The organism is Streptomyces sp. NPDC042638 (assembly GCF_040647235.1).
Classification (GTDB): Bacteria; Actinomycetota; Actinomycetes; order Streptomycetales; family Streptomycetaceae; genus Streptomyces; species Streptomyces rameus.
In genome coordinates, this window is record NZ_JBEZBT010000015.1 from 88,602 (window position 1) to 132,333 (window position 43,732).

The window sequence follows — 43,732 nt, forward strand, 5'->3', positions numbered from 1 at the left end:
CGTCAGGCCGGGCCGTCAGGCCGGGCCACGCAGCTGGGCACCGGACGGGGCGGCGAAGCAGTGTCAGCGCGGGCGGTGGGGCCAGTCGTGACCGTGGTGCCCGTGGCGGGGCCCGGGCCACGCCGTGGCGGCGGACGACGCCGTGGGCGTGGGAGAGGCGGGGGGCGAGGTCACCGGCGCCGGACTGCCGCTCGGTGCGCGTGAGGTGGCGCTCGCGTCCGGGCCGCCGGCCGCAGGGGTCGGCGAGGACGCGGCGGACCGGACGGCGGTTGCCGGGGCCGGGGCGACGGCCGGCCCCGCGCCGGCCCGGGACGTCGGGGACGGGGACGTCGAGACCGGGGTCGTGGCCGTCGGGGCCGGAGCGTCGGCAGTCGTGCCGCTGCCGGCCGGCCCGTCGGCGACCCGTCCGCCGTCCGCGGGGCGGGACCCGCCCGGGGAACCCGATCCGGACAGACCGGCGATCAGCGCGACGGCTCCGGCCACCCCGAGGGAGCCGGCGACGACCGCCACCCGCCGACGGCCCCGCGCGCGCCGCCGCGCCCGGCGGCGCCCGTCGCGCCCCCCACCGGACCCGGGCGGCCCGGACTCCGGGGGCACCCGGGGCAGCTCACGCGTCTCGTCGTACGCGTTCTGCCAGCCGTGCGCGGCGGCGGGGTCGGCGTACTCCTCGTACGCGGGGGCAACGGTGGGCAACGGTTGGTACACCTTCGGCCGGATGCCCGGCGCACCGCCCGCCGCGTCCGCGCCGTACGGCCCCGCCTCGTACTCCCGTTCCGTGGACATGTCAGCGGATTCTAGGGACGCAAGTGGCTCCCGAGACAGCCAGAGGCGATTTCCGGGCAAAACTCGGTGTCTCACGTGGTGGAAAACACGGCCCGTGAGGCATTACCGGGTCGTAAGCTCACGGGCATGCAGGTGATCCAGTCGACCAAGCTCGCCAACGTCTGTTACGAGATCCGGGGTCCGGTTCTCGAAGAGGCCATGCGGCTGGAGGCGGCGGGCCACCGCATCCTCAAGCTCAACACCGGCAACCCGGCCGCCTTCGGCTTCGAGTGCCCGCCGGAGATCCTGGAGGACATCCTCCGCAACGTCTCCCACGCGCACGGCTACGGGGACGCCAAGGGCCTGCTCACCGCCCGCCGCGCGGTCGTCATGCACAACCAGACCCTCGGCATCGAGACGGACGTCGAGCACGTCTTCATCGGCAACGGCGTCTCCGAGCTGATCGTGATGGCGATGCAGGGGCTGCTGGACGACGGGGACGAGGTCCTCGTACCGGCACCGGACTACCCCCTGTGGACGGCGGCCGTCTCCCTCTCCGGCGGTACGGCGGTGCACTACCGCTGCGACGAGCAGTCCGACTGGATGCCCGACCTCGCCGACATCGAACGCAAGGTCACCGACCGCACCAAGGCGATCGTGATCATCAACCCGAACAACCCCACGGGCGCCGTCTACGACGAGGCGATGCTCAAGGGGCTGACGGACATCGCCCGCCGGCACAACCTGCTGGTCTGCTCCGACGAGATCTACGACAAGATCCTCTACGACGGCGCCACGCACACCCCGACCGCGAAGGTCGCCCCCGATCTGCTCACCCTGACCTTCAACGGCATGTCGAAGGCGTACCGGGTGGCCGGCTACCGCGTCGGCTGGATGTCGGTCTCCGGCCCGCGCGCCCACGCCGACTCCTACATCGAGGGCCTGACGATCCTGGCGAACATGCGACTGTGCGCCAACATGCCGGGCCAGCACGGGGTGGTCGCCGCGCTCGGCGGACGCCAGTCGATCAACGAGCTGGTACTGCCGGGCGGGCGGCTGAAGGAGCAGATGGACACCGCCTACGAGCTGCTGACCCAGATCCCCGGCGTGAGCTGCGTCCGGCCGAAGGGCGCGCTGTATCTGTTCCCGCGCCTGGACCCGCAGGTCTTCAAGGTCAGGGACGACCGGCAGCTGGTCCTGGACCTGCTGCGCCAGGAGAAGATCATGGTCGTGCAGGGCACCGGCTTCAACTGGCCGGAACCTGATCACTTCCGGGTGGTGACCCTGCCGACCGTCGGCGATCTGCGCGACGCGGTGACCAGGATCGGGAACTTCCTGGACGGATACGGCCAGCCGTAGTCGACGGACTTCACTCCGTGAATCGACTCAACTTTAGACGAAATCCAAGCTAAGATGGTTTCCTGTCAGAGCACAGGAGGCCATCCCCATGTACGAACCGATCCGCACCAAGTCGGTCCACACCACGATGGCCGGCACCGCTTCCGACTTCCCCCACCGGTCGCGCGAGGAGGAGCTGGACATCCAGCTCGCCGGGCACCTCGCCGCACTGCTCGCGGTCACCGACGAGCTGCGCGCCCTGACCCCGTCCGCCGACCTGGACACGGCCGCGGAGCGCCTCGCGGCGCAGGTGGCCCGCCTGCGGGGAGGACGTCCGCCACTGCGGGCGGCATCGGCCGCGGCCGACGACCCGTGCGCGCTGCACCAGCGGGCGCACACCCTCGCCGGCCGGGCACTGGTGGTCGCCGCCTCGCGCGCGGACACGGCCGCGGCGATCCTCGCGGCGGAGCGGATGGACGCCCACGGTGCCGCCCCGAAGCCGGCCGGGCCGAAGGAACTCAGCTCGGCCGGCTGACCCCCGCCGGGGGGTCCCCCTGTCGGCCCCGGTCCGCGTGCACCCGCAGCGACGCGCGGACCGGGCGCCACACACCGCGTGGGGCCTGGCGGAAGGCGCCGCTCGCCGTCGGAGGCTTCGCCGTTGTGTCGTACACGCGGTGTCCGCGGGACCGCCTGCAGTGAGCACGAGGGGCCCCGCACGCCGTTGTGCGGGGCCCCTCGGGGTTGTGCCACGGCCGGTCGTGACGATCGCTGGTCAGGGCACACCCCGGCCGGCCGTGGGGTCTTGGGCGGGCGTCAGCCCAGGCGCTCCACCAGCGCGCGGTACTGGTCCCACAGCTCCTTCGGGGTGTGGTCGCCGAAGGTGTCGAGGTGCTCGGGGATCAGGGCCGCCTCCTCGCGCCAGACCTCCTTGTCGACCGTGAGCAGGAAGTCCAGGTCGCTGCTGTCCAGTTCGAGGCCGTCGGTGTCCAGCGCGTCCCGCGTCGGCAGCACGCCGATGGGGGTCTCGACGCCCTCGGCCTTGCCGTTCAGCCGCTCCACGATCCACTTCAGGACACGGGAGTTCTCGCCGAAGCCGGGCCAGACGAACTTGCCCTCGTCGTTCTTGCGGAACCAGTTGACGTAGTAGATCTTCGGCAGCCTGGACTGGTCCCTGTCCTTGGCGACGTCGATCCAGTGGGCCATGTAGTCGCCCATGTTGTAGCCGCAGAACGGCAGCATCGCGAAGGGGTCGCGGCGCAGCTCGCCGACCTTTCCCTCGGCGGCGGCCGTCTTCTCGGAGGCCACGTTGGCGCCGAGGAAGACACCGTGGTTCCAGTCGAAGGACTCCGTCACCAGCGGCACCGCACTGGCGCGGCGGCCACCGAAGAGGATCGCCGAGATCGGCACGCCCTTCGGGTCCTCCCACTCCGGCGCGATGATCGGGCACTGCGAGGCGGGCACGGTGAAGCGGGCGTTGGGGTGGGCGGCCGGGGTCCCGGACTCCGGCGTCCAGTCGTTGCCCTTCCAGTCGGTCAGGTGGGCGGGCGCCTCCTCGGTCATACCCTCCCACCAGACGTCGCCGTCGTCGGTGAGCGCGACGTTGGTGAAGACCGCGTTGCCCCACAGGGTCTTCATCGCGTTGGCGTTGGTGTGCTCACCGGTGCCGGGCGCGACGCCGAAGAAGCCGGCCTCGGGGTTGATCGCGTAGAGGCGGCCGTCCTCGCCGAAGCGCATCCAGGCGATGTCGTCGCCGATGGTCTCCACGGTCCAGCCGGAGATCGTGGGCTCCAGCATGGCGAGGTTGGTCTTGCCGCAGGCGCTCGGGAAGGCGGCGGCGACGTACTTGGACTCGCCCTGCGGCGGGGTCAGCTTGAGGATCAGCATGTGCTCGGCGAGCCAGCCCTCGTCACGCGCCATGACGGAGGCGATGCGCAGGGCGTAGCACTTCTTGCCCAGCAGGGCGTTGCCGCCGTAGCCGGAGCCGTAGGACCAGATCTCGCGGTCCTCGGGGAAGTGCGAGATGTACTTGGTGGAGTTGCAGGGCCACGGGACGTCCTCCTGGCCCGCCTCCAGCGGGGCGCCGAGGGTGTGGACGGCCTTGACGAAGAAGCCCTCGTCGCCCAGCTCGTCCAGGACGGCCTGCCCCATGCGCGTCATCGTGCGCATGGACACGGCGACGTACGCGGAGTCGGTGATCTCCACGCCGAGCGCGGAGAGCGGGGAGCCGAGCGGGCCCATGCAGAACGGGACGACGTACATCGTGCGGCCCCGCATCGAGCCCCGGAACAGGCCCTTCTCACCGGAGAAGATCTCCCGCATCTCGGCGGGGGCCTTCCAGTGGTTGGTGGGACCGGCGTCCTCCTCCTTCTCGGAGCAGATGAAGGTGCGGTCCTCGACGCGCGCGACGTCGGTCGGGTCGGAGGCGGCGTAGTAGGAGTGCGGGCGCTTGATCGGGTCGAGCTTCTTGAACGTTCCCTTGGCGACCAGTTCCTCGCACAGCCGCTCGTACTCGGCCTCGGAGCCGTCACACCAGACCACGCTGTCCGGCTGCGTCAGTTCGACGATCTCGTTGACCCACGAGATCAGTTCCTGGTGGTTGGTGGGGACGACGGTGGGAGCCGCGATATCGCGCGCCACGATTGCTCCTAAATGAGGGATTTTTGTGGTGTTCGCCCCGTGGGGGCCTCGACCCGGACGCTTCGTAGCCGCTCATCCGGTGCCGACCGCACTCATTTGATCATCCGAGTTTAGTGCGCATCTGTCCAGAGCGCATCACAGGTGAGCGGCGTGAGGAATCCCACGGTTACCGCGACTCTTTGCGTCCACGAGGGGTTCAACTGAAGGACTTTTTGCCAGGCGACTTTGTTGACCGCGCATTGATCGGCGACTTACGGCGACCTCGGTACCATGCGGCCATGACTGTGTCCGCCTCCGACGCGCCTCAGGACACGCCGGCCGCCGGCCGCGGTCCCGTCGCGCTCTCCTTGCCGCACCCGGTCAAGCCCAGGCTGCGCGGCTGGCTGCACCTCGGCATGTTTCCGGCCGTACTCATCGCGGGCCTCGTGCTCACCGCCCTCGCCGACTCGGCCAGAGGCCGCATCGCCTGCGGCATCTACGTCCTGACGGCCTGTCTCCTCTTCGGCGTCAGCGCGCTGTACCACCGGGGCGACTGGAGCCCCCGGATGGACGGCGTGCTGCGCCGCCTCGACCACGCCAACATCTTCCTGATCATCGCCGGTACCTACACCCCGCTGACCATGCTGCTGCTGCCCGGCGCCAAGGGGCAGTGGCTGCTGTGGGGCATCTGGGCCGCCGCGGCGGCCGGCATCGTCTTCCGCGTCTTCTGGGTCGGCGCCCCTCGCTGGCTCTACACGCCCTGCTACCTCGCGATGGGCTGGGCGGCCGTCTTCTACCTGCCCGACTTCCTGCGCGAGGGCGGCATCGCCGTCCTGGTCCTGGTGGTCGTCGGCGGCCTGCTCTACAGTGCCGGCGGCGTGATCTACGGCATCAAGCGCCCGAACCCGTCACCGCGCTGGTTCGGCTTCCACGAGGTCTTCCACTCCCTGACCCTCGCCGCGTTCGTCGTGCACTACGTCGGGATCTCGCTGGTGGCCTACCAGCACGCGTAGCCCCTCCCCCATCCCCTCCCGGCCACGGCTCAGCAGAGTCGTGGCCGTTTCCCGTCGCCCGGCAGCGTGGTTCTTTTGACAGCGACATGTTTGTGACAGTGCATCCCAGCCGGGAGAGGGGTTCTCCGGGACCGATTGCCGGAGAATGACCCCATGACGGCCGCACCCTCCCCCTGCTCCCCCGCCGACCGCCCCCGCCCCGGACTGCGGGAGCGGAAGAAGACCAAGACCCGTGAGGCGATCCGCACGGCGACCTACGCGCTGGTCAGGGAGCAGGGGTACGACGCCACGACGATCGAGCAGATCGCCGAGCGGGCCGAGGTGTCGCCGTCGACCGTCTTCCGTTACTTCCCGACCAAGGAGGACATCGTCCTCACGGACGAGTACGAGCCGCTGATGCTGGAGGAGCTGCGCGCACGGCCCGAGGACGAGCCGTGGACGGACTCCCTCCGGCACGTGGTGCGCAGGGCCCTCGACCTGAGCGAGGAGGAGGACCCGGAGGTGCTCCGGCTGCGGGCCCGCCTCGGCGTCCAGGTGCCCGCCGTCCGCTCCCGGCACTTCGAGAACATGTCCCGGACCGGCCGCCTGCTCCGCCGGGCCATCGCGGAGCGCACGGGCCGCGACCCGGAGAGCCTTGAGGTGCGCGTCAGCGCGATGGCCCTCGTCGGCGGGCTGATGGAGGTCACCATGTACTGGGCGGAGAACGGCTTCGACGGCGAGCTGAGGGACCTCGTGGAGCGGGCCCTGGACGTCATGGAGCACGGTCTCGGCCCCGGAAATCCCTGAGGCCCACGGCACCGCCCGTGGCATCCTGACGGGGTGAACGGAACGCGGATCCACGTGGAAGTCGCCCCCGAGCTGCACCTGTTCGTACCGGCCGGCCGCCGCGGCGCGGCCACGGCCCTGGCCACGGACGGCGTCTCGACACTCGGTCACGTCGTCGAGTCCCTCGGAGTTCCGCTCACCGAGGTCGGCACGCTGGTCGTGGACGACCGTGAGGTGCCCGTCTCGCACATTCCCGCGGCGGGCGAGCGCGTCTCGGTCCGTGCGGTGAAACGTCCGCAACAGGTCCCCGGCGCTCCCCTCCGCTTCCTCCTCGACGTCCACCTCGGCACGCTGGCCCGCCGGCTGCGGCTGCTCGGCGTGGACGCGGCCTACGAGTCGACGGACATCGGCGACCCGGCGCTCGCCGCACGCTCGGCGGCCGAACAGCGGGTCATGCTCAGCCGGGACCGGGGCCTGCTGCGCCGCCGGGAACTGTGGGCCGGCGCCTTCGTCTACAGCACCCGCCCCGACGACCAGCTCCAGGACGTGCTGGACCGCTTCGCCCCCGAGCTGCGCCCCTGGACCCGCTGCACCGCCTGCAACGGCCTGCTGAGGGAGGCCACCAAGGAGGAGGTCGCCGACCAGCTCAAGGGCGGCACCCAGCGGTCGTACGACGTCTTCGCCCAGTGCACGGCCTGCGGTCGCGCGTACTGGAAGGGCGCGCACCACGAACAGCTGGAAGCCATCGTGGGGCGCGCCCTGAAGGAGCGCTAGCGCCTGCCCAGGTCCCCCTTCCCGCAGGCGGTGCCGTCCCCGTCGCGGTCCAGGTGGTGCCGGTCGCGGCCGTGCACCGCCAGGCGGCCGTAGCCCCTGGCGAGCAGCCAGGCGCACCGGTCGGCCCGCGGCATCTTCGGGAACGTCCACGGCACGCACTGGTTGATCCGGCCGTAGGCGTGGTCGCAGCCGTCGTAGCCCTCGGCCACCTTCACGCCGGTGTGCCGGTGCGCCGTCCCGTGCGCCGTCCCGTGCGCCATGCCGTTCATGCCGTTCATGCCGCTCATGCCGCTCATGCCGCTCATGCCGTCCGTGGCGCTCGTGCTCTGCCCGCTCGCCTTGAGTTCGTCGGCGAAGGACTGCACCCGGGCCGCGGCGACCTGGCCCTCAGAGCCGACGCGGACCCACTTGGCCACCGACGGCACGCCGTTCGCGTCGACCACCGACAGCATGTACCAGCCGGGCGGTGCCAGGTTCGGGTTGCTGGTCAGACTGAGGTCGACGGTGTTGCCGTCGACCGTCATCGGCAGGTCGACGTAGCGCTGGTTGGGGTCGGAGGAGTGGGTGACGGCGGCCGGGCGGATCAGGGAGGCCTTCACCACCGGCTTGTCGACGGTGATGCGCTGCGAGCTTCCGTACGTCCAGCGGGTGCTCGCGACGGAGGTGATCTGCGGCCGGTCGCCCTTGAACAGGTACGGCGGCTCGTAGATCGACACGCGCTGGTCGAAGGAGCCGTCACCGGGGTTGTTGCCGATGCTGAGGACGCGGCCGTCCGGGAGCAGGGTGGACGAGGAGTGGTAGGTCCGCGGCACCGGGTCGGTGGCCAGGCCCGCCTGGAACGTGTTGGTGGCCGGGTCGTACAGGGACGCCTCGAAGACGGGGTCCTCGCGGTAGGTGTGCAGGGCGCCGCCGGTCTCCAGGACCTTGCCGTCGGGCAGGATCACGGCGGAGACGTAGACCTTGCCCTGGGCGCCGGTCTGCGGGCTGCCGTCGGTGTAGTGGCCCTGCGGCAGGTCGGGGGCCGGGACGTACCCCGGGGAGCCGGCCTTCATGTCGATCAGGTCGACCAGCCGGTTGGCGTCCGGCGAGACGGTGTGGTTGCCGCCGCCCATGGTGAGGACCCTCTGGTCCTGGGCGGGAGGCAGCAGCACCGACATGGACTCGTCGCGCTCGTCCTTCTTGCGCAGTCCGGGCACCTCGCTGATGGTCCCGGCGTCGTAGTCGTAGACGGAGGCGCCGGTGCCGGGCAGGCCGGGGCCGAAGACATGGCTGCCGGTGTAGAAGAGGCGGCCGTCCTGGAGCAGGATCATCGACGGGTACAGGCCCCAGAAGGACCACGCCTGCTTGGCCTCGCCCATCGGCAGCCACTTGTTCTGGGCGTAGGAGAAGTGCTCGTTGACGACCGTGCCGGCGGAGTCCTCGCCGAGACCGCCGAGCGCGACGACGTCACCGTTGCCCATCTCGGTGGCGGACGGGTACCAGTGGCCGGCCAGCATGTCGTTGGCCCTGACGTACTTGTTCTGGGCCGGGTCGAAGATGTAGCTGGTCCTCAGGCCCTTGTAGCCGACGCTGCCGTCGGGTGACGCGTAGTCCTTGTTGCCGCCGACCACCAGCACCCGGCCGTCCGGGAGCTGGACGTGCCCCGCGCAGAAGAAGTCCTGCGGGGTGGGGATGTCGGTGTAGGTGCCGGTGGCCGGGTCGAACAGGGTGGTCTTGAAGGTGCCGGCGGCGAACGCGGCCCGGTCGTTGCCGGATCCGGCGATCAGCAGCACCTTGCCGGTGTGCAACAGCACCGAGTGGATGGCGCGCACCGGGGAGTCGACGGACTGCACGGTCCACCTGCCCCGGCACTCCGGGCCGGTGCCCCCTGCCGTGCAGGGGTCCGGGTCGGCGAGGACGGTGGCGTCGGTCATCGCGTAGTCGTCGGTGGTGAGGGTGCCGACGCCGTACAGGGCACCGCCCCAGGTGACCTGGTCGGTGTGGGGCGGGATGACCGGGGTGCGCACCTCGGTGCGGGTCCAGCCGGCCGCCTGGGGCAGGGTCTTGAGGTCGGTCCAGTAGACCCAGCCCTGGGTGGTGTCGTGCCGGAACAGGGTGAACGCCACGTCCGGTGTCGTGGACTTGTACCAGAACGACAGGTCGTACTGGTGGCCGGGAGTGACCAGCGGGGCGCAGGAGTTCTCCAGCATCATCGTCTTGCGGTCGCCGTCGCCGCGCCGGGTCAGCTGGATACGGACGGCACGGCTGCCGCTGTGGGCGTCGTCGGTGACGGCGAAGGAGAAGTCGTTGTCGCCCCAGCCGGACTTCTCGAAGCACCGCGGGAACCGGGCCGGTCCGTCGAGTACCTCCAGGCCGGGGTTCTGCACCAGGTTGGTCGCGGCGGTGGCGTGCTCGGCGCCGAGCGGGCCGAGGCCGAGCGCGGCGGTGAACAGCAGCAGGGCGGTGAGCAGCAGGCGGTGCCGGCCGGGCCGGGCTCTGGACGGTCGGCCCGGGCGGTGCGCGCCCGGGCGGCAGGGCATGACGGTGTACGGCATGGCGGGTCCCCCCTCGATCGGTGACGGGTCCTGCGGATCAGCCGGCGCGGCCGATCCGGAGGATGTCGATCCGGCCGCCGCCCTCCCCGAAGGTGGCGACCGGTGTGCCGTGCGCGAACAGGGCCCGCAGCGTGGGCAGATGCTCGCGCTCGCCGCGCAGGGCGGGCGTGGACACCACGTAGTCGATGTCCTTCCAGCCGTGCGGCAGTGTCTTGGTGACGGCCGGGTCCTGGTCCAGCTTGTAGTGCCAGATGACGCCGGTGCCCGGCCGGTATCCGGCGTCGGCGGCATCCAGCCAGAGCACGCCGTCGGTGACCAGGCGGACCTTGTCCCGGTCGCCGGTGTCCGTCTCGCGCAGCCAGCGGGCGGCGTCGCGGTAGACGCGGTTGTCGTCGGCGGTGGTGGCGAGTCGGTCCTGGTGGTACCAGGCGGGGCCGGCGACCGCCGCGGCGGCGAGGACCACGGCGAGTGCGGCGGCGGCCCGCAGCCGGGGCCGGCCGGGCAGCCGCTCGATCAGGACCTGGACGAGTCCGGCGAGGGTCAGCGCGAGGAAGGGCAGCACCTGCGCGATGTACATCTGCGGCAGGTATCCGCCCGGCCTGAGCGCGACCAGGGCGAGCACCAGGACGGCCAGGGCGGCGGGCCGCAGCCGGCGCACCGGCAGCGCGCACAGCGCGGCCACGGCGCCGCCGATGAGCAGGTACGGGTCACGGGCGAGCCAGTCCGTGAACAGCTGGTGGGCGTCGGTGCCGGCCCGGAAGGCGGAACCGCTGCCCTGGCGTCCGCCGAGCTGGAACGTGAGCGTGCCGAGCAGCGACACATGCCCGGCGCCGGGCAGCAGCTCGCCCTTGAGCAGGGCGTACAGCGGATAGAACAGGCCGGTCAGCACGAAGCCGGAGAAGAAGCCGGCCAGGGAGAACTTGCGGGTGCTGGAGTGGCTGCCCTGCCACATCGCCACCAGCAGCACCGGCAGCAGGACGCCGATGGTCTCCTTGGAGAGCACCGCGAGCGCGAAGGACATGCCGGCCGCGACGTGGTGCCACAGGTGGCGGCGCGGCGAGAGGGCGAAGGCGAACGCGGCGAGCGCCCACGGGACGGCGAAGTTGTCCAGGTAGATCTGCCGGTGCAGCACCACCGCGAGCGGCGAGAGCGCGTACAGCAGGACGGCGCCCGCGGCGGTGGGCCGGGCCAGGCCGAGCCGGCGGCCGACGGCGTAGACGAGGACGCAGGTCACGGCGGCCACCGGGAGCATGGCGAGCCGGCCCTGGACGAAGGTGGGCAGACCGGGCCGGAGCAGATCCGGCAGCCAGGAGACCGCGCTGAGCTGTATCCAACCGAGCGGCGGGTGGTCGTACCAGTAGGTGTAGTGCGCGAGTTCTCCGTGCCGGACGGCCCAGGCCTGCGCGAGATAGGTGCCCTCGTCGTCGTTCGGAAACGGGTATTTCCCGATTCCCCGCGCGCGTAGCACGAGCGCGATGATGATTACCGGCGCAACCCAGAAATAATCGGGTCGAAACAATGTGCGGCGCGCCGCGTGCCGCTCCGCTTGTGCATTATCGGCCGCCGGTCGGAGCACAACGGCAGTCCCCATACGGAATCCCCCACCCCCACTTAAGGCCCGACACGCCTCAGGGACCTCCCCCTTGAACCCCCTGAGAAATCGGGCAGGCCGCAGCATGATGGCACAGGTCGCCCCACTCCATGTGCGGAACATAAGATTCCGATCGTGGGCGGAGGCCGCATTGCCGGGGAAATGGCAAACCTGCTAGCTTCACTGGAAAGCTCGCCGCGACCGCTTTACGGTCACGCGGGAAATACCCCCGGAAGACCGGGGGAAGCAGCGTCCACAGGGTCCGGGGGGAACCGGGGGGTTTGATTCGGGCCCGAATGATCGCGTTCCGCTGCGCGAGTACGAGGAAGACCAGGGAACCGAGGGGGGAATTCGTGGTCTCCGCTGTCCTGTTCATCGATTCCGTCGTCCTGATGGTGGCCGCCGGCGTCACGCTGTGGTGGATGCTCCATGCCTGGCGCACCCCGGAGACACTCCAGTCCACGGCGTTCGCCGAGCCCGACGGCAAGGCCGGCCTGTCCTTCTCGCTGCTGGTCCCGGCCCGGCACGAGGAGGCCGTCCTGCGGCACACCGTCGAGCAGATGCTCCGCATCGGCCATCCGTCCTACGAGATCCTGGTGATCGTCGGCCACGACGACCCGGGCACCGCCGCCATCGCCGCCCAACTCGCCGAGGAGCACCCGGAGAAGGTCCGCACGGTCGTCGACACCCACAAGGCGAAGAACAAGCCGCGCGCCCTGAACACCGCGCTGCCGCACGCCCGCGGGCAGGTCATCGGGGTCTTCGACGCCGAGGACGTCGTCCACCCCGAACTGCTGGGCCACGTCGACTTCGCCTTCCGGCGGGACAACGCCGACGTCGTCCAGGGCGGCGTCCAGCTGATCAACTACCAGAGCAGCTGGTACAGCCTGCGCAACTGCCTGGAGTACTTCTTCTGGTTCCGCAGCCGGCTGCACCTGCACGCCCGCAAGGGCTTCATACCGCTGGGCGGCAACACCGTCTTCGTCCGCTCCGAGCTGCTGCGGCGGACCGGCGGCTGGGACGGCGACTGCCTCGCCGAGGACTGCGATCTGGGCGTACGGCTCTCCAGCGGCGGCGCCAGGGTCGTCGTCGCCTACCACTCCGCGCTCGTCACCCGCGAGGAGACACCCGACACCCTCAAGGGCCTCTACAAGCAGCGCACCCGCTGGAACCAGGGGTTCCTCCAGGTGCTGCGCAAGGGCGAGTGGCGGCAGCTGCCCGGCGTCGGCCAGCGGCTGCTCGCCCGCTACACGCTGAGCACCCCGTTCGTGCAGGCGGCGACCGGTGTGATGATCCCGCTCGGCATCCTGGCCGCGCTGATCGGCGGCGTACCGCTGCCGTTCTCGCTGTTCGCCTGGCTGCCCATGATCCCGATGGCCGCCATGGTGGTCTTCGAGGCCGTGGCGCTGCACGACTTCGGCAAGGAGTACGGCTTCCGCATAGGTGTCCGGCACTACGTCAAGCTCATCGCCGGCGGGCCGGTGTACGCGGTCGTCCTGGCCGCCGCCGCGCTGCGCGCGGTGTGGCGCGAGTACACCGGGCGGCACGACTGGGAGCTGACCTCCCATGTCGGCGCCCATCTGCCCGTGCAGACCCCGCAGCCCCAGGAGGCCCGGTGACGGCGCTGCCCGCCGACGTGTCGGTCGTCGTACCGACGTTCAACGAAGCCGACAACATCCACGCGTTGCTCACCCGCGTCGCCGCCGCCGTCCCGGCCGGGCCGCGTATCGAGGTGGTCTTCGCCGACGACTCCACGGACCACACCTGCGCGGTGATCGAGAGGGAGGCCGCGCACTGCCCCTTCCCGGTGGTGCTGCACCACCGGGAGGAGCCGGCCGGGGGTCTCGGCGGCGCGGTGGTGGAGGGGTTCACCCGCGCCACGGCACCCTGGATCGTCGTCATCGACGCCGACCTCCAGCACCCGCCCGAGCTGATCCGCGAGCTGGTCGCACAAGGCGAGTCGACCGGCGCCGAGCTGGTCGTCGCCAGCCGTTACGCCGCCGGCGGCGACCGCGGCGGCCTGGCCGGCGGCTACCGCAGACTCGTCTCCGGCTCCTCGACCCGGCTGGCCAAGTCCCTCTTCCCGCGGGCACTGAGCGGGCTCAGCGACCCGATGAGCGGCTTCTTCGCCATCCGCCGTACGGCCGTGGACCGGGCCGCCACCGAGGACGAGGGCCTGCAGCCGCTCGGCTACAAGATCCTGCTGGAACTGGCGGTACGGTGCCGGCCGCGCGGGGTCGCCGAGGTGCCGTACGCCTTCGGCGAGCGGCACGCGGGCACGTCCAAGTCGACGGCGAGGGAGGGCCTGCGCTTCCTGCGCCATCTGATCACCCTGCGCACCGCCGACCCGCGGGCCCGCGCGGTGGTGTTCGGACTGGTCGGCCTGTCCGGCTTCGTCCCCAACCTCGCCCTGCTGTGGCTGCTGACCGTGACCGCCCCCGACCTGTCGTACGCACCGGCCGAGATCATCGCCAACCAGGCCGGACTGCTGTGGAACTTCGCCCTGGTCGATTCCTTCGTCTACCGCAACCAGCGCCGCCACCACCGGCGTTCGGTACGGCTGCTCACCTTCGCGGGGGTCGGCAACGCCGACCTGGTGGCCCGGATCCCGCTCGCCGCGCTGCTCATCGCGGGCGGGGGCATGACGGCGCTGCCGGCGACCGCGCTCAGCATGGCGATCGTGTTCACGGCCCGCTTCCTGGTCGTGGACCGCTGGCTGTACCGGCGGCTGCGCGGCCGGCCGACGGCTCCCGCGGCCGTGCCGGGCGCGGCGGCCGCGGTGACGGGTCCGGTACCGGAGCCGGTGCCGGACCCGTCGGGCTGACGGGAGCGGGCGGTCCGGTCAGGAAGACGTCAGCCGGGCCCGCAGAGCCGCCGGGTCCGTCACCGGCAGATCGCAGACGAAGCCCCGGCAGACGTACGCGGTCGGTGCGCCGTCGACGAGGGTGCGGTCGGCGAGGAGCGGGAACTCGTCGCTGCCGGGGGTGCCGAAGGCGACGACGGCCCCCGGAGCGGCGCCCAGCAGCGCCGTCCGGTGCAGGGCGGCCGTCCGCTCGTCGTCCAGGGCCGGTCCGGCCACGGCCACCTCGCGTGGCCCGTCGAGCAGCGCCTCGGCGACGGCGAGCCCCCACCCGATGAACCGGGGCACGCGCGGTCCGAGGGTCTTCACGACCCCCAGCGCCCGCTCGGCCGCCTCCCGGTGCGGTGCGGAACCGGTGTGGGCCGCGTAGCTCAGCAGCGCACCGGCCGCGGCGGTCCAGCCGGAGGGCGCGGCGTTGTCGGTGGGGTCCTGGGGCCGGCGGATGAGCTGCTCGGCGTCGGAGGCGGTGTCGAACAGGGCACCGGTCGCCGGGTCGGCGAAGCGGGCGAGCACATGGCCGAGCAGCAGGCCGGCGAAGTCCAGCCAGACACCCTCCCCGGTCACCGAGGCGAGCGCGAGGAAACCCTCGGCGACGTCGGCGTAGTCCTCCAGGACGCCCGCGTTGGCGCCGACGCGGCCGTCCCTGCTGGTGCGGGCGAGCCGGCCGTGTTCGTCCAGGTGGACGCGGACGAGCAGATCGGCGGCGCCGAGGGCGGCCTCGGTCAGGTCGGGCCGGCCGAAGTAGGCGCCGGTCTCGGCGAGCGCGGCGACGGCGAGCCCGTTCCAGGCGGCGACGACCTTGTCGTCCCGGCCGGGGGCGGGCCGCCGGCCCCTGGCGGCGAGGAGCCGCTCCTTCACCGAGGCGACCTTCTCGGCGTCGAAGACTCCCTCGGTCTGCGGGAGCTGCAGGACGGACTGTCCGTGCTCGAAGGTGCCCTCGTCGGTCACCGCGAAGTACTGGGCGGCGAGCCGGCCGTCTTCCTCGCCGAGGACGGCACCCAGCTGCTCCGGCGTCCAGACGTAGTACGCCCCCTCGACGTGCCGGCCCGTGCCGTCGTCGCTGTCGGCGTCGAGCGCGGACGCGAACCCGCCCTCCGCGGTACGCAGTTCGCGGACCATGAACTCGGCGGTCTCCAGCGCGACCCGCCGGGCGAGGTCCGAGCCGGTGGCCCGCCACAGGTGGGCGTAGACCCGGCAGAGCAGGGCGTTGTCGTACAGCATCTTCTCGAAGTGCGGCACGACCCAGTCGCGGTCGACGGAGTACCGGGCGAAGCCGCCGCCGAGCTGGTCGTACAGACCGCCCCGCGCCATCCGCTCACAGGTGTCCTGGGCCATCTGCAGCGCGCCCTCGGCGCCGGTGCGCGCGTGGTGCCGCAGCAGGAACTCCAGCACCATGGACGGCGGGAACTTGGGCGCGCCGCCGAATCCGCCGCGCTGCGGGTCGTACTCGCGGGTGAGGCCGAGGAGGGCCTGGGCCAGTTCCTGCTCGCCGGGGGCCTCGGCGGCCTGCCGGACGATCTCCCGCTGGGACAGGTCGCGCACGATCTTCCCGGCGACCTCGCTGACCTCGTCGTGCCGGGTGCTCCAGGCCTGCTGCACGCCTTCCAGGACCTGCCGGAAGGAGGGCATGCCATGGCGCGGCGCGGGCGGGAAGTAGGTGCCGAAGTAGAACGGCTCCCCGTCCGCGGTGAGGAACACGGTCATGGGCCAGCCGCCCTGACCGGTGGCCGCCTGGACGGCCTCCATGTAGACGGCGTCCACGTCCGGCCGCTCCTCGCGGTCGACCTTGACGCTGACGAAGTGCTCATTGAGGTAGTCGGCGGTGGCCCGGTCCTCGAAGGACTCGTGGGCCATGACGTGGCACCAGTGGCAGCTGCTGTACCCGACGCTCAGCAGCACGGGTTTGTTCGTCCTGCGGGCCTCGTCGAAGGCCTCGGCCGACCACGGCCACCAGTCGACGGGGTTGTCGGCGTGCTGGAGCAGATACGGGGACGTCTCATGGGCCAGTCGGTTCACCGTTCCACTCTCCCACGGGCTCCGGCACCGCGTAGAAACGCATGAGCACCGGGCGTGCCCCGTCCGGTGCCTCCTCGCGCGGGGTGCCGTAGCGGTCCAGCAGAGCGTGGTACTCCCGCATGAAGGCGGCCAGTTCCTCTCTGGTGAGCCAGGTGCCGTGGCGCTGGACCTGGGCCCAGCCCTCGGGGCCGCGGTACTCGTGGTGGGCGCGGCGGTACAGGGCGGTGTCGAACTCGATCTTCAGCTCGGCCAGCTCGGCCGCTGCCGCGTACTCCTCGGGGGCCATGGTGGCCGGGTCGGGCGTGGTGTGCCGGAAGGGCAGCGCCCGCCACCAGCGCTCCCGGCCGCCGGACTTCTCCGGGATCTCCTCGATGAGCCGCTGCTCGGCGAGTTTGCGCAGGTGGTAGCTGGTCGTTCCGGAGCTCTCGCCGAGTTCGCGGGCGAGGCCGGTGGAGTTCGCCTCACCGTGCCGGCCGAGGTAGTCGAGGATGCGGCGGCGCAGGGGGTTGCCGAGGGACTTGTAGAGGGCGGTGCGCTCCAGGCTGGTCATCTCGGGCAGGCCGTCGGTCATGGGGTCACGGTAACCCCGGGCGATGCCGGGCGGTCCCGGGAGCCCGGAGAGACCCCGAGAGACCCCGAGCCGTCCCTGAGCCGGCCCTGAGGTCTGCCGAATTTCCTTTGCAGAGATTTCTCTGCGGTCTACGGTGGGGGCGTGGGAGCACGGTGCGACTCACGGAGCGGGGACCAGGGGGCCGGGATGAGGAAGTGGACGCTGATTTCGCTCGGGGCGGCGGCGGTCCTGCTGGTGCCCTGGATGGCGGTGCTCGCGGTGACGCTGCCCGGCAGCACACGCGTCCACCACTGGTCACTGGCCTGGATCGGCCTGGACGCCCTCCTTGCCGCGGGCTGCGCCGCGACGGCCCTGCTGGGCCTGCGCGGCGACCCCCGCTCGCGCCTCACGGCCTCGGCGACGGCCAGCGTGGCGGTCCTGGACGCCTGGTTCGACATCACCACCGCCCACACCGGCCCCGCCCTCCTGGAGGCCCTGGCCTGCGCGGTGGCGGAGGGGGCGGTGGCGGGGGTCTGCGTGGGCGTGGCGTTGTCGAAGGGGTGGTGGCCGATGGAGCGCCGGTCCCGGGACACCCACCGGTGACCCGGACGAGGGCACGCCGGGGCTCCCGGCGAGGCGGGGCCGGGCCCCGGACCGGCCGGGACCGACAGCGAACCGCCTCCCCCACACGACGAGGAACCGTGTGCCGCCGCGGGGCCGCACAAGGGCCGGCCGGGTCTTCACCGTTTCCGCCGGCCGTCACCCCCTCGCGCTGCCGCCTCCCGCCAAGGACACTCATGGAAAGGAGAGTTGCCGCCGGAGGGGGACGGGACATGCGGGACGGTCATCGGGCGGAGGCTGAACGGCTGCTGGTGCGGGCCGTGGAGGAGGAGGTACGGCGTTCGGACGGCCGGATCGACGGCGGGCTGCTGCTGTCACGGGCACGCGGTGCGCTGGACGCGATGGCCGGCGCGGCCGGTGAGGAGTACGCGGCGTACACGCGCGCATTGGAGGAGGCGGAGGCCGGCCGGCTGACCTTCGGGCAGCGGTACACGCGCGCCGGTGCGGGAACGGCCCTGCTGGTGGCGGCCGTCGCGGCCGTCGCGGCGGCCGTGGCCGACCTCTCCCTCGGTACGGGCGCGGGGCCGGCCGTCGGCGCGGGCGTCACCGCGGCGGTGGTGGGCGCCGCCGCCACGGTGGTGAAGGTGGCCGGTGCTCATCTGCCCGCCGCGCACCACCGCGCGGGCGCGGCCGGCCAGCCGGGCGGCCCGGAACAGCTGCGGCTGCAGTGGCTGACCGCGCTGGAGGTGCGGGGCATCCGCCCGTTCCTCGACCAGCAGCGGGTGCTCACCGCCTCCACCGGCGCCAAGAAGGGCGGCGGGCCTGCGCTGCGCGGCACGGACAAGAGCGCGGCGGCCCGCAGACGTTCGGTGCTGGAGCAGTCGTTCGGTCATCTTCCGGACGCCGACGGCCCGTTCGCGGGGCGCCGGGCGGAGCTGGGGCGGATCAGGCAGTGGGCGCAGGCGGCCCGGGCGGCCACCGAGACCCGGCCGACGGTGGTCGTGCTGCACGGCGAGCCCGGCTCCGGCCGGACCACGCTCGCCGTGCGCGCGGCACACGAACTGCGGGACCACTTCCGGGGCGCCGTGGTGGTGGACCTGCGCGGCGGCAGCCGGGAGGAGGCACCGCTGGCCACCCGGGACGCCCTGCTGCACCTGCTGAACCGGCTGGGCGCACCCCGGGAGCAGCTGCTGTTCCGGGAGCGCTCCTCCCCCGACCAGCAGGTCAAGCGGCTCGGCGAGCTGTACCACCGGCACCTGACCGGCCTGCCGGTGACGATCGTGCTGGACGACGCCTCGGACCCGGAGCAGGTCCGCGCCCTGGTCCCGGAGCGCTCCGACAGCCTGGTGCTGGTGACCAGCCGTACGGCCCTCGAGCTGCCCGCGGACCTCCAGGCGTGGGTGCACGAGCTGCCGGTACGGGCGCTGGACGCGGCGGGCGCCGAGGAGCTGCTGGCCGCGGCGGCCGAGGACACCGCGGGGCCGTACGACGCCGAGTCGGCCGGACTGGTCCATGAGCTGTGCGGGGGGCTGCCGCTGGCGCTGCGGGTCGCGGGCTCGGCGCTCGGCCCGCGCTCGCCCCGGCAGCTGGCCACGGATCTGGGCGCGTACGGCCCGGTGGAGCCGGTGGAGCGGGCGCTGTGGCTGCGCTACACCGACCAGCCGGAGCCCACGCGCCGGCTGCTGCGCAGGCTCGCCCTGGCGGGCCGGGCCTCGCTGGGCGCGGCGGCGGCGGCCGCGCTCCTCGCCACCGACGAGGCGGAGGCCACCCGGCACCTGGTGGCGCTCGCCCGGGCCGGGCTGATCGACCATGTGCGCGGCAGCCGCTACCGGCTGCACGACCTGGTGCGGGCCTTCGCGCACGCCCGGCTGCTGGACGAGGAGGACCCGGCGGAGCGCGCGGCGGCGCAGGAACGGCTGATCGTGAACTACGGGGAGCTGGCCGACTCGGTGCTGCGCCTGGTCGACGGGAACATGTCGACGCGGTCGAACCAGTTCGGCTCGCACGGCTTCCCCTCGCTCGACGAGGCGCTGCGCTGGCTGGACGACGAGTCCAGCTTCATCACGGCGGCCCTGCGGCAGGCGGAGGGTGTGAACCAGGCGGCGGTGCTGAACCTGCTCGGCGCGCTGTGCGACTACTGCCTGCTGCGCGGCGACCTGTACCGGCTCGGCGAGATCAGTGAGCTGGCGCAGTCGGTGGACCAGGGACTGCTGGTGCGTTCGGTGCAGTGGCGTACCGGTATCGCGGCCCGGCAGCTGGGCGAGCTGGACAAGGCGCGCACCACGCTGGCCTCGGTCGTGGACCTGTACCGGGAGGCCCATCACGACGCGGGGGCGGCCCGCGCGCTGTGCTCCCTGGGGATCACGCTGCACCACCAGGGCAACCTGACGGAGGCGGCGGCCAAGCTCCAGGAGGCGCTGGATCTCCAGGCGGCCCCGGAGCTGGCGACGGACCGGGCGTGGACGATGCACGCGCTGGCGGCGGTCCAGCGGGACCGGGCCCGGCTGGCGCAGGCGCAGGACCTGCTCGACGGCTCCCTGGTGCTGCACCGCGAGGGCGGCTCGGTGCACGGGGAGGCCTGGGCGCACTTCCACCTTGGCCAGCTGGCGCTGCGGCTGGGGGATGTACCCCGCGCGGAGACGGACCTGCGGGCCGCCCTGGAGCGGTACGGACGGACGCGGGACGCCCGCGGGGAGGCGTGGGCGCTGACGCAGCTGGCCCGGGCCCGGCTGGTGGCCGGCGATCCGTCCGCCGCCGTGGACGGCCTGCGCCGGGCGGTCGTCCGGCACCGGGACAACGAGGACGCGCGCGGTGAGGCGTGGACGCTGTACCACCTGGGGCAGGCGCTGGAGGAGACCGGCGAGCTGGACCAGGCGGTGCGCGACCTGGAGCGGTCCCGGACGATGTTCTCCCGGATGCGGGACGTGTACGGCCTGGCCTGCGCCCGGCACCACTCGGCGCGGGTCACCCGGGACCAGCGGGCCGCGCAGACCGGCTCGCTGCGCAACTCGGGGTTCGCCCGTCAGCTGCTGGCGGACGCGCGCGCCGACTTCCAGCGGATCGGCGTCGCCCACGGCGAGGCCTGGACCTGTCTGGAGCTGGCGGTGGTGGACGCGGGCAACGCCCGGACCCAGCAGGCGCTGGCGCTGTGCGACGAGGCGCTGACCCTGTTCGCGTCCTACGGCGACCGGCGGGGCGAGGACTGGGCCCGGTTCCTGCGCTGCACCCTGCTGCCGTACGCGGCGCCGGGCGGGGTGGAGGTGGGCACGGCTGTCGCCCAGGAGGAGCTGGCCCAGCTGGCCCGCGCCACGCATCCGCTGCGGGACGAGAAGCTGGGCGACTGCACCTCGGCGTACGCCCTGCTGCTGGAGCGGGGCGTCCGGCTGGAGGACGGCTGGCAGGCCTGGCGGCTGCGCATGACTCCGGACCGCCACGCCCGTGAGGTGATGGGAGTGGCGGTGCCGGCGGGGCGGTGACCTCCGGGTCAGCCCCGCTGTGCCGGGGAGTCGGCCTGCTGCCCGGCCGGCTCCGCCTCGGGGTCCGGGGCCTCCTTGAAGTCGACCTTCCGCATGTGCTTGCTCATCGACTTCATCAGGCCCCACACGGCCAGGGCCATCACCGCGAAGACGATGAAGCCGAGGACGCCGGGGGTGACCTTGTTCTGGTCGACCTCCTTGGCGAGGGGGACGAGATGCGTCACTGCCAGGCTCACGCTTGCGCTCATGTCAGGCATTGTCCCGGATGCCCGCGAAGAGGTCGTCCTCGGGGATGGAGGTATCGACGAGAGACTTCGCCAGCTCGTACTCCTCGGTCGGCCAGACCTCCTTCTGGAGCTCCATCGGCACCTTGAACCAGCCGCCGTCCGGGTCGATCTGCGTGGCGTGGGCGATCAGCGCCTTGTCGCGGATCTCGTAGAAGTCCGCGCACGGGACGTGCGTGGTCAGGGTGCGCTCGGTGCGCTCCATCTCGCTCCACCGCTTGAGCCAGTCCCCGTACGGCGACTCCAGGCCGCGGTCCAGCATCGCCTGGTGCAGCGCCTCGGTGCGGGGACGGTTGAAGCCCTGGTTGTAGTAGAGCTTCAGCGGCTGGTAGGCGGGCCCGAACTCGGACTCCGGGTACTTCTCGGTGTCCGCGGCGCCCTCGAACGCCACCATCGAGATCTTGTGGGTCATGATGTGGTCGGGGTGCGGGTAGCCGCCGTTCTCGTCGTAGGTGGTGATCACCTGCGGGCGGAAGGAACGGATCTTCCGCACCAGCTCACCGGCCGCCTTGTCGACGTCCTCCAGGGCGAAGCAGCCCTCGGGCAGCGGCGGCAGCGGGTCGCCCTCCGGCAGGCCGGAGTCGACGAAGCCGAGCCACTCCTGCCCCACACCGAGGATCTCGCGGGCCTCGTCCATCTCCTTCTTGCGCACCTCGTGGATGTGCTCCTCGATGTACGCGTCACCCTGCAGCTTGGGATTGAGGATGGATCCGCGCTCTCCGCCGGTGCAGGTCACCACCAGCACGTCCACCCCCTCGGACACGTACTTCGCCATGGTGGCCGCACCCTTGCTCGACTCGTCGTCGGGGTGCGCGTGAACGGCCATCAGTCGCAACTGGTCAGTCAAGACTCAATCCTCGGTAAGTCGGCGCCCCGGTGTTTTCGGGTGCGATCGGCGGCTTCTATAGTGACCGAATCGGGGGGCGAATAATTCCGCGGAGAGGACGATCATGAGTACCGCGAGCACGCGGCTGCCCGAGGGCCGCTACGGTCGCCCCTCGGACGAGCGCGCCGACCGCAAGCTCAAGATCGCCGGATCCGTGCTGGGTGTGGCACTGCTCGCACTGATCGGCTACTTCGCCTACCACTATGTCGCGCAGAACGAGATCAGCGGCCAGGTCATCGCCTTCAAGGCGTCGGACGACGCGGTCAAGGTCCATCTGGAGGTCCGCAAGGACGCCGGCGCCTCCGGGTACTGCACCCTGCGGTCCCAGTCGGCCGACGGCGCCGAGGTGGGCCGGGCCGACTTCCGCTTCTCCGGCCCGGACACGCGGATCGACAGGGTCGTCACGCTGCGTACGACCGCGGAGGGGACGACGGCGGAGCTGGTGGGCTGTCACACCGGCTGACGACCGGCGGACACCCGTCGGCATCACCCGGAATGCGTAGGCTCCGACCTGCGTTGATGTGATTCTGATGGCTTATGTCCTCCCCCTTCCGCTCGTGAATTGTTAGGCTCGTGGTTTCGCCCATCCAAGAGGGAACATGCTTCTGGGTAGGGCGATGCTTTGTATCCCCAGTACCGACGAGGAGCACCCTGTGACCCAGACCAGCGAGAACGTCACCTGGCTGACCCAGGAGGCGTACAACAAGCTCAAGGACGAGCTTGAGTACCTTACTGGTCCTGCGCGCACGGAGATCGCCGCCAAGATCGCGGCCGCGCGCGAGGAGGGCGACCTGCGCGAGAACGGCGGGTACCACGCGGCGAAGGAAGAGCAGGGCAAGCAGGAGCTGCGTGTGCGCCAGCTGACCCAGCTCCTCGAGAACGCCAAGGTCGGCGAGGCGCCGGCCGCGGACGGTGTCGTCGCGCCGGGCATGGTCGTCACGATCGCCTTCGACGGTGACGAGGACGACACGCTGACATTCCTGCTCGCCTCGCGCGAGTACGCGAGCGCCGACATCGAGACGTACTCGCCGCAGTCCCCGCTCGGCACCGGTGTCATCGGCCACAAGGTCGGTGACGACGCGGAGTACGAGCTGCCGAACGGCAAGAAGGCTTCCGTGCGGATCCTGAAGGCCGAGCCCTACAGGGACTGACCCCTTCCCGGTCCGCTTCCCGCCCCCGGCTGTCCCTGAGGACGCCGGGGGCTTCTTCATGCGGACCTTTGCCGCTCGGGCGTCAGTCGATGACCGTGTAGCCGGCGTCCCGCAGCGCCTGGCCGACCTCGACGCAGTGCGCCGGGCCCTTCGTCTCCAGCTGCAGCTCCACCTCGACCTCCGTCAGCCCGAGCCGGGGATCGGTACGGACATGACTCACGTCGAGGACGTTGGCGTCGGCCTCCGACAGCGCCCCGAGGAGCGTGGCGAGCGCACCCGGCCGGTCCGTCAGCCGCAGCCGTACGGCGAGGTAGCGGCCCTGCGCGGCCATGCCGTGCCGCAGCACGCGCTGCATCAGCACCGGGTCGACGTTGCCACCGGAGAGCACCGCGACGACCGGGCCGTCGAAGGCGTCCGGCGCGGCCAGCAGCGCGGCGACCGGGCTCGCCCCGGCCGGCTCCACCACCAGCTTGGCCCGCTCCAGGCAGAGCAGCAGCGCCGCCGACAGCCGGTCCTCGCTGACCGTACGGACCTCGTCGACCAGCTCGCCGACGATCCCGAACGGCACGACGCCCGGCCGGCCCACCTTGATGCCGTCCGCCATCGTCGCCGGGTTCCGCAGCGACACCGGGCGCCCGGCGGCCAGCGAGGGCGGGTAACAGGCGGCACCCTCCGCCTGCACGCCGACGATCCGGACCTCCGGGCGGATCGCCTTCACCGCCACCGCGATCCCGGCCGCGAGCCCGCCGCCGCCCATGCCGACGACGATGGTGCGCACCTCCGGGCACTGCTCCAGGATCTCCAGACCGACCGTGCCCTGGCCGGCGATCACGTCCGGGTGGTCGAAGGGGTGGATGAACACGGCGCCGGTCTCGGCCGCGTACTCCTGGGCGGCGGCCAGCGTCTCGTCGACCACCTGGCCGTGCAGGCGCACGTCGGCGCCGTACTCCTGGGTCGCGCTGATCTTCGGCAGCGGCGCGCCCCTGGGCATGAACACCGTCGAGTGGACGCCCAGCAGCGAGGAGGCCAGCGCCACGCCCTGCGCGTGGTTGCCGGCGCTCGCAGCCACCACACCGGCCGCCCGCTCCTCCGGCAGCAGCCCGGCGATCCGCACATAGGCGCCGCGCAGCTTGAACGAGCCGGTCCGCTGGAGGTTCTCGCACTTCAGCTGCACCGGCGCGCCGATCAGCTGGGACAGGTGCCGGCTGCCCTCCATCGCCGTCACCCGGGCGACGCCCGAGAGCATCTTCTGGGCACCGCGCACGTCGTCGAGAGTGACGGAACGCGGGGAGGCGGCCGTGCGGTAGCTCATCTCTCCAGCATCGCAGTTCACGTCCGCGCACGACGGGTGTGCCCAAGCAGCGAGACCGGTTTGCGCAGCGCCGGTACGGTCCGGCGCCGGGCCGCGTACCCTGTCCCCCAACCCAGCAGCCCTTCATGAAGCGAGCCTCCGGCCATGCCCACAACACCTGAAATGTCGATGGACATGACGACCGTCGGTGACACCGGTCTTCTCGACACCCTCCAGCACGAGGTGGCGGTGTTCGCCCGCCGTGCCGAACAGACGCGGCTCGGCGGCGTCGGCCAGGTGCGCAACTCCATGGACCGCGCCGCGTATCTGCTGCTCAACCGCCTCGACAACGAAGGCCCGATGGGCGTCAAGGCACTCGCCGCGAGCATGGGCATCGACTCCTCCACGGTCACCCGGCAGGTGGCGCCCCTGGTCGACACCGGGCTCGTGAAGCGCACCTCGCACCCGGAGGACGGGCGCGCGGTGGTGCTCCAGCTGTCGCCGCGCGGCGCCGCCCGGCTGGAGGAGGTGCGCTCGTCCCGGCGTCAGCTCATGGCCGAGCTGACACACGACTGGGCGTCGGAGGAGCGCGAGCAGTTCTGCACGCTCCTCACCCGCTTCAATCACGCGCTGTCGGCGCGGATGACGGTGCAGGGTGTTCCGGCGGCGGAGCAGCCGCCGGCCTCCTGAGCCGGGCCCCCGCACGGGAGGGCCCGCAGTCTTGACCCCGGGCCGCCGCTGGCCTCATATGAGAGCGGGTCCGTCAGGGCCCCGTCACGGGGAGGCGTGGTGCGTGATCGGCAGCTGGCCCGCGGTGCCCGCCGGGTCCGGGAGTTCGAGGCGTTCGTCGCGGGCGCGGCGGGGCGCCTGCTGCACACGGCCACCCTGCTCACCGCGGAGGCGCCGGACGCCAACCCCCGCGCGCGGCGCCTGCTGACGCTCGCCCTCGCCCACACCTACGCCCGGTGGGACCGGCTGCGCGGTGAAGACCCGTACGACTGCGCCCGCCAGTACCTCGCCACCCGCTTCGCGCGCAGCGCCTGGCACCGGCACGGCGCCTTCGGCCGCGCCCGGCCGGATCCGCGCGGTCCGCTCGCCGCGCTCACACCGCGGGAGCGGCTGGTCCTCGTCCTGCGGCTGTACGACGGTGTGGCCGAGGAGCAGACGGCGGCCCTGCTCGGCCTGCCCGCGGAAGCCGTCCACGCCATCTGCGACCGCGCGACGGCGACCGTACTGCATCCCGCCCGGCAGACGTCCCCGCCGCCGGTGCGCGGAAGGGTGGCGCCGTCGTGAGGCGCGCCGCCGCGTCGGCCCCGCCGCGCCGCCACCCCGCGCGCGAGGACGGCACCGCCGGCAGGCTCGCCGGTGGGCCCTCGCCGCTGCCCCGCCCCGCGCACGGCCGGCGAGAGCGTGGCACGGGCGCCGTCGTCCGGCCGTGCGAGGGCCGGACCCGGAGGCCGTGGTGAAGCGGGGTGAGCGGGAGGACGCCGTGCGCCGGATCATGGGGCGGGCCGTGGCGCCGGTGCCTGTGGAGCTGTGCGCCGAGGCGGTGCGCCGCGGGGACCGTCTGCTGCGCCGGCGGCGGCTCGCCCGCCGGACGCTGTGGCTGCTCGTGTGCGCGGCGGCCGTCGTGTTCGCCGTGTGGGCGGCCGACGCCCGGCCGTGGGTGGAGCCGCCCTCGCGGACGACTCCACCGGTCACCGGCTGGTGACCCGGGCCGGTGATCCGGGCCGGCTGCTAGCCGAGGGCCTGCTTGAGGTCCTCCAGCAGGTCGTCGACGTTCTCGATGCCGACCGACAGACGCACCAGGTCGGCCGGGACCTCCAGCAGGGAGCCGGCCACGGAGGCGTGCGTCATCCGGCCGGGGTGCTCGATGAGGGACTCGACGCCGCCGAGGGACTCGCCGAGGGTGAAGATCTTGGCGCGGTTGCACACCTCGATCGCCGCCTCCTCGCCGCCCTCGACCCGGAACGACACCATGCCGCCGAACGCCCTCATCTGCTTGACGGCGACGTCGTGACCGGGGTGGTCGGGCAGCCCGGGGTAGCAGACGCCGGTCACGCGCGCGTGCCGGGTCAGCATGTCGGCGATCTTCGTGGCGTTCTCGCTGTGCCGGTCCATGCGCACCGCGAGGGTCTTGGTGCCGCGCAGCACCAGCCAGGAGTCGAAGGGGCCGGCGACGGCGCCCATCGCGTTCTGGTGGTAGGCCAGCTCCTCGCCGAGTGCCTGGTCGTTGACGATCAGCGCGCCGCCGACCACGTCCGAGTGACCGCCCATGTACTTGGTCAGGGAGTGGACGACGACGTCCGCGCCGAGCGACAGCGGCTGCTGAAGGTAGGGCGTGGCGAAGGTGTTGTCGACGACGAGCCTCGCGCCCGCGTCATGGGTGACCTGGGCCACGGCGGCGATGTCGGTGATGCCGAGCAGCGGGTTGGAAGGGGTCTCCACCCAGACGGCCTTGGTCTTCGGGGTGATCGCGGCCCGGACGGCGGCCGGGTCGCTGGTGTCGGCGACCGACCACTCCACCCCCCAGCGGGTGGCGACCTTGGCGAAGAGCCGGAAGGTACCGCCGTAGGCGTCGTTCGGGATCACCACGTGGTCGCCGGGGCTGAGCAGCGTACGCAGCAGTGTGTCCTCGGCCGCCAGGCCGGACGCGAAGGCGAGGCCGCGGCGACCGCCCTCCAGCGCGGCGAGGTTCTCCTCCAGGGCGGTACGGGTCGGGTTGGCGCTGCGGCTGTACTCGTAGCCGCCGCGGAGCCCGCCGACGCCGTCCTGCTTGTAGGTCGAGACCTGGTAGATCGGCGGGACGACCGCGCCGGTGAGGGGATCCGCGGTGTTGCCCGCGTGGATCGCGAGGGTCTCGAAGTGTTCGCTGATATGCCTGTCGCTCATGTGCACCGAGCGTAATGCGCCCGGCGGCTTCCCGACGTCCGCCATGGGCCTCTCGACATGTTCCGCACGTCCGGAACCCCGGCCGCCGTGTCCCCCGGTCCCGTCGCGTTCCCCCGTCCCGCTCGTCATGCCGGGCGGTCCCGTCCGCGCCCTCCGTCATGCCCGGATCGGGAGTTGTCCACAGGCCGGCGGCGGGGTTCGCCAATTGTCGGCGGCGTCTGGTTCGCTTGACGCATGGCGATTCTCTGGCTGCTGATGGCGCTGCTCATGCTGAGCCTCGTCCTGCTCCCCGTCCTGCGGCGCGGGCGCGGCGGGATCGAGCAGGTTCCCCCCGGACACCCGGACGCCGCCGACCCGGCGGCCTACGGCTTCGTGCGCCAGGAACAGCTCGACGTGCGCCTGCCCGGCCCGGACCAGGACCTGGTGGAGGTCCTGGAACTGGTGCAGCGCACCCAGGACTACCGGGCCGCCGCCCAGCTGCTGGCCGGCACCGAGTCCGCGGGCGAACTGCGCTGGCAGCGGGTGCAGGCCTTCGCCGGCGCCGCCGCGCTGGAGCTCCAGCAGCGGCCCGGCGGGGTGCACGAGACGCCGGGCGGCCAGTGGCTGCGGGTGTGGCGGGCCGAGCAGCCCAAGGACGCGGGCGGCGCCGCTGTCCACGCGGAGTTCCTGGTGCAGCAGGCCTGGCGGACGGCCACGCCGGGCACCGACGACTTCCGGATCATCATGGAGGAGGCCAGGGCGGCCTGCGGGCAGGCGGCCCTGCTGGCTCCCGGTGACCCGGTGCCCTGTGTCATAGAACTGTCCGTCGCGCGCGGACTGGCCTACACGCAGGCCGAGTTCGAGCAGCTGTGGCTGAAGATCCTCGACCGCGCCCCGCACCACATGGGCGCGCATCTGGCCGCGCTGCACCACTGGTGCGAGAAGTGGCACGGCTCGCGGGAGCAGGCGTACTCCTTCGCCGAGGCCGCCGCGGCCCGCGCCCCGCGGGGCTCGCTGCTCGCCGCGCTGCCCCTGTTCGCAGTGTTCGAGCACCTCCCTGAGGTGAACCTGGTCGCGGGCTTCTACCGGAGCGAGGTCGTCACCAGGGCGATCCACGGCGCGCTGCACGCGGTGCACGCCGCGGACCGCGACGACCCGACGCTGCCGCACGTCCGGCATCTGCTGACCTTCTTCCTGGTCTGCGCGGAGCGCTGGGCGGAAGCCATGGACCAGCTGATCCACATCGACGGGCACGTCGGTGCGCTGCCGTGGACCCTGTCCGCCGACCCGGCCGCCGCCTTCGCCCTCCACCGCGCGCTGGCGGTGGCCGGTTACGAGGCCAACGGCGGCAGCCCGGCCCCCCTGCCCGGCTGACCCGGCAACGGGCCGGACCACTCCCCCGGCCCGCCCTGGCACGACACTCACATTGCCCTGACGGGTGCCGGGGACGTCGTGAGGCCTGCCGCCCGCGAGGCGGCAGGCCCCCACCCAGGCGGACAGGGAGACGTCGGTCAGATCGTGCTGGTGTCGATCACGAAGCGGTAGCGGACGTCACTGGCCTGCACCCGCTCGTACGCGTCGTTGATCTGGTCGGCGCGGATCAGCTCGATCTCCGCGCCCAGCCCGTGCTCGGCGCAGAAGTCCAGCATCTCCTGGGTCTCGGCGATGCCGCCGATGCCGGAGCTGCTGATGCTGCGGCGGTGGCCGAACAGCGACTGGAGCACGATCTGCACCGGCTCCTCGGGCAGGCCGACGTTCACCATGGTGCCGTCCGTGCGCAGCAGGCCGAGGTACGCGGAGAAGTCCAGCGGCGCCGAGACGGTGTTCAGGATGAGGTCGAACGTGCCCGCCAGCTCCTCGAAGGTGGCCGGGTCGCCGGTGGCGTAGTAGTGGTCGGCGCCCAGCCGCAGGCCGTCGTCCTTCTTGCGCAGGGACTGCGACAGGACGGTGACCTCGGCGCCCAGCGCGTGCGCGATCTTGACGCCCATGTGGCCGAGACCGCCGAGGCCGACGACGGCGACCTTCTTGCCGGGGCCGGCGTTCCAGTGCTTCAGGGGCGAGTACGTGGTGATGCCCGCGCACAGCAGCGGCGCGGCGACGTCCAGCGACAGCCCCTCGGGGATGCGCACGACGAAGTTCTCGTCGACGACGACCTTCTCCGAGTAACCGCCGTAGGTGGGCTCGCCGTCCTTGCCGGTGTCGTTGTAGGTCCAGGTGGGGCCGCCCTGGGTGCAGTACTGCTCCAGGCCGGCCCTGCAGTTGTCGCACTCGCGGCAGGAGTCGACCATGCAGCCGACGCCCACCCGGTCACCGACGGCGAACTTCGTCACGCCGGAGCCGACCTCTGAGACGACACCCGCGATCTCGTGGCCCGGGACCATGGGGAAGGTGCCGGGACGCCATCCGTCCTGGACCTGGTGGATGTCGGAGTGGCAGATACCGGCGAACTCGATGTCGATCAGGACGTCGGATTCACCGACCGCGCGCCGCTCGATGGTGGTCCGCTCCAGCGGGGCCTTCGGGGCGGGCGCGGCGTAAGCAGCAACAGTGGTCATGCCGGGGGTTCTCCTAGGGGAAGTCCTCGTGCCCGGTTGCCTTCCGACGGGCACGTGTTCACCCTGCCCCGATCCGCGTGCGCCACCCAGCCCTCCGGTCTGCGTACGACCGCTGTGCCTACCACCAGCGAGGACAGGCTCCTGGGCGTATGACCGGGAATACTGGACGCATGGACAGCAGGGACGAGCGAGCAGGTGCGGCGGCGGCCACCGGCAGGCCCCTGGACCGGCGCGCGGAGCTGAGCGAGTTCCTGCGCAGCCGGCGGGCCCGGCTGAAGCCGGAGGACGTGGGGCTGGCCGCCTTCGGCCGGCACCGCCGGGTGCCGGGGCTGCGCCGCGAGGAGCTGGCGCAGCTGGCCGGGGTGTCGGTGGCCTACTACACCCGGCTCGAGCAGGGCAACGGCCGGAACGTATCGGCGGAGGTGCTGGACTCGATCGCCCGGGCCCTGCGGCTCACGGACGCGGAGCACGCGCACCTCACCCACCTGGCCAAGCCGAAGGCGCACAAGAAGAAGCCGGTGGCACCGCAGCAGCAGGTGCGCCCGGCGCTGCGGCAGCTGCTGGCGACCCTGGACGGCGTACCGGCGTACATCGTGGGCCGGCGTGCGGAGATCCTCGCCTGGAACCGGGCGGCGGCGGCCCTCTTCGGCGACTGGGCGGAGCTGCCGCCCGCCGAGCGGAACTGGGCGCGGCTGGTGTTCCTCCGCCCGGACTACCGCGAGCTGTTCGTCGACTGGGAGCAGAAGGCGATCGACATCGTGTGCGCCCTGCGCATGGACGCGGGCTGCGATCCGGACGACGCGCGCCTGTCGGCTCTGGTGGGTCACCTCTCGGTCAAGAGCGAGGAGTTCCGCCGGCTGTGGGCCACGCACGACGTCAAGGAGAAGAGCCACGGCGTCAAGCGGCTGCGCCATCCCCTGGTGGGCGATCTCGCCCTGCACTTCGAGAGCTTCCGGCTGACGGACGGATCGGACCAGTCACTGGTCACCTACCACGCCGAGCCGGACTCCGCCTCCGCCGAGTCCCTGCGGCTGCTGGCCAGCTGGGGCACGGACGCGACACGCGCCGCGACGCGATGAGGGGCACACCGCGGGCCGGGCCCGCGGTGTGCCCCTCGTCAGGGAGCGCTACGGCCTACTTGCCGAAGTACGCGTTGTAGATCGTGATCTGAGAGGTGTTGCCCCTCTTGTCGGTGATCTTGGCGCGGAACGAGACGGCCTTGTTCTTCGCCGGGTTCTTCACCGTGATCCTGCCGCTCCGCACGTCGACCTTGGTGAAGTTCCTGCCGTCGTAGGAGACGTAGACGGCGAGGGACTTCAGGTTGCGGCCCGCGGCCGAACCCTCCACGGTGACCGGGAAGGTGACCTTCCGGCCGGCCGCGACCCGGCTGTCCAGGCCGGTCGTGGCGCCGAAGTGCAGGGCGGACGCCGGCAGCTGGACGATGTCGTCCGAGGACCTCTTGGACCGGAACGTCCAGGCCGCGTCGATCCGGGTCGACACCTCGGCCACCTTCGAGGACCGCTTGACCGAGGTGGTCAGCCGGTACGCCGCGTCACCGGCCGGGACCTTGAAGGTCTTGCCGCCGAACAGCGGGTCGTCGTTGGAGCCGACCTTGGTGCCGTTGCGGTACAGGGTGGTGTTCGCCGAGGTGACGTCCGAGTACCCGATGTTCCGGGCGGAGTCGGTGAACAGCGGCAGCGAACCGTAGATCTCGTCACCGGCCCGGAAGAGGCCGAAACCCTCGGCGACGTGCGGGCCGAAGACCGCGGTGTTGACGGTCCGGGTGTAGGTCCGGCCGGCCTTGAAGGCGAACTGGCCGAGCGTGTAGCCGGCCTCGGAGACGGGGAAGCCGTCCTGGTCCACCCCGCCGTCCTGGGTGAACTCCAGCTGCCACTGCACGCCGCCCCTGGCGGACAGGTGCAGGGTGCGGGTGCCGGGCAGGTTCTGCTCGATGCCGATGGAGGAGGCGCCGGAGCCGCCGGGCAGCCAGCCCATCGCACCGACGGTGCCCTTCTTGCCGTGCGCCGCCGCGCCCATGCGGACCTTGACCGTGGCCAGGTCGGCCGCCTTGTAGTGCTTGGTGTAGCCGGTGGCGAGCTGCTTGACCGGGCCGCCGGAGGTGACGTCGTACTGCTCGCCCGCGCCCTTGGTCCAGTGGGCGTCCCACTGCTGCGACAGCGTCCCGGCGGGCAGCTGCGGGCCCAGGTGGGCGGTGCGGAAGTTCTTGTACGAGTCGAGGAACCAGCCGTAGCCGTACTCGCCGTCGCCGACCGTGACGTCGAAGCCGGGCGAGGCGAACCGGGCCTTCAGGCCCGAGGCGGGGACGGTGATGTCGACCGGCCTGGCCTTGCGCGCGTCGACGGTGACCGTCTGCTTCTTGCCGATGACCAGCTTCGGCTGCGCGATCCAGTCGATGCCCTTGGTGGCGTCCTCGGGGTCACCGAAGACGGCCGTGTTGAGGATGTACGTGCCCTTGGGCGCGCGTACCTTCACGGTCCCGGACTTGTCGTACGGGCTCAGCTCCACGCCCTCGGCCAGACCGGCCACGCCGGAGAGGTCGGCGCCGTAGTACGGGGCCGGCTTGCCGTCACGGCCGATGAACTTGAGCGTGACGTCGTACGACTCCACCTCCCGCTGCACCGCGGCGGCCGTGCGGACCGTCTGGCCGTCGCCCGTCGCCGTCACGTACGCGGAGTAGGCGCCGTCGACCGTGCCGCCCAGCCTGGTGTCGGTGGTGAGGCCGACCGCGGCCGTGCCGTGCGCCGGGACGGTCACCTTCGTCGCGCCGAGCTTGAAGAAGCCCGACGGGGCCGCCGCGCCCCTGGGGTTGGTGGCGGTGCTCGTCAGGGAGAGCGTGACGTCCTTGTCACCGAGGTTGCGGTACGTCAGCTGCTTGGTGGCCGGCTTGTCGTCGGTGTGCGGCCACTGCTGCACACCGAAGCTGAGGGACACCGGGTCCGCGACGACCGACTGCTTGATGGCCTTGTCGACCTGGATCCGGCCCGAGCCCTGCTCGAACGGCGTGTACTTGCCGCCCTTCGTGGAGGCGGTCAGGGCGCCCTTCAGCTCGGCGTAGCCCCAGTCGGGGTGCTCCTGCTTCAGGATGGCCGCGGCGCCCGCGACGTGCGGGGTGGCCATCGAGGTGCCGGAGATGGTCAGGTAGCCCTCGGGCTTCTCGCCGACCTCCTGGTCGATGACGCTGCCCTTGGCCGCGGCGGCGGTGATGTCCACACCCGGCGCGGTGACGTCCGGCTTGATGGCGCCGTCGCCGACGCGCGGGCCGGTGGAGGAGAAGTCCGCCAGCTTGTCCTTCTTGTCGACGGCGCCGACGGTGAGCGCGGCGTCCGCGCTGCCCGGTGAACCGATCGACTGGGGGCCGTCGTTGCCTGCGGCGATCGCGAACAGGACGCCCTTCTCGGCCGAGAGCTTGTTGACCTCGGCTTCGAGCGGGTCGACCTCGGGGGTGTCGTAGCCGCCGAGGCTCAGGTTGATGACGTCGGCGCCCTGTGCGGCGGCCCACTCCATGCCGGCGAGGATGCCGGAGTCGTCACCGGAGCCGCTGTCGTCCAGGACCTTGCCGTTGAGGAGCTTGGCGTCCGGGGCCACGCCCTTGTACTTGCCGCCCGACTTGGCGCCGGTGCCCGCCACGATGGAGGCGACGTGCGTGCCGTGGCCGAAGTGGTCCTTGGCGTCGGCGGCGGCGGTGAAGTTCTTGGACGCGACCACCTGGTCCTTCAGGTCCGGGTGGCTGGTGTCCACACCGGTGTCCAGGACGGCGACCTTCACGCCCTTGCCGGTGTAGCCGGCCTTCCAGGCGATGGGGGCGCCGATCTGCGGCACGGACGTGTCGAGCGACGCCTTGCGGACGCCGTCGAGCCAGACGTGCGCGATGCCGGAGGCGGTCCGGTCGCCGTTGGTGACGGCGTCCCACAGCTCGGCGGTGTCCTTGACCGGGGTCTGCACGGCGTCCGCGTTGAGCGTCGTCAGGCTGCGGCGCAGGGTGCCGGCGTCCCGTACGTCGGCCTTGGCGGCCGTGGCGGTGCCGCGGTAGCCGACGATGACCTTCAGGCCGTTCTTCTGGGCCTTGCGGGTGGCGGCCTTGTTGAGTTCGGTGACGTCGAACAGGCGCTGGTCCAGCGTGCCGGAGGCGACCAGGCGGGCCGCGTCGGCGGGTATGACCAGCGTGTGCCCGGCGGCCCTGCGGACCTGGAAGGGTATGTGCTCGCGTCCCTCGGCCCGCTGGAGGCCGACGATGCGGCCCTTGGCGTCGAGGGCGACGCGGTCGCCGGTGATCAGGGTGACGTGGTGCTTGGCGGTGAGTGCCGAGGCGGCCGTGCCGGCCGCCGGGACCCTTGCGGGCTTCGCCGACGCCGGGCTGGTCATACCCGCCGCGAGGGCGACCGCTGCGGCGGTGGCCACGCCGGCCGCAGCTGCTCTTTTCACTTGTCTGCGCAAGTTCTCCCCCTGGAGATGAAGTACCGGGCGAACTGCCCATTCACCCGGCGGGGGATGGACTCGCACAGATGCAACGCCGACCCCCCGGGCCACGAAGTATGCCGGGGGTGATCACACGGCTCAATAGATGAGGGGACGGCGGGAGAACGCGGCCGAAAACCGTTACGCGTTCTCCTTCACCGTGATCCGGCCCTTGCGCAGCATGAGAAGGCCGCGGCCCGGTCCCCGGCATCCTGTGCGCGGCCCTTGAAACGCCGGTGCCGCCCCTCGGAAGGGGCGGCACGGGTACGGAGGGTGAGGAGGCGTCAGACGGCCGAGCCGGCCTTCCACTGCGCCCAGTCCATGTTCCAGCCGTTGAGGCCGTTGTCCGGGGAGACGGTCTTGTCGCCGGTGTGCTGGACGACCACGACGTCACCGACCAGGGAGTGGTCGAAGAACCACGCGGCCGGCATGTTCGAGTCGCCGGCGCCCTTCTTGTCCTGGAGGCCGACGCAGCCGTGGCTGGTGTTGGCGCTGCCGAACACGGACGGGGCACCCCAGTAGTTGCCGTGGATGAAGGTGCCGGAGCCCGTCAGGCGCATGGCGTGCGGCACGTCCTTGATGTCGTACTCGCCCTTGCCGTCGTCGTCGGTGAAGCCGACCGTCGCGCCGTTCATGCGGGTCTGCTTGAACTTCTCGGAGATCACCATCTGGCCCTCGTACGTGGTGTGCTCGGGGGCGCCGGCGGAGATCGGGATGGTCTTGACGACCTTTCCGTCCTGCGTGACCTTCATCTGCTTGGTCTTCGCGTCGACGTACGAGACCTGGTTGCGGCCGATATGGAAGGTGACCGTCTTCTGCTGGACGCCGTAGACGCCGTTCGCGCCCTGGACGCCGTCCAGCGCCAGCTTCAGCGTGACGGTGGAGCCTTCCTTCCAGTACTCCTGCGGGCGGCAGTCCATGCGGTTGGCGTTGAACCAGTGGCAGGCGACCTCCTGGCCGCTGCTGGTGCTGACCGTGATGCCCTTCTGCACCGCGGCCTTGTTAGTGATCGCCTTGTCGAAGTTGACCGACACCGGCATGCCGACGCCGACCGTGGCGCCGTCGTCCGGGGTGAAGGTGCCGATGAAGCTGTTGGCCGGGGAGACCGTGGTGAAGGAGGCGTTCTCGTGGGCTATGCGGCCCTCGGAGTCCTTGGCCTCCGCGGCGACCTTGTAGGTGGTCGAGCGCTCCAGCTGGGCGGTGGGCTTCCAGCTCTTGCGGTCGGCGGACACCTGGCCGGTGACGGACTTGCCGTCCTGGGTGGTCATGGTGACGCCCGTCAGGGTGCCCTTGCTCACCGTGACGGCGGCGGAGTTGTTGATCGAGGCGTTGTCGGAGCCGTCCTTGGGCGTGATGGTGATCTGCGCCTCGGACGACTTCTTCGCCGCCGCCTCATCGGTCTGGGCCTGCGAGGAGTCGCCGCTGCCGCCGCTCGCGGGGGCGTCGCCGCCGCCGGAACACGCCGTGAGCACCAGCACACCGCCGAGCAGTGCGGACGCAGCCATCAGACGCCTGCGCCGCTTACTGTCCGTCATCACAAGCTTCTCCATCATTGCCGAGTCGCGTTAACCCCGAAAGTCCCCCGTAACGAACCTTCAACGCTACGGTCGGTTCGTCCCGTTCCCCACCCCGTGCGCCTGTGGGGCATCCCACGTTCGCGGACTCGGTCCGCGCGCGATGCCCGTGGCGCGTGTGGTGCGGGAGGTTCGTCCGTGCGCCCCCCTGGAACGACGAAACCCCGGACGGCGGTTGCCGTCCGGGGTCATGAGTGCCCCAGGACGCTCAGCCGATGCCGTCCTCTTCCTCGTCGTCCGCCCCATCTTCCTCGTCCAGGTCCCAGTCGGGCGAATCGGGGTCGTAGTCGATCCGCTCGCTGGACCAGGACGCCTGCTGGAGCTCCACCCCGGGCACCTCGCTGACCAGGTCGAACGGGTCGACGAGATAGGCCAGGGCCTCCGCGGTGTCTTCCGTCACAGCCCCCTCGGCCTGGGACCGTTCGTCCGCCGGCAGGTCCGGATCGGCGGCGAGCCGGCGCAGCGCGGCCTTGGTCACCTCCTCCTCGTCCTGCACTTCCAGCACCAGCTCCACCCGAAGCCGTACAAAACGTGATGTCTCTTCTGTGCTCATGGCGGGAGCGTACGGCCGAAACCTCCCGTGACTTTCCTGTGACCCGCGCCTTTCACTAACATCGCCCCACACGGCCAATTCACCAGCGTCACAAGGGGATCGATATTCCGTGTCATCCGCTCGCCGCCCGCTGCTGACCGCCACCGCCGCGGGCACCCTGCTCTGCGCGCTGTGGTTCGTCCCGTCCGCGAACGCCTCGCAGGACGCCCCGGCGAGAGAGCCGGCAGCCATGTCCCAGCCGGAGCGGGTCGCACAGGCCGCACAGGTCACACAGCCCAGGGCGGTGACGGCGGCGGCCTCCGGGACCGCGGACCGGTCCGCCGAGGACACCGGACTGGCCGACACGGGCAGCTTCGACACCACGCCGTACGTCGTGGGCGGCAGCCTCTTCCTCGCGGTCGGCGCCGGGTTCGTCGTGTATTCGGTGCGTCGCGAACGCCTGGGTTTTTAATCCTCCTTGACGGAACTTTGACAGCCCGCTCATAGTTCGCCCATGAAGAGATCATCGGGCGTGCGGCTGTGCGCCACCGCGGCCGCGGGCGCACTGTCGCTCGTCCTCGTCACCGGCTGTGGCGGCGACGGGTCCAAGAACGCCGGGGAGGCTCCGGGCAAGGGCGCGGGCGAGCCGGCCGCGCAGGCGCTGGGCGCCACCGAGCTGACGAAGCGGATCATCGCCGAGGGCGAGGTGCCCGGGTACAAGGTGGGGCCCGTCACGGGCGGCCTCGCCGCCAAGGGCGGGGCCAGGGCGGACGACGCCAGGTGCGACCCGCTGCTGCATGCACTGACCGGCATCGCGCCGGGTACCCCGGCCGCGAAGACCAGCCGGATGGCCACCGAGGTCAAGAAGCGCCCCATGGGCGGCGCGACGTCCCCGGACGGCATGGCCGGCGGCGGCTTCGAGGACGCGATCAAGAGGTCCATGAACCTGGACGTCACCGTGGTCACCCTGGCCTCCTACGACGGCGACGGCGCCGAGCGCGCCCTGAAGTCCGTGTCGGACGCGGTCACGGCCTGCGCGGACGGCTTCTCCGGCGAACAGGACGGCGAGAAGGGCACGTTCACGAAGGTCACCGAGGAGAGGTCCGCGGGCACGGGGGACGCGTCGGTGGCCTTCACCGCGACCGACGACGCGGGCGAGGACGGCGCGATGCCGCTGCACGCGCAGGTCGTGCGGCACGGCAACACCCTCGCGACGTACACCACGGTCAACATCGGTGCGGGGATGGCCGAGAAGCCCTACACGGTGCCCGCCCCGGTCGTACGGGCGCAGGCCGCCAAGCTGAAGTGAGCCGCTGACCTGACGTCCCGGGGCCCCGGCAACTCACGCCGCCGGGGCCCCGGTCCGTTCACCGCAGCGGGCCGGTGACCTTCTCCACGGCCGCCACCAGCCCGCCGCCGCGCACGAAGGCGTCGGCGGCGGCCAGGTCGGGTGCCAGGAACCGGTCCGGGCCCGGGCCCCGCACACCCGCGGCGCGCGCGGCCTCGATCACGGCCCGCGAGGCGGGCGCCGGGGTGAGGCCCTCGCGCAGTTCGACGGCGCGGGTGGCCGCGTACAGCTCGATGGCGATGACCCGGGTGAGGTTGTCCACGGCGGTGCGCAGCTTGCGTGCGGCGGACCAGCCCATGGAGACGTGGTCCTCCTGCATGGCGGAGGACGGGATGGAGTCCGCCGACGCCGGTACGGCGAGCCGCTTCAGCTCGCTGACCAGGGCGGCCTGCGTGTACTGGGCGATCATGAGCCCGGAGTCGACCCCCGCGTCGTCGGCGAGGAACGGCGGCAGCCCGTGGCTGCGGTTCTTGTCCAGCAGCCGGTCGGTGCGGCGCTCGGCGATGGAGCCGAGGTCGGCGGCGGCGATGGCGAGGAAGTCCAGGACGTAGGCCACGGGCGCCCCGTGGAAGTTGCCGTTGGACTCGACCCGCCCGTCGGGTAGCACGACCGGGTTGTCGACGGCGGCGGCCAGCTCGCGCTCGGCGACCAGCCGGGCGTGCGCGAGGGTGTCCCGCCCGGCCCCGGCGACCTGCGGGGCGCAGCGCACGGAGTAGGCGTCCTGGACGCGCGGTGCGTCGTCCTGGTGGTGCCCGGTGAGTTCCGAGCCCGCCAGCACGGCCAGCATGTTGGCGGCACTGGCACCCTGGCCCGGGTGCGGCCGGATGGCGTGCAGCTCGGGCGCGAGGACCTTGTCGGTGCCGAGCAGCGCCTCCAGGCTGAGGGCGGCGGTGATGTCGGCGGACTTGTACAGGGAGTCCAGGTCGGCGAGGGCCATGAGCAGCATGCCGAGCATGCCGTCGGTGCCGTTGAGAAGGGCGAGACCCTCCTTCTCCCGCAGCTCCACGGGGGCGATCCCGTGCTCGGCGAGCAGCTCACCGGCGGGGCGCACATGCCCGTCCGGGCCCTCCGCCTCCCCTTCTCCCATGAGGGTGAGCGCGCAGTGGGACAGCGGGGCCAGGTCGCCGGAGCAGCCGAGGGAGCCGTACTCGTGCACGACCGGGGTGATCCCGGCGTTGAGCACGTCGGCCATGGTCTGCGCGACTTCGGGCCGCACACCGGTGTGCCCCGAGCAGACGGTCTTGAGCCGCAGGAACATCAGGGCCCGTACGACCTCGCGCTCCACCCGCGGGCCCATGCCGGCGGCGTGCGAGCGGACGATGTTGCGCTGCAGCTGGGCGCGCAGCTCCTGGCTGATGTGCCGGGTCGCCAGGGCGCCGAAGCCGGTCGAGACGCCGTAGACGGGATCCGGCTTGGCGGCCAGCGCGTCCACGATCTCCCGGGCCGCCGCGAGGGCCGCCACCGCCTGTTCCGACAGCTCGATGCGGGCACCGCCGCGCGCCACGGCGAGAACGTCGGACGCCGTGACACCGGACGTCCCCACCACCACAGTGTGCATATCCATATTCAGGAGCGTACGCATTGAATGCGGGACTGTCACTAGTGGGGACCGGGGGTGCCCCTTACCGCGGGGTGTGGGCTTCGCCTCACGGCCGGCGCCCGCGGAACCGGCGCCGTTCGGCGCGCGAGGGCGGCGGCTCGTCGGCCAACCGTACGACGGGGTCGTCCGGCCCCTCACGGCCGGCCACCACCGGCCGGTCCAGCCGCATGGCCTTGGCCCGGTACTGGGCGGCGTCCGCGAGCCGGAACAGCCGCCGGGCGTCCCGCACCTCCCCGATCGGCTCCCCGGTCGAGGCGACCCCGCACGCCACCCCCTCGCCCAGTTCCAGCTCCGACGCCCTGCGGCACAGTTCGTCCGCCGCCTTCACCACGGCACCGGCGGGCTGCCCGACCGCGAGCAGACAGAACTCGTCCCCGCCGAGCCGTGCGGCCAGCGCGCCCGGCACCATCGCGCCGCACAGCGACAGCACCGAGCCGAAGCGTTCGAGGAGCCGGTCGCCGACGGAGTGCCCGAGGGTGTCGTTGACCCGCTTGAGCCCGTTGAGGTCACAGACGACGAGACTGACGACGACACCCTCCGCGCGGTGCTGCTCGACGGCCTCCTCCAGGCGTACGTCCACGGCACGGCGGTTGGCGAGCCCCGTGAGGGCGTCGGTGAACGCGAGCCGGCGGGCCTCCTCCAGGCGCTCGGTCTGCGCGATGCCCGCGGCGACGACGGCGGCGAGCACGGTGGCGAAGTCGGCGTCGGCCCGCGCGAACAGGGTCCGGCCGGCCGGGCGCGCCACATACAGCTCACCCCAGGCGCGGCCGTGCAGTACGACGGGGGCGACGACGCAGCAGCCGCGGCCCCGGCGGCGCAGGGCGGCGACCCGCTGGTGGAAGTAACCGGGGGTGCCGGCGGCCGCCCCCTCGGCGGTCTCCACCCAGGCGTTGGGCCCCCCGCCGCCGGCCCACCGCTCGTGCAGGAACTCGGTGATCTCCGGGAACTGGTGCACCGGGTACGTCTCGGCCTCCGGGAACTCCTCCTCGTCCGGGGCGCGGTCCCCCACGTTCACGAGGACACGCAGCCGGCCCAGCCCCCGTTCCCACATCGACAGCGCGGCGAAGCTGCCGTCCAGCGCGTGGCAGGCGCCGAGAGCGGCGGCCTGCCAGCACTCCCGTGGGGTGTGCGCCGCCGCCATTCCCTGCGCCAGCGCCACGACCGCGGCCAGCCGCTTGTCCTCACCCATTACTCCAGATTAGGGAGGAGTACGGCGATTCGTGACGTTGGTGCGGCGATCAGGTGGAATATCCGGCTACGACCCCGGACCACGCACCACCCCTCACTCCCCCGGCCACTCCGGCTTCCGCTTCTCGTTGAACGCGGCCACTCCCTCCGCGCGGTCTCCCGAGAACGCCACCGAGCGCCATGCCGCGTCCTCGACCTCCAGGCCGGCCCGCAGATCCAGGCCGTGCCCCAGCCGCAGCGCCCGCTTGGCGGCCCGCAGCCCCACGGGCGAGTTCGCGGCGATCCGGGCGCCGAGGGCCAGCGCCTCCTCGCGATCGCGCCCCACCTCCACCACCAGGTCCACGAGCCCCAGCCCGGCCGCCTCCGCCGCCTCGACCCGCCGCGCGGAGAAGATCAGCTCGGCCGCCCGCGCCGCACCGACCCGCCGCGGCAGCAGCTGCGTACCGCCGCCGCCCGGGATCACGCCCACGGACACCTCCGGCAACCCCACCACCGCCGTACCGTCGGCCACGATCAGATCGCAGGACAGCGCCAGCTCGAACCCGCCGCCCAGCGCGAAGCCGTGCACCGCCGCGATGGTCGGCATCGGCAGCTCCAGCACCCCGGTGTACGCCGCCCGCGCCACCGGCCGCTGCCGTACGAGGTCGGCGTCGGAGAAGGAGTTCCGCTCCTTCAGGTCCGCCCCCACACAGAACGCCCGTTCGTGCGACGAGGTCAGGACGACCACGCGGGCCTCCCGGTCACCGGCCAGGGCGGCACACGCGCCCGCGAGGGAGCACGCCATCTCCGTGGAGACGGCGTTCATCGCCTTGGGCCGGTCCAGCACCAGTTCCGCGACCCACCCGTGCCGCCGCACCAGCACGAACTCCCCGAACCGCTCCTCGCTCATGGCACCTCCGGTTAACGCGGGTTAACTCACTGTCGGCCCGATCATCGCAGCCGCACCCGGCGCCGGGAAAGCCCGGAGGGCTACGCCCGTTCGAGTGACATCCCGGCCGTCTCCCCGCACACCGCCCACGGGAGCGCATAGCGTGCGCTCCGCCATGGCGCGCGGCGGGGAGGGAACCCATGACACCGATACCTGCACACTCCGGTACGGCGCCGCCGGACGTACGGCGCGGGCGGCACCGCAAGCCCCGGCCCCGCAAGGTGCTGTTCGCGGCGGGCGGTCTCGTCCTGGCGGCGGGCGTGCTCAGCCTGGTCCGCAGCACGCCGGAGCCTGGTGTCGGCGCGCCCGGCACGGCGGAGGCCGAGCCCTGGCACCACCCGGACGCCGTGGCCACCAGCAGCTCGGCGAACACCTCGGCCACCACCGCACTGCCCTCGGCCACCTCCGCCATGGGCGGCAGAAGCCCGGCCCCGACACCCACCGCGCCACCGGCGCCTGGGTCACCGGCCCCCGGGACGCCGACCCCGGCACCCACCGCCGGCACCCCCGAACCGACCACCGCCCCGGCCGGCACGCCCACGCCGACGGCCTCCGTCCCACGCCCGGCCCCGACGCCGCCGGCCTCGACCCCCACCCCGGCCCCCACCCCGGCACCGAGCCGCACGCCGGCGCCGGACGACGGCACCCCGGAGCCCCGCCCGGGCGGGCTGTGCGTACCGGTGATCGGGCTGTGCGTCGACGTACTCGGCTAGACCTGGCCCTCGCGCCGGGTGAGCAGCCAGGGCTCGACCACACCGAGCCCGCGCACGGGGCGCTGCCACATCGGCTGGAGCGCGAAACGGTACGTCGGCGGCTCCTCGCCCTCCTTCTCGGCCGCAGCGGCGGCCTCCGCGGCCTCGGCCTCCGAGACGGGCGCCTCACCAGTGCGGGTCAGCTCCTCGGCGAAGGCGCTGTCCACCAGGACGGCGTCCCGGGGCGCTATCGACGTCAGCCGGGAGGCCAGGTTGACCGTCGTACCGAACACATCGCCCATACGCGTGGTGACCGTGCCGAACGCCATGCCGACCCGCAGTTCGGGCATGGTCTCGTCATTGGCCAGCGTCTCCACCAGCCGCAGCGCGATGTCCGCGGCGACACCGGCGTCGTCCGCCGCGAAGAGCACCTCGTCACCGAGGGTCTTGATCAGCCGGCCGCCGCGCGCGGCCACCAGGTCGGCGGCGGTCGTCTCGAAGGCCTCGACGAGTTCGCCGAGTTCCTCCTCCTCCATCCGGCGGGTCAGCCGCGTGAACCCGACGAGGTCGGCGAAGCCGACGGCGAGCCGCCGGTCGACCATCTCCTCGTCGTCGGCCGACTGCACGACCCGGCCGGCCGAGGCGGCCAGCTGGCGGCGCCAGACGTACACCAGGAACTCCTCCAGCTCGGGCAGGAGCAGTTCGACGATCGGGTACGTCACCTCGGTCCGGGTCATCCCCGGCTCGGGCGGCTCGGTCAGGCCCTCCAGGAAGGAATCCATCTGCCATTCCGCCAACCGGGCGGTGGTCTGCCCCGTGGACCGGGCCACCTGCACCGCCATGGCCTCGCTCAGCAGCCCCGCCTCCACCAGACCCGCCAGGCGGCGCAGGGCGAGCACGTCGGCCTCGGTGAGGGCCTTGGCCTGCCCGATGTCCGCGAAGCCCATGGCCCGCCAGAACCGGGACGCCAGCTCCATGGATACGCCGGCGCTGCGGGCGGCCTGGAACGGGGTGTAGCGGCGCTCGGCGCCCAGGATGAGCTGTTCGAGCCGCAGGGCCAGCGGGTCCTCGCCGGTGTCGGGGGCGTCGGGATCCACCCGGCCGTCCCCGCCCGCGCCGGAGCCCGTGTCGTCGACGGTCACGCCTGCTGCCCTTCCGATCTGCCGCGGTCAGGTATCGACCGGCCTCAACTCTACGGCAGGTGTGCGCCAGCTCACTCCGGCGGCCCGGACCGCAAAAGGCGTGGCCGTACGGGCCGCCGCAGTCGCGCACGGCGGGAAGGGGACGGGCCGGGGGGTGTCCGCCCGCAGCGGTTGGCGCGTCAACGCCGGGCCCCGGACGGCCGACCGATTCCGCGCCGTTCCGAGGACGGACACCCCCCGGCGCGGCCCCGACTCCCCCACCACACAAGGCGCTACACGCACCCCCACCGCCCCGCACAGGCGCCGCAGGCACCAGCACAAGCCCGCCAGGCACCCGCACAGACACCGCAGGCACCAG

General features: G+C 72.2%; 37 protein-coding genes. 19 read left to right on the forward strand and 18 right to left on the reverse strand.

Annotation, left to right across the window (positions count from 1 at the left end; genetic code table 11):
- Positions 1 to 63: 63 nt before the first annotated feature.
- Positions 64 to 783, reverse strand: a complete 720-nt coding sequence (locus AB0B40_RS15285) for a hypothetical protein (protein ID WP_362264074.1) — start codon at positions 781 to 783, stop codon at positions 64 to 66.
- 126 nt (positions 784 to 909) lie between these two features.
- Between AB0B40_RS15285 and AB0B40_RS15290 the strand changes: the two genes are divergently transcribed.
- Together AB0B40_RS15290 and AB0B40_RS15295 are read left to right on the forward strand one after the other, a co-directional pair.
- A complete protein-coding gene (locus tag AB0B40_RS15290) occupies positions 910 to 2,121 on the forward strand; it encodes a pyridoxal phosphate-dependent aminotransferase (RefSeq protein WP_345048228.1) in 1,212 nt (403 codons plus the stop codon).
- A gap of 88 nt (positions 2,122 to 2,209) precedes the next feature.
- Positions 2,210 to 2,635: a hypothetical protein gene (locus AB0B40_RS15295; protein ID WP_362264075.1), complete on the forward strand. Its 426-nt coding sequence runs from the start codon at positions 2,210 to 2,212 to the stop codon at positions 2,633 to 2,635.
- A gap of 278 nt (positions 2,636 to 2,913) precedes the next feature.
- Here AB0B40_RS15295 and AB0B40_RS15300 read toward each other — a convergent pair whose 3' ends face one another.
- Positions 2,914 to 4,737 carry a phosphoenolpyruvate carboxykinase (GTP) gene (locus tag AB0B40_RS15300; protein ID WP_345048225.1) on the reverse strand — a complete coding sequence of 608 codons (1,824 nt, stop codon included), beginning with the start codon at positions 4,735 to 4,737 and terminating at the stop codon, positions 2,914 to 2,916.
- A 278-nt stretch (positions 4,738 to 5,015) separates the two neighbouring features.
- On the opposite strand from AB0B40_RS15300, the gene AB0B40_RS15305 reads away from it, so the two are divergent.
- The 3 genes from AB0B40_RS15305 to AB0B40_RS15315 all read left to right on the forward strand — a co-directional run bounded on the left by AB0B40_RS15305 (position 5,016) and on the right by AB0B40_RS15315 (position 7,268).
- Positions 5,016 to 5,729 (forward strand): hemolysin III family protein, encoded by a 714-nt coding sequence (locus AB0B40_RS15305; protein ID WP_345048223.1) that lies wholly within the window; start codon positions 5,016 to 5,018, stop codon positions 5,727 to 5,729.
- A 153-nt stretch (positions 5,730 to 5,882) separates the two neighbouring features.
- Entirely contained in the window at positions 5,883 to 6,515 is a 633-nt protein-coding gene (locus AB0B40_RS15310) for a TetR family transcriptional regulator (protein ID WP_345048222.1), read from the forward strand.
- 33 nt (positions 6,516 to 6,548) lie between these two features.
- The gene (locus tag AB0B40_RS15315) at positions 6,549 to 7,268 is read left to right on the forward strand and encodes a Mut7-C RNAse domain-containing protein (protein WP_345048221.1); all 720 of its coding nucleotides are present in this window, start codon (positions 6,549 to 6,551) and stop codon (positions 7,266 to 7,268) included.
- On the opposite strand, the gene AB0B40_RS15320 is transcribed toward AB0B40_RS15315, so the two are convergent.
- Entirely contained in the window at positions 7,265 to 9,802 is a 2,538-nt protein-coding gene (locus AB0B40_RS15320; RefSeq protein WP_362264076.1) for a galactose oxidase early set domain-containing protein, read from the reverse strand. The genes AB0B40_RS15315 and AB0B40_RS15320 overlap by 4 nt on opposite strands.
- A gap of 37 nt (positions 9,803 to 9,839) precedes the next feature.
- Positions 9,840 to 11,270 carry a glycosyltransferase family 39 protein gene (locus AB0B40_RS15325; RefSeq protein WP_345048217.1) on the reverse strand — a complete coding sequence of 477 codons (1,431 nt, stop codon included), beginning with the start codon at positions 11,268 to 11,270 and terminating at the stop codon, positions 9,840 to 9,842.
- 515 nt (positions 11,271 to 11,785) lie between these two features.
- Between AB0B40_RS15325 and AB0B40_RS15330 the strand changes: the two genes are divergently transcribed.
- The gene (locus tag AB0B40_RS15330) at positions 11,786 to 13,012 is read left to right on the forward strand and encodes a glycosyltransferase family 2 protein (RefSeq protein WP_362264091.1); all 1,227 of its coding nucleotides are present in this window, start codon (positions 11,786 to 11,788) and stop codon (positions 13,010 to 13,012) included.
- Complete coding sequence (locus AB0B40_RS15335; RefSeq protein WP_345048215.1) at positions 13,009 to 14,217, forward strand: glycosyltransferase family 2 protein; 1,209 nt, start codon at positions 13,009 to 13,011, stop codon at positions 14,215 to 14,217. Before AB0B40_RS15330 ends, AB0B40_RS15335 begins: the two co-directional genes overlap by 4 nt.
- 18 nt (positions 14,218 to 14,235) lie before the next feature.
- Here the strand turns inward: AB0B40_RS15335 and AB0B40_RS15340 are convergent, their stop codons facing one another.
- The gene (locus tag AB0B40_RS15340; RefSeq protein ID WP_362264077.1) at positions 14,236 to 16,269 is read right to left on the reverse strand and encodes a thioredoxin domain-containing protein; all 2,034 of its coding nucleotides are present in this window, start codon (positions 16,267 to 16,269) and stop codon (positions 14,236 to 14,238) included.
- Positions 16,250 to 16,840 (reverse strand): helix-turn-helix domain-containing protein, encoded by a 591-nt coding sequence (locus AB0B40_RS15345; RefSeq protein ID WP_362264078.1) that lies wholly within the window; start codon positions 16,838 to 16,840, stop codon positions 16,250 to 16,252. The genes AB0B40_RS15340 and AB0B40_RS15345 overlap by 20 nt, the downstream gene beginning before the upstream one ends.
- A 186-nt stretch (positions 16,841 to 17,026) precedes the next feature.
- Between AB0B40_RS15345 and AB0B40_RS15350 the strand changes: the two genes are divergently transcribed.
- Positions 17,027 to 17,422, forward strand: coding sequence for a hypothetical protein (locus AB0B40_RS15350; RefSeq protein ID WP_345048212.1), 396 nt, complete (start codon positions 17,027 to 17,029; stop codon positions 17,420 to 17,422).
- Between the two features lie 230 nt (positions 17,423 to 17,652).
- Positions 17,653 to 20,856: a tetratricopeptide repeat protein gene (locus tag AB0B40_RS15355; RefSeq protein ID WP_362264079.1), complete on the forward strand. Its 3,204-nt coding sequence runs from the start codon at positions 17,653 to 17,655 to the stop codon at positions 20,854 to 20,856.
- Between the two features lie 8 nt (positions 20,857 to 20,864).
- Here the strand turns inward: AB0B40_RS15355 and AB0B40_RS15360 are convergent, their stop codons facing one another.
- Both AB0B40_RS15360 and mca read right to left on the reverse strand, forming a co-directional pair.
- Positions 20,865 to 21,113, reverse strand: coding sequence for a hypothetical protein (locus tag AB0B40_RS15360; protein WP_345048210.1), 249 nt, complete (start codon positions 21,111 to 21,113; stop codon positions 20,865 to 20,867).
- The gene (gene mca, locus AB0B40_RS15365) at positions 21,106 to 21,987 is read right to left on the reverse strand and encodes a mycothiol conjugate amidase Mca (protein ID WP_345048208.1); all 882 of its coding nucleotides are present in this window, start codon (positions 21,985 to 21,987) and stop codon (positions 21,106 to 21,108) included. The genes AB0B40_RS15360 and mca overlap by 8 nt, the downstream gene beginning before the upstream one ends.
- A 103-nt stretch (positions 21,988 to 22,090) precedes the next feature.
- Here mca and AB0B40_RS15370 point away from each other — a divergent pair, with 103 nt between their 5' ends.
- Together AB0B40_RS15370 and greA are read left to right on the forward strand one after the other, a co-directional pair.
- A complete protein-coding gene (locus AB0B40_RS15370) occupies positions 22,091 to 22,489 on the forward strand; it encodes a DUF4307 domain-containing protein (protein ID WP_345048206.1) in 399 nt (132 codons plus the stop codon).
- Between the two features lie 190 nt (positions 22,490 to 22,679).
- Positions 22,680 to 23,177, forward strand: a complete 498-nt coding sequence (greA, locus tag AB0B40_RS15375; protein WP_345048205.1) for a transcription elongation factor GreA — start codon at positions 22,680 to 22,682, stop codon at positions 23,175 to 23,177.
- A gap of 82 nt (positions 23,178 to 23,259) precedes the next feature.
- Here the strand turns inward: greA and ilvA are convergent, their stop codons facing one another.
- Complete coding sequence (ilvA, locus tag AB0B40_RS15380; protein WP_345048203.1) at positions 23,260 to 24,489, reverse strand: threonine ammonia-lyase; 1,230 nt, start codon at positions 24,487 to 24,489, stop codon at positions 23,260 to 23,262.
- 162 nt (positions 24,490 to 24,651) lie between these two features.
- Here ilvA and AB0B40_RS15385 point away from each other — a divergent pair, with 162 nt between their 5' ends.
- The 3 genes from AB0B40_RS15385 to AB0B40_RS15395 all read left to right on the forward strand — a co-directional run bounded on the left by AB0B40_RS15385 (position 24,652) and on the right by AB0B40_RS15395 (position 26,179).
- The gene (locus AB0B40_RS15385; RefSeq protein ID WP_345048239.1) at positions 24,652 to 25,158 is read left to right on the forward strand and encodes a MarR family transcriptional regulator; all 507 of its coding nucleotides are present in this window, start codon (positions 24,652 to 24,654) and stop codon (positions 25,156 to 25,158) included.
- A 99-nt stretch (positions 25,159 to 25,257) separates the two neighbouring features.
- Entirely contained in the window at positions 25,258 to 25,761 is a 504-nt protein-coding gene (locus tag AB0B40_RS15390; protein WP_345048202.1) for a sigma factor-like helix-turn-helix DNA-binding protein, read from the forward strand.
- 169 nt (positions 25,762 to 25,930) lie between these two features.
- Complete coding sequence (locus AB0B40_RS15395; RefSeq protein WP_345048237.1) at positions 25,931 to 26,179, forward strand: hypothetical protein; 249 nt, start codon at positions 25,931 to 25,933, stop codon at positions 26,177 to 26,179.
- A gap of 26 nt (positions 26,180 to 26,205) precedes the next feature.
- Here the strand turns inward: AB0B40_RS15395 and AB0B40_RS15400 are convergent, their stop codons facing one another.
- The gene (locus AB0B40_RS15400; protein WP_345048200.1) at positions 26,206 to 27,360 is read right to left on the reverse strand and encodes a cystathionine gamma-synthase; all 1,155 of its coding nucleotides are present in this window, start codon (positions 27,358 to 27,360) and stop codon (positions 26,206 to 26,208) included.
- Between the two features lie 234 nt (positions 27,361 to 27,594).
- On the opposite strand from AB0B40_RS15400, the gene AB0B40_RS15405 reads away from it, so the two are divergent.
- Positions 27,595 to 28,713, forward strand: a complete 1,119-nt coding sequence (locus tag AB0B40_RS15405; protein ID WP_362264080.1) for a hypothetical protein — start codon at positions 27,595 to 27,597, stop codon at positions 28,711 to 28,713.
- 137 nt (positions 28,714 to 28,850) lie between these two features.
- Here AB0B40_RS15405 and AB0B40_RS15410 read toward each other — a convergent pair whose 3' ends face one another.
- On the reverse strand, positions 28,851 to 29,894 hold the full coding sequence (locus AB0B40_RS15410; protein WP_345048197.1) for an NAD(P)-dependent alcohol dehydrogenase: 1,044 nt from the start codon (positions 29,892 to 29,894) through the stop codon (positions 28,851 to 28,853).
- A gap of 170 nt (positions 29,895 to 30,064) precedes the next feature.
- On the opposite strand from AB0B40_RS15410, the gene AB0B40_RS15415 reads away from it, so the two are divergent.
- A complete protein-coding gene (locus AB0B40_RS15415) occupies positions 30,065 to 30,973 on the forward strand; it encodes a helix-turn-helix transcriptional regulator (protein ID WP_345048195.1) in 909 nt (302 codons plus the stop codon).
- Between the two features lie 55 nt (positions 30,974 to 31,028).
- On the opposite strand, the gene AB0B40_RS15420 is transcribed toward AB0B40_RS15415, so the two are convergent.
- The 3 genes from AB0B40_RS15420 to AB0B40_RS15430 form a co-directional block, all read right to left on the reverse strand.
- A complete protein-coding gene (locus AB0B40_RS15420) occupies positions 31,029 to 34,337 on the reverse strand; it encodes a S8 family serine peptidase (RefSeq protein ID WP_362264081.1) in 3,309 nt (1,102 codons plus the stop codon).
- A gap of 317 nt (positions 34,338 to 34,654) precedes the next feature.
- Entirely contained in the window at positions 34,655 to 35,905 is a 1,251-nt protein-coding gene (locus AB0B40_RS15425) for an Ig-like domain-containing protein (RefSeq protein WP_345048192.1), read from the reverse strand.
- A 247-nt stretch (positions 35,906 to 36,152) separates the two neighbouring features.
- Positions 36,153 to 36,497: a hypothetical protein gene (locus AB0B40_RS15430; protein ID WP_345048191.1), complete on the reverse strand. Its 345-nt coding sequence runs from the start codon at positions 36,495 to 36,497 to the stop codon at positions 36,153 to 36,155.
- Between the two features lie 109 nt (positions 36,498 to 36,606).
- On the opposite strand from AB0B40_RS15430, the gene AB0B40_RS15435 reads away from it, so the two are divergent.
- Both AB0B40_RS15435 and AB0B40_RS15440 read left to right on the forward strand, forming a co-directional pair.
- The gene (locus AB0B40_RS15435) at positions 36,607 to 36,948 is read left to right on the forward strand and encodes an LAETG motif-containing sortase-dependent surface protein (RefSeq protein ID WP_345048190.1); all 342 of its coding nucleotides are present in this window, start codon (positions 36,607 to 36,609) and stop codon (positions 36,946 to 36,948) included.
- 42 nt (positions 36,949 to 36,990) lie between these two features.
- Positions 36,991 to 37,785 carry a hypothetical protein gene (locus tag AB0B40_RS15440; RefSeq protein WP_362264082.1) on the forward strand — a complete coding sequence of 265 codons (795 nt, stop codon included), beginning with the start codon at positions 36,991 to 36,993 and terminating at the stop codon, positions 37,783 to 37,785.
- A 58-nt stretch (positions 37,786 to 37,843) separates the two neighbouring features.
- Here the strand turns inward: AB0B40_RS15440 and hutH are convergent, their stop codons facing one another.
- The 3 genes from hutH to AB0B40_RS15455 all read right to left on the reverse strand — a co-directional run bounded on the left by hutH (position 37,844) and on the right by AB0B40_RS15455 (position 41,501).
- Positions 37,844 to 39,382 carry a histidine ammonia-lyase gene (gene hutH / locus AB0B40_RS15445; protein WP_362264092.1) on the reverse strand — a complete coding sequence of 513 codons (1,539 nt, stop codon included), beginning with the start codon at positions 39,380 to 39,382 and terminating at the stop codon, positions 37,844 to 37,846.
- Positions 39,383 to 39,470: 88 nt separating this feature from the next.
- On the reverse strand, positions 39,471 to 40,613 hold the full coding sequence (locus tag AB0B40_RS15450) for a GGDEF domain-containing protein (protein ID WP_345048188.1): 1,143 nt from the start codon (positions 40,611 to 40,613) through the stop codon (positions 39,471 to 39,473).
- 93 nt (positions 40,614 to 40,706) lie between these two features.
- Positions 40,707 to 41,501, reverse strand: a complete 795-nt coding sequence (locus tag AB0B40_RS15455) for an enoyl-CoA hydratase-related protein (RefSeq protein WP_362264083.1) — start codon at positions 41,499 to 41,501, stop codon at positions 40,707 to 40,709.
- 179 nt (positions 41,502 to 41,680) lie between these two features.
- Here AB0B40_RS15455 and AB0B40_RS15460 point away from each other — a divergent pair, with 179 nt between their 5' ends.
- On the forward strand, positions 41,681 to 42,253 hold the full coding sequence (locus AB0B40_RS15460; RefSeq protein ID WP_345048186.1) for a hypothetical protein: 573 nt from the start codon (positions 41,681 to 41,683) through the stop codon (positions 42,251 to 42,253).
- Here the strand turns inward: AB0B40_RS15460 and AB0B40_RS15465 are convergent.
- Positions 42,250 to 43,374, reverse strand: coding sequence for an adenylate/guanylate cyclase domain-containing protein (locus AB0B40_RS15465; protein WP_345048184.1), 1,125 nt, complete (start codon positions 43,372 to 43,374; stop codon positions 42,250 to 42,252). The genes AB0B40_RS15460 and AB0B40_RS15465 overlap by 4 nt on opposite strands.
- Between the last annotated feature and the right edge of the window lie 358 nt (positions 43,375 to 43,732).

Coding starts and splice junctions, on each gene's coding strand:
- hutH (WP_362264092.1), bottom strand. CDS start 39,382: ATGCACACTGTGGTGGTGGGGACGTCCGGTGTCACGGCGTCCGACGTT.
- AB0B40_RS15310 (WP_345048222.1), top strand. CDS start 5,883: ATGACGGCCGCACCCTCCCCCTGCTCCCCCGCCGACCGCCCCCGCCCC.
- AB0B40_RS15385 (WP_345048239.1), top strand. CDS start 24,652: ATGTCGATGGACATGACGACCGTCGGTGACACCGGTCTTCTCGACACC.
- AB0B40_RS15285 (WP_362264074.1), bottom strand. CDS start 783: ATGTCCACGGAACGGGAGTACGAGGCGGGGCCGTACGGCGCGGACGCG.
- AB0B40_RS15320 (WP_362264076.1), bottom strand. CDS start 9,802: ATGCCGTACACCGTCATGCCCTGCCGCCCGGGCGCGCACCGCCCGGGC.
- AB0B40_RS15450 (WP_345048188.1), bottom strand. CDS start 40,613: ATGGGTGAGGACAAGCGGCTGGCCGCGGTCGTGGCGCTGGCGCAGGGA.
- AB0B40_RS15455 (WP_362264083.1), bottom strand. CDS start 41,501: ATGAGCGAGGAGCGGTTCGGGGAGTTCGTGCTGGTGCGGCGGCACGGG.
- AB0B40_RS15305 (WP_345048223.1), top strand. CDS start 5,016: ATGACTGTGTCCGCCTCCGACGCGCCTCAGGACACGCCGGCCGCCGGC.
- AB0B40_RS15290 (WP_345048228.1), top strand. CDS start 910: ATGCAGGTGATCCAGTCGACCAAGCTCGCCAACGTCTGTTACGAGATC.
- AB0B40_RS15350 (WP_345048212.1), top strand. CDS start 17,027: ATGAGGAAGTGGACGCTGATTTCGCTCGGGGCGGCGGCGGTCCTGCTG.
- AB0B40_RS15330 (WP_362264091.1), top strand. CDS start 11,786: ATGGTGGCCGCCGGCGTCACGCTGTGGTGGATGCTCCATGCCTGGCGC.
- AB0B40_RS15425 (WP_345048192.1), bottom strand. CDS start 35,905: ATGACGGACAGTAAGCGGCGCAGGCGTCTGATGGCTGCGTCCGCACTG.
- AB0B40_RS15400 (WP_345048200.1), bottom strand. CDS start 27,360: ATGAGCGACAGGCATATCAGCGAACACTTCGAGACCCTCGCGATCCAC.
- AB0B40_RS15405 (WP_362264080.1), top strand. CDS start 27,595: ATGGCGATTCTCTGGCTGCTGATGGCGCTGCTCATGCTGAGCCTCGTC.
- AB0B40_RS15360 (WP_345048210.1), bottom strand. CDS start 21,113: ATGCCTGACATGAGCGCAAGCGTGAGCCTGGCAGTGACGCATCTCGTC.
- AB0B40_RS15430 (WP_345048191.1), bottom strand. CDS start 36,497: ATGAGCACAGAAGAGACATCACGTTTTGTACGGCTTCGGGTGGAGCTG.
- ilvA (WP_345048203.1), bottom strand. CDS start 24,489: ATGAGCTACCGCACGGCCGCCTCCCCGCGTTCCGTCACTCTCGACGAC.
- AB0B40_RS15410 (WP_345048197.1), bottom strand. CDS start 29,894: ATGACCACTGTTGCTGCTTACGCCGCGCCCGCCCCGAAGGCCCCGCTG.
- AB0B40_RS15415 (WP_345048195.1), top strand. CDS start 30,065: ATGGACAGCAGGGACGAGCGAGCAGGTGCGGCGGCGGCCACCGGCAGG.
- AB0B40_RS15295 (WP_362264075.1), top strand. CDS start 2,210: ATGTACGAACCGATCCGCACCAAGTCGGTCCACACCACGATGGCCGGC.
- AB0B40_RS15355 (WP_362264079.1), top strand. CDS start 17,653: ATGCGGGACGGTCATCGGGCGGAGGCTGAACGGCTGCTGGTGCGGGCC.
- AB0B40_RS15370 (WP_345048206.1), top strand. CDS start 22,091: ATGAGTACCGCGAGCACGCGGCTGCCCGAGGGCCGCTACGGTCGCCCC.
- AB0B40_RS15460 (WP_345048186.1), top strand. CDS start 41,681: ATGACACCGATACCTGCACACTCCGGTACGGCGCCGCCGGACGTACGG.
- AB0B40_RS15345 (WP_362264078.1), bottom strand. CDS start 16,840: ATGACCGACGGCCTGCCCGAGATGACCAGCCTGGAGCGCACCGCCCTC.
- AB0B40_RS15440 (WP_362264082.1), top strand. CDS start 36,991: ATGAAGAGATCATCGGGCGTGCGGCTGTGCGCCACCGCGGCCGCGGGC.